Source organism: Shewanella sp. ALD9 (assembly GCF_002836315.1).
Taxonomy (GTDB): Bacteria; Pseudomonadota; Gammaproteobacteria; order Enterobacterales; family Shewanellaceae; genus Shewanella.
This window is the reverse complement of sequence record NZ_PJCD01000002.1, coordinates 57672-115342: the sequence shown is the minus strand read 5'-3', so window position 1 is coordinate 115342 and position 57671 is coordinate 57672. Positions and strand designations below refer to the sequence as shown.

The 57671-nt window shown below is 41.8% G+C and carries 49 protein-coding genes (2 of these 49 cut by a window edge); 31 read left to right on the top strand and 18 right to left on the bottom strand.

The genetic code is table 11. From position 1 onward, the window contains the following. Positions 1 to 1247, top strand: partial view of an HDOD domain-containing protein gene (locus CXF88_RS04015; RefSeq protein ID WP_197708408.1) — the 3' portion only. It extends 262 nt beyond the left edge of the window; the window shows 1247 of its 1509 coding nt (coding positions 263–1509); the start codon falls outside the window, past its left edge; the stop codon is at positions 1245 to 1247. Between the two features lie 67 nt (positions 1248 to 1314). Here CXF88_RS04015 and CXF88_RS04010 read toward each other — a convergent pair whose 3' ends face one another. From CXF88_RS04010 to CXF88_RS03995, 4 genes are all read right to left on the bottom strand, one after another. Next, a complete protein-coding gene (locus CXF88_RS04010; protein ID WP_101085535.1) occupies positions 1315 to 1920 on the bottom strand; it encodes a nuclear transport factor 2 family protein in 606 nt (201 codons plus the stop codon). A 49-nt stretch (positions 1921 to 1969) separates the two neighbouring features. Further along, positions 1970 to 2794: a M90 family metallopeptidase gene (locus tag CXF88_RS04005; RefSeq protein ID WP_101085533.1), complete on the bottom strand. Its 825-nt coding sequence runs from the start codon at positions 2792 to 2794 to the stop codon at positions 1970 to 1972. 360 nt (positions 2795 to 3154) lie between these two features. Continuing rightward, positions 3155 to 3577, bottom strand: coding sequence for a hypothetical protein (locus CXF88_RS04000; protein ID WP_101085531.1), 423 nt, complete (start codon positions 3575 to 3577; stop codon positions 3155 to 3157). Next, positions 3537 to 4283, bottom strand: coding sequence for an AAA family ATPase (locus CXF88_RS03995; protein WP_101085529.1), 747 nt, complete (start codon positions 4281 to 4283; stop codon positions 3537 to 3539). The genes CXF88_RS04000 and CXF88_RS03995 overlap by 41 nt, the downstream gene beginning before the upstream one ends. A gap of 747 nt (positions 4284 to 5030) precedes the next feature. Here CXF88_RS03995 and CXF88_RS03990 point away from each other — a divergent pair. After that, positions 5031 to 5243 carry a DUF3820 family protein gene (locus CXF88_RS03990; protein WP_041413444.1) on the top strand — a complete coding sequence of 71 codons (213 nt, stop codon included), beginning with the start codon at positions 5031 to 5033 and terminating at the stop codon, positions 5241 to 5243. Positions 5244 to 5478: 235 nt separating this feature from the next. Here CXF88_RS03990 and CXF88_RS03985 read toward each other — a convergent pair whose 3' ends face one another. The 4 genes from CXF88_RS03985 to CXF88_RS03970 all read right to left on the bottom strand — a co-directional run bounded on the left by CXF88_RS03985 (position 5479) and on the right by CXF88_RS03970 (position 9542). Further along, positions 5479 to 6000: a GNAT family N-acetyltransferase gene (locus tag CXF88_RS03985; protein WP_101085527.1), complete on the bottom strand. Its 522-nt coding sequence runs from the start codon at positions 5998 to 6000 to the stop codon at positions 5479 to 5481. Between the two features lie 57 nt (positions 6001 to 6057). Next, positions 6058 to 6360, bottom strand: coding sequence for a hypothetical protein (locus CXF88_RS03980; protein ID WP_059747853.1), 303 nt, complete (start codon positions 6358 to 6360; stop codon positions 6058 to 6060). Between the two features lie 174 nt (positions 6361 to 6534). Continuing rightward, entirely contained in the window at positions 6535 to 8271 is a 1737-nt protein-coding gene (locus tag CXF88_RS03975) for a bifunctional metallophosphatase/5'-nucleotidase (RefSeq protein WP_101085525.1), read from the bottom strand. 221 nt (positions 8272 to 8492) lie between these two features. Then, positions 8493 to 9542, bottom strand: a complete 1050-nt coding sequence (locus CXF88_RS03970) for a hemolysin family protein (RefSeq protein WP_162024297.1) — start codon at positions 9540 to 9542, stop codon at positions 8493 to 8495. Between the two features lie 147 nt (positions 9543 to 9689). On the opposite strand from CXF88_RS03970, the gene CXF88_RS03965 reads away from it, so the two are divergent. From CXF88_RS03965 to CXF88_RS03925, 9 genes are all read left to right on the top strand, one after another. Next, on the top strand, positions 9690 to 10811 hold the full coding sequence (locus CXF88_RS03965) for a bifunctional tRNA (adenosine(37)-C2)-methyltransferase TrmG/ribosomal RNA large subunit methyltransferase RlmN (protein WP_011636587.1): 1122 nt from the start codon (positions 9690 to 9692) through the stop codon (positions 10809 to 10811). A 31-nt stretch (positions 10812 to 10842) separates the two neighbouring features. Further along, positions 10843 to 11628: a type IV pilus biogenesis/stability protein PilW gene (gene pilW / locus CXF88_RS03960; protein WP_101085522.1), complete on the top strand. Its 786-nt coding sequence runs from the start codon at positions 10843 to 10845 to the stop codon at positions 11626 to 11628. Next, the gene (locus CXF88_RS03955) at positions 11628 to 12605 is read left to right on the top strand and encodes a RodZ domain-containing protein (protein ID WP_101085520.1); all 978 of its coding nucleotides are present in this window, start codon (positions 11628 to 11630) and stop codon (positions 12603 to 12605) included. Before pilW ends, CXF88_RS03955 begins: the two co-directional genes overlap by 1 nt. A 31-nt stretch (positions 12606 to 12636) precedes the next feature. Next, positions 12637 to 13752 (top strand): flavodoxin-dependent (E)-4-hydroxy-3-methylbut-2-enyl-diphosphate synthase, encoded by a 1116-nt coding sequence (ispG, locus tag CXF88_RS03950; RefSeq protein WP_101085518.1) that lies wholly within the window; start codon positions 12637 to 12639, stop codon positions 13750 to 13752. Between the two features lie 95 nt (positions 13753 to 13847). Then, positions 13848 to 15122: a histidine--tRNA ligase gene (hisS, locus tag CXF88_RS03945; protein WP_101085516.1), complete on the top strand. Its 1275-nt coding sequence runs from the start codon at positions 13848 to 13850 to the stop codon at positions 15120 to 15122. 26 nt (positions 15123 to 15148) lie between these two features. Next, positions 15149 to 15769, top strand: coding sequence for a tetratricopeptide repeat protein (locus tag CXF88_RS03940; RefSeq protein WP_101085514.1), 621 nt, complete (start codon positions 15149 to 15151; stop codon positions 15767 to 15769). Between the two features lie 12 nt (positions 15770 to 15781). After that, positions 15782 to 17017: an outer membrane protein assembly factor BamB gene (gene bamB / locus CXF88_RS03935; protein ID WP_101085512.1), complete on the top strand. Its 1236-nt coding sequence runs from the start codon at positions 15782 to 15784 to the stop codon at positions 17015 to 17017. A 103-nt stretch (positions 17018 to 17120) separates the two neighbouring features. Further along, positions 17121 to 18587, top strand: a complete 1467-nt coding sequence (gene der / locus CXF88_RS03930; protein ID WP_101085510.1) for a ribosome biogenesis GTPase Der — start codon at positions 17121 to 17123, stop codon at positions 18585 to 18587. A 109-nt stretch (positions 18588 to 18696) separates the two neighbouring features. Continuing rightward, positions 18697 to 18906 (top strand): DUF3565 domain-containing protein, encoded by a 210-nt coding sequence (locus tag CXF88_RS03925; protein ID WP_101085508.1) that lies wholly within the window; start codon positions 18697 to 18699, stop codon positions 18904 to 18906. Positions 18907 to 18922: 16 nt separating this feature from the next. On the opposite strand, the gene CXF88_RS03920 is transcribed toward CXF88_RS03925, so the two are convergent. Continuing rightward, positions 18923 to 19324, bottom strand: coding sequence for a hypothetical protein (locus tag CXF88_RS03920; protein ID WP_101085506.1), 402 nt, complete (start codon positions 19322 to 19324; stop codon positions 18923 to 18925). 136 nt (positions 19325 to 19460) lie between these two features. Here CXF88_RS03920 and CXF88_RS03915 point away from each other — a divergent pair, with 136 nt between their 5' ends. From CXF88_RS03915 to CXF88_RS03885, 7 genes are all read left to right on the top strand, one after another. Beyond that, the gene (locus CXF88_RS03915) at positions 19461 to 20027 is read left to right on the top strand and encodes a cytochrome b/b6 domain-containing protein (protein WP_101085505.1); all 567 of its coding nucleotides are present in this window, start codon (positions 19461 to 19463) and stop codon (positions 20025 to 20027) included. A 114-nt stretch (positions 20028 to 20141) separates the two neighbouring features. Then, a complete protein-coding gene (locus tag CXF88_RS03910; protein WP_242445093.1) occupies positions 20142 to 20654 on the top strand; it encodes a TlpA disulfide reductase family protein in 513 nt (170 codons plus the stop codon). 4 nt (positions 20655 to 20658) lie between these two features. Beyond that, positions 20659 to 20898 carry a DUF4266 domain-containing protein gene (locus CXF88_RS03905; RefSeq protein ID WP_197708407.1) on the top strand — a complete coding sequence of 80 codons (240 nt, stop codon included), beginning with the start codon at positions 20659 to 20661 and terminating at the stop codon, positions 20896 to 20898. Further along, complete coding sequence (locus CXF88_RS03900; protein WP_101085501.1) at positions 20889 to 22187, top strand: DUF3570 domain-containing protein; 1299 nt, start codon at positions 20889 to 20891, stop codon at positions 22185 to 22187. Before CXF88_RS03905 ends, CXF88_RS03900 begins: the two co-directional genes overlap by 10 nt. A 56-nt stretch (positions 22188 to 22243) precedes the next feature. After that, positions 22244 to 23140 carry an FAD:protein FMN transferase gene (locus CXF88_RS03895; RefSeq protein ID WP_101085499.1) on the top strand — a complete coding sequence of 299 codons (897 nt, stop codon included), beginning with the start codon at positions 22244 to 22246 and terminating at the stop codon, positions 23138 to 23140. A gap of 16 nt (positions 23141 to 23156) precedes the next feature. Continuing rightward, entirely contained in the window at positions 23157 to 23816 is a 660-nt protein-coding gene (locus CXF88_RS03890) for a response regulator transcription factor (RefSeq protein WP_101085497.1), read from the top strand. Between the two features lie 86 nt (positions 23817 to 23902). Next, a complete protein-coding gene (locus tag CXF88_RS03885) occupies positions 23903 to 25306 on the top strand; it encodes an ATP-binding protein (protein ID WP_101085495.1) in 1404 nt (467 codons plus the stop codon). A 106-nt stretch (positions 25307 to 25412) separates the two neighbouring features. On the opposite strand, the gene CXF88_RS03880 is transcribed toward CXF88_RS03885, so the two are convergent. From CXF88_RS03880 to CXF88_RS03865, 4 genes are all read right to left on the bottom strand, one after another. Further along, on the bottom strand, positions 25413 to 26933 hold the full coding sequence (locus CXF88_RS03880) for a DUF3300 domain-containing protein (protein WP_157822769.1): 1521 nt from the start codon (positions 26931 to 26933) through the stop codon (positions 25413 to 25415). Positions 26934 to 27112: 179 nt separating this feature from the next. Then, positions 27113 to 28441 (bottom strand): ATP-binding protein, encoded by a 1329-nt coding sequence (locus tag CXF88_RS03875; RefSeq protein WP_101085491.1) that lies wholly within the window; start codon positions 28439 to 28441, stop codon positions 27113 to 27115. Continuing rightward, positions 28434 to 29117, bottom strand: coding sequence for a response regulator transcription factor (locus tag CXF88_RS03870; protein ID WP_101085489.1), 684 nt, complete (start codon positions 29115 to 29117; stop codon positions 28434 to 28436). Before CXF88_RS03870 ends, CXF88_RS03875 begins: the two co-directional genes overlap by 8 nt. A 3-nt stretch (positions 29118 to 29120) precedes the next feature. After that, a complete protein-coding gene (locus CXF88_RS03865) occupies positions 29121 to 29477 on the bottom strand; it encodes a PepSY domain-containing protein (protein WP_242445092.1) in 357 nt (118 codons plus the stop codon). Positions 29478 to 29818: 341 nt separating this feature from the next. Here CXF88_RS03865 and CXF88_RS03860 point away from each other — a divergent pair, with 341 nt between their 5' ends. Together CXF88_RS03860 and CXF88_RS03855 are read left to right on the top strand one after the other, a co-directional pair. Then, positions 29819 to 30700, top strand: a complete 882-nt coding sequence (locus CXF88_RS03860) for a choice-of-anchor H family protein (protein WP_101085487.1) — start codon at positions 29819 to 29821, stop codon at positions 30698 to 30700. 102 nt (positions 30701 to 30802) lie between these two features. Further along, positions 30803 to 31480 (top strand): OmpA family protein, encoded by a 678-nt coding sequence (locus CXF88_RS03855; protein ID WP_101085486.1) that lies wholly within the window; start codon positions 30803 to 30805, stop codon positions 31478 to 31480. Between the two features lie 250 nt (positions 31481 to 31730). On the opposite strand, the gene xseA is transcribed toward CXF88_RS03855, so the two are convergent. Next, positions 31731 to 33071 carry an exodeoxyribonuclease VII large subunit gene (gene xseA / locus CXF88_RS03850; RefSeq protein ID WP_101085484.1) on the bottom strand — a complete coding sequence of 447 codons (1341 nt, stop codon included), beginning with the start codon at positions 33069 to 33071 and terminating at the stop codon, positions 31731 to 31733. Between the two features lie 118 nt (positions 33072 to 33189). Here xseA and guaB point away from each other — a divergent pair, with 118 nt between their 5' ends. From guaB to tadA, 3 genes are all read left to right on the top strand, one after another. Continuing rightward, complete coding sequence (gene guaB / locus CXF88_RS03845) at positions 33190 to 34656, top strand: IMP dehydrogenase (protein ID WP_101085482.1); 1467 nt, start codon at positions 33190 to 33192, stop codon at positions 34654 to 34656. A gap of 104 nt (positions 34657 to 34760) precedes the next feature. Beyond that, positions 34761 to 36338: a glutamine-hydrolyzing GMP synthase gene (guaA, locus tag CXF88_RS03840; RefSeq protein ID WP_101085480.1), complete on the top strand. Its 1578-nt coding sequence runs from the start codon at positions 34761 to 34763 to the stop codon at positions 36336 to 36338. 188 nt (positions 36339 to 36526) lie between these two features. After that, complete coding sequence (gene tadA / locus CXF88_RS03835) at positions 36527 to 37006, top strand: tRNA adenosine(34) deaminase TadA (RefSeq protein WP_206780909.1); 480 nt, start codon at positions 36527 to 36529, stop codon at positions 37004 to 37006. A gap of 315 nt (positions 37007 to 37321) precedes the next feature. Here tadA and mltF read toward each other — a convergent pair whose 3' ends face one another. Next, positions 37322 to 38752, bottom strand: coding sequence for a membrane-bound lytic murein transglycosylase MltF (gene mltF / locus CXF88_RS03830; protein ID WP_101085475.1), 1431 nt, complete (start codon positions 38750 to 38752; stop codon positions 37322 to 37324). A 354-nt stretch (positions 38753 to 39106) separates the two neighbouring features. Between mltF and purL the strand changes: the two genes are divergently transcribed. The 6 genes from purL (at position 39107) to CXF88_RS03795 (ending at position 49212) form a co-directional block, all read left to right on the top strand. Further along, positions 39107 to 42988: a phosphoribosylformylglycinamidine synthase gene (gene purL / locus CXF88_RS03825; RefSeq protein WP_101085473.1), complete on the top strand. Its 3882-nt coding sequence runs from the start codon at positions 39107 to 39109 to the stop codon at positions 42986 to 42988. 165 nt (positions 42989 to 43153) lie between these two features. Next, a complete protein-coding gene (locus CXF88_RS03820) occupies positions 43154 to 44473 on the top strand; it encodes an IS4 family transposase (protein WP_101085470.1) in 1320 nt (439 codons plus the stop codon). Between the two features lie 1086 nt (positions 44474 to 45559). Continuing rightward, positions 45560 to 47116, top strand: coding sequence for a cytochrome ubiquinol oxidase subunit I (locus tag CXF88_RS03810; RefSeq protein WP_101085466.1), 1557 nt, complete (start codon positions 45560 to 45562; stop codon positions 47114 to 47116). A gap of 15 nt (positions 47117 to 47131) precedes the next feature. Beyond that, the gene (gene cydB / locus CXF88_RS03805) at positions 47132 to 48271 is read left to right on the top strand and encodes a cytochrome d ubiquinol oxidase subunit II (protein ID WP_101085464.1); all 1140 of its coding nucleotides are present in this window, start codon (positions 47132 to 47134) and stop codon (positions 48269 to 48271) included. A 17-nt stretch (positions 48272 to 48288) separates the two neighbouring features. Further along, a complete protein-coding gene (gene cydX, locus CXF88_RS03800) occupies positions 48289 to 48399 on the top strand; it encodes a cytochrome bd-I oxidase subunit CydX (RefSeq protein ID WP_011636618.1) in 111 nt (36 codons plus the stop codon). 363 nt (positions 48400 to 48762) lie between these two features. Continuing rightward, a complete protein-coding gene (locus CXF88_RS03795) occupies positions 48763 to 49212 on the top strand; it encodes a host attachment protein (RefSeq protein WP_101085462.1) in 450 nt (149 codons plus the stop codon). Between the two features lie 245 nt (positions 49213 to 49457). On the opposite strand, the gene CXF88_RS03790 is transcribed toward CXF88_RS03795, so the two are convergent. The 3 genes from CXF88_RS03790 to CXF88_RS03780 form a co-directional block, all read right to left on the bottom strand. Then, a complete protein-coding gene (locus CXF88_RS03790) occupies positions 49458 to 51464 on the bottom strand; it encodes a methyl-accepting chemotaxis protein (protein ID WP_101085460.1) in 2007 nt (668 codons plus the stop codon). A 144-nt stretch (positions 51465 to 51608) separates the two neighbouring features. Next, entirely contained in the window at positions 51609 to 54674 is a 3066-nt protein-coding gene (locus CXF88_RS03785) for an efflux RND transporter permease subunit (protein ID WP_101085458.1), read from the bottom strand. Beyond that, positions 54671 to 55792 carry an efflux RND transporter periplasmic adaptor subunit gene (locus tag CXF88_RS03780; RefSeq protein WP_101085456.1) on the bottom strand — a complete coding sequence of 374 codons (1122 nt, stop codon included), beginning with the start codon at positions 55790 to 55792 and terminating at the stop codon, positions 54671 to 54673. The genes CXF88_RS03785 and CXF88_RS03780 overlap by 4 nt, the downstream gene beginning before the upstream one ends. 244 nt (positions 55793 to 56036) lie before the next feature. Between CXF88_RS03780 and CXF88_RS03775 the strand changes: the two genes are divergently transcribed. Next, positions 56037 to 56687, top strand: coding sequence for a TetR/AcrR family transcriptional regulator (locus CXF88_RS03775; RefSeq protein WP_101085454.1), 651 nt, complete (start codon positions 56037 to 56039; stop codon positions 56685 to 56687). Positions 56688 to 56836: 149 nt separating this feature from the next. Then, on the top strand, positions 56837 to 57671 hold the 5' portion of the coding sequence (locus CXF88_RS03770) for a DUF6268 family outer membrane beta-barrel protein (protein WP_101085452.1). The gene runs 98 nt beyond the window's last position; only the first 835 of its 933 coding nucleotides appear in the window; the start codon lies at positions 56837 to 56839; its stop codon lies off the right edge, out of view.

The following is a 57671-nucleotide window of genomic DNA, read 5'->3' as shown; positions in this document are numbered from 1 at the left end:
TTGATACTATTCGAAATATTTGTCTCACCGCCAAATTATTAACCAGCTTATTAGAAAACAAGCACTTGTCCGAAGGTGTTTATATTCGCTTATTAAAGCTAATGGCCCAGTCGTTTCAATCGGCTATGTTGGCGCGAATGATGATGAATGATAGAGGGGAATCATTACGTGAAGAAGTCTTTATTGCTTCTTTGCTTTACCGGATTGGGGAAAGTGCTTTCTGGAGCATGGGCGGAGAGACTACTGAAACATTAGATCGTAAGTTAGCGGCGATTGATGACAAAGTGGAACGGAGTTTTGTAATAAGAGCAGAACTAGGAACCTCTTTTGTTCAACTTACACAGGGTATTGCGAGTAGTTGGGGTTTAGGAGAAGTATTACAAAAATCTTTAGCCCAACCTGATGACCGTATGCCTGAAATTCGTTGTATTTTTTTGGCAGATAAATTATCTGAAATTCTCTCAAAATCAAATGTAAATCAAGTTGAACTGCAAAAGCGAATTAAACAAATTGCGGAGATGCTAGATATTAGCCCAAAGGAAATGACCCAAAGAATTGTGTCTTGCAGTGAAGCGACTCATAAATTAGCGGCGGCCTATGGCGCTAAGGTTTTAATCCCCTATATTGCTAACTCCAGTAAGATATTGATTCATAAAAGTGCTGTATTAGACTTGAGCCCACAAGATGCAACTGCAGACGAGCCTGAGTTAGATGTAGTATTAGAAATACGTCGTGTGGACCAAAGTTATCAATTGAATAAACTACGTCAACTTACTCAATATGCAGTAGAGAAAACCGATTTCAATCAAATTATGCGGACTACATTAGAAGGTATTTTAACCGGAGTAGGAGTCGACCGTTGTGGTGTTTTACTTTTATCGCCAAGCCGAAAGTTGTTACAACCTCGAATAATGATGGGCGACGGTGTTGATATGCTTCGGCAGGCTTTTGTTATTGACCTTGATGATAGAAAGTCTGTCTTTAGTCAATGTATTGAACAAAAGCGCAGTATTTGGGTTAATGCGCCTTCTTCGCAAGGTTGCAAAGTACAAATTGATTATGCACTCGTGGAAAAATTTTCGATATTTGGTTTTTTGATTGCGCCATTAGCCATTGGTAATAAAGTACTTGGATTATTTTATGCTGATAGGCATTGCACTGCTCGTCATTTTGAATCGCAAGATAATGACAGTTTTACTCATTTCTGCCAGTTAGCGAACGTGTGTTTTGCCGTGTCGATGAGTTAATATAGTTGACTGAACAAATAATAAGGAGATGCCTATTGGGCATCTCCTTTTTTCTATCATTTTGTGATTATTGCATAATTAAGCTGGTAATACGTTTGGCTTTATCGTTTGGAATTGGAAAACTCAAATGATATTGCGCTATCTTCCATCCTTCAGAAGTTTGTACCAACGCACCTGTACCCCGGCTGATACCATACGCCGGGCTATAGAGCTGCTCGTCAAATACAATGGTATCGTCAATTTGTAACAAGTGACGTGACTTTAAATCGTAACGCCAGCCTTTAGTGGGTTTGGCATAATGCTCAAATTCAACCATATTCCAACGCTCTGAATCATCGGTACCAATAAACACCGCTTGTGGATGATAAAGACTAAAATAAGTGGTCCAGTCAGCAGCAGCTGCACTTTCATGTAATAAATTTAACAAGGCGCTGACTTCTTGGTTGTCTTTTTCTGATAAGCCTTGGCTATCAATTAACTCATTTTTTTGGCTAATGTCTTTTATAACAGCTTCACTTTCGGAGCTCACTTGCTGACTAACTTGTTTGTTTTTAGGCTCAGTTTGGCTCTGTTCAAGTGTTGATTCTTCGGCTTCACTTGCATGTAAATCGAAGGCTGCCACTGTCGTCATTAACACGGCAATAAAACCGAGTCGGTGAATGATTGATTGCATAGTATTCCTGTTAACCTAGTAAATTATTATTATGTGTTTTAATACTTTTTTAATGCCAATTTATTGGATCTAGTTGATAAAACTGGCTCAATTCTTTATACAATTGTTGATGCTGTTGGTAAAACTCCACGGGTCGTTCAAAAAACGTTTCACTTATCACCGCAAAAAACTCCGCCGGGTTGGTCGCGCCGTAATAGTTAAATAATGACGGGATATGGTGTTGAGCGCAATACTGAAGTTGCTTAAATTCTTGCCCCAATGTGCTAGACCATGAGCGATATGAAGTGATATCGCGCAGTGGTGGTGCACCATTAGCTGTTCCATCTTCTTGATCAAGCTGGTGAGCGAATTCGTGTATAACAACATTGCTACCATCAAACTGATCGGCAGCGCCTTCTATAGTGCTGTTCCATGACAATACGACTTTGCCATATTCCCAAGACTCTCCCAGCAACACATTGCGTTGGCTTGATTGTACCCCTGCGAGATCCGTGCGGTTTTTCTCAACGATAAACGCGCTTGGATAGACTAAGATTTGTTTAAGTTTTGGGTAATAGTCAGTTTTACGGTTGAGTAATAATAAACACGCTTGGGCTGCAATCGTCACTTTTACTTCGTCATTGATTTCGAATCCGTCACAACCGATAAATTGTTTCTCATCAATAAATATCTGAATATGCTTTTTGAGTTGAAGTTGCAAATCCGTCGGCATGGCTTTGAAATAAGGAAAACGCTTTTTTAATATATGACGCCATTGAGTGGGAAATGGTTTGCTGGCGACAATGCTACGTTGACGGTTGAGGCGCCATTGGCTACTGACAATCCATGCCACAGCTGTTATTGATATAACGAGTAATATTACAATCGCGATCATAGAAGTGTCCTGGTAGTCGAAGAGGGCGTTAAGATTGTTATCTTAAGCTTATGTATTATCTGAGCTTGCAATTTTTAGCATGGCTCATTTATTTCATTCGCTAGTCGCTGTTTAATTCCATGAGTATTTAATGGGGCAGTTTGTTAGCAAATTCAAGCTTTAGGAAAAACTAAATAGCAATGGGAGACATAAGTGATAACGTAGTTTGCTTAACGTGTAGGTTGGGATTTTGGTTAAATAAAAGCACTGGCTAGCAAATATTAGTCTCATATTTACTGCCAGTGAAAGGGCGGGGATAAAGTGGTCGTCGTTGTGTTTGGTTAAATTTATGTTCAATTAACTATTTGTCTGCAAAATTAACTATTGGTCTGTAAAGCTAACATCTAACCGTTTTTGTTGTTGTGGAGATAGACTAAAATATTGTGAAATCAACTGCCTGATAAGTTTTGATTTTGCTATTCCTCCTTGCTGACTGAGTAATGCGAGCTGGCTTATTGCCGTTTCACTTAAGGTATAGGTACAACGTCTAAAAGGTTGCTGTTTACTTTTATTGACCGATTTTATTGGCTCTACATGCTGTGGATATTTTCGTTGTAAAAAATCGATTATATTGTTTTGCTTACCTGCATCGCTTGTCATTAGCGTTTGCTTTTCCTCATGTTGAGGGCGGTCTTGGCCAGCAGCATATAAATCGGCTGCTGCAATAAAGTCATCAATTGATACTGCAATGTTATTGGTGCTTTTACATAACGAAGCGTTTTTCTTGAGATCGGCTAGTCCCATAATTTCCTCTCATCGTGGTCACGTTCGATGCAGTATTGCGCTGTTCAATGAGTTGCTTTGCATCAGTAATGTCGAGTAATTCACAGGCAATATTGCGCATTTCTTCTGCAGCTTTACCTTGGGGTTCTAACTCAAATACTGATAAGCCAGATTCTTCACTGTCGTCGTAAATATTGCGGCTGTAGTTAACGGCATCTAATACATTAATGTCATAAGTACGACAGACATCTTTTGCTTCAGTAATTCTGCTTGCCTGGTTCGGTAAACTTGGGCATTGAGTGATCACAAATGATGCTTTCATTTTTGGGTTTATCATCAAACAAGTTGAGACGATATCGTCCATATGGCTGACGGTTTTTAAATCTCGTCGTTTTGGGCGCAATGGCATTAATACATAGGATGCAACTGACATGGTTGCTCTAAGCGCTAGATTATCTTGGCCACCACAATCGACAATAACATAGTCATAATGTTGCTCTAAGCTGAGCAAGTCATTACGAATTTTGCCATACAGTTGCACGCAGTTAATGGCCGGCAGTTTTGGGTTGTTGTTCCGAGCTTGGATCCAGTCTGATGTGGTTCTTTGCGGATCGCAGTCGACCATAATCACGCTGGCTTGAACTTCATTGGTTAGGAAGACTGCAATATTTTGCGCAAGGCAGCTTTTACCACTCCCCCCTTTTTCACCACCAACTAATATGATCATGGATGTTGCCCTCTCAATATAACTAACTTACACCGTTAAATGTAATTGATACTACACTGTAATAATGGTTATAGATTTAGTCAATTAGCTGATTTTTGACGGTTTTTTATTAATGTCTTCGAGGCGGTTATTTGACTGTTTTGACCATAAAGGCAGAAAATTGACAGCAAAGGTTTGCATCCGCCAATGTTAGTGAAAGGTTAAATTTAATAATGACTTGCAGCTGTTATGTGCAAATAACATTGTTGTTTTATGAGGTGTTTTCAATGCATATAAAATATGAATACGTGTTTTATATGCATTAAATGACTATAAATCTATTTTGATATAGCTAATTGATATATTTTAGGGATGCAGCAAAACGAGTTATTTTAAGCTTAAATTTGATTCAATCGGTTATTTTACGCTAACCAGTGGTCTTATTATTGTCCGATATAGTCAGTTACAATCGCTTTTGAACTGAGCCTGGGGTGAGTTTGAATAGAGGCGACGATTCATTCAGCATGAGTTTACTCAGGGTTGGTTGATTAATGAGCCGCTAACCTCTCATTAATTAACCCAGTATCAATCATTGTGCATTTCACTCGTTGTACTTTTTTGATGGCCCGTAATGTCAATCGCGTGCATTGTCAGTTCACTTTGCTTAACTTAAAGCAGTTTTGATAAAGGCTTTGAACTGATAAAATAGTTAATGTAATCGGTATTACATTAACCTAATCGATAAACAAAGGCGTGGAGCCATAAGTGATGAATGAGCAGCAATTGTTAGAAGCGATTAATCAAACCATGCCATTTGGTAAATATGCTGGTCGTAAATTACTGCAGTTACCAGAACCTTATTTGGTTTGGTTTCACTCTAAAGGTTTTCCTGAAGGCAAACTTGGTGAGCAACTAGCATTAATGTATGAAGTGAAGCTCAACGGATTGGAAGAAATGCTTCAACCTTTGTTAAAGCGGTGAAGCTAGGTAGTAAGCGATGAAGCTGGTAACAAGCGATGACGAACGTAACAGCCTAGAGGCTAGCGCGGACTGCGTCCTGCTAGATCGCTACGCTGTTAAATAAAGCGGTCAAAGCGTTCGCTCGTTATCGTCCTAGCTCTACCGCTGTTATAGAATCTAGCCGCGAAGCGTCCTAGCACCTAGGCTTGTAACGCTCGTTATCGTTTTTTATCGCTTTTATAGCGTTCTCGCAGGACTAAGCCCGCCCTAGTAGCGAGTCTATTAACCGTTTTTTCATGTAAAAGCCGGTAAACGTTTGGCCACACTTTTGTTGATAGCTTGTTTGTTGCAAAACAAATCCCATAGCTTCAAACAACGGTTTAGATAAGTATGACGCATCAACACTGAGATAAGGATATGGTTGCTGAAGAGCCCAATGTTGTAAGTGTTTATAGAGTGCGCGGGCGATGCCTTGCTGCTGATAGTCGGGGTGAACGTATAAGCAGTCAATATACCCCTGGTGTTTAAAATGAGTTTCTAGACTAATAAAACCAATGACCTTTTGGTTATCAAGTGCTAACCAGGCTTTATTTCGTTTGTATCGTAGTTGCCAAAATTTGGCCGAACGGGGTGCTGATGACCACGCATTGAGTTTTAAGGTCGGGTATCTTGGATGAATAATGCCTTGTACAGCCGTATGGTATAATTCACTTATTTGAGTTGCATAGGATGCAGAAAAATCAACGATTTGATGAGGTTGATTTATTGAGTTTTTCATAAAAAAGACCAATCGATAAGATTGGCCAATTATGTAAGTTTTTTACGATAAAACGTACTATTTTTTATTAATATTGCCAACAAACATGATTTTATCAAAGGTTCTGTTTAGGCTTGAGCTTTTAAAGTCGCTCATCCACATTTGTTCAGACACTTCTACCTTATCGCCTTTAGCCACTTCAGTTTGCGGACCCGCAGCCCAATATGTTTTGTCAGCTTCTTTTAGTTGAACGTAGGTATAACCGCCACCATTCATGGTGTCGAGTACTTCGCCTTGATGCAAAGCACCTTGTGCCCATACAGAAGAAACACCCATAGCCAAAGTGGCAGCGGCAGCAAATGCAATTAATTTAGCTTTCATGTATGTATTCCTATTTTGCCAAAAATGATAATTAATGAGGATATTAATTCAACCTTTGAACTATTTAACCATCTCTGCTCATTATGGTCTGTGATCTACCGCGAATTATTGTCTTCTATCTGCTGTTAGGTGGTTTCTTTTAGGTATTGTCTTCTAAATATATGAAGTTGCCGTTTAATCGCGATGGCTAATGTAATGTACATTTGTAAATAGTTGTCCCGTAATGAGATGGCCATGTTGACTAACAAAATCGATAAAGGCTTCTGGCAGCGTTTGATTGCTCATCGGTTGCTGCCAGTGGGCATGCAATAACGCATCATAACCTTCCTTACCCGCTGCGGTATAAGAACTTGATACGCCAATATACAACTTATTAGATTCAAGAGTTTGCCATTGATCCTGCTTGTAGATATCAATTTGAGTGATCCGCTGGCCTTTAACTCGCTTACCATCATAGAAGTAGCGTAATCCATAGGGGTAGGGGAAACTGCCCGCACCTGTGCCGACAATACCATTATTGGTAGCGCTATTGATGGACGATTCTAAAGCTTCAATAATATGTTTACCCATAATTTGATACAAGGTTAGGGGTAATTCGAATGGCAAAATGCGGCCAATAACATCGGCAAGTGATAATTGCCCTTTATTGAGTGATTGCCTTACACCTCCCGCATTATGGAGTGCAAAATCGATATTTGGCTCAATGTATTTAGCCGCTTTATACATGCTACGACTCACCCAAGGGGCTATTTCACTGCCATGAGGCAGCTGTTTGCTGGGCAACCTAGTGTGGACAAAGTTTCGAGGTATATGAGCCAGTATTTGGTTTTCTAGCGCATCTAATGATGGGCGGTATTGGCTGTGAATCACCTGATGAATAGCATCATCATGCTTAGCGTCTTTTATGCTTGGGTGATTGAACAACTGCTCGATTAAATCTGCGGCAATAGCACTATCGGCAGGCTGTCCGTCTTTGGTGCTGACATGAATATTGTCATCAAGCATAAAATAGTTATTACCGATAAGTTCGGTTACTTTGCCATTTGAATCAAAATTGATTTGGGCAATACCCAGCGTTTCTGCATATTTTCCGGCATGCAAAATAGGCGTTGAGTTTATGGTTTCTGCGTAAGGAATATCACTTAAGCCAATGTTGCTCATATTACCTTGGAGAGTATGAGAATGTCCGCCGACAATTAGACTTATGCCGTCGACACAGGCAGCAAGTTCTTGGTCTTGGTCTAAACCTAGGTGGCTTAGTACAATAATATGGTTAATGCCTTGCTGTTTCAGTTTTTGAACTGTTTTACGGGTAGTGTCGATAGCATTAACAAAGTGGGTATCGGGATCCGGCCTAGCAATTAAATGCATTTGATCTAAGGTAATACCAATAATAGCCATTTGGATATCGTGAAATGGCTTTATCAATACTTTTGCTGTCCCGGTACTGTCATCAAAGTCGTACAACATCGGGTGGCCGTATAATCGACCTGTTTTCTGCCTATCTTCTGCGCTTAAATCCATATTTCCGGCTAATACCGGAAAGTCGATACGGTTTAAAAAGGCCTGCACAGGGCTATTACCTGCATCGATTTCGTGATTACCCAACACCATGGCATCAGGTTTGAGTAAGTTAAGAAGGTGTGCATTGGCGGCACCTTGAAACTCTCTAAAATATAAAGTGCCCTGAAAGCTATCGCCGCCATGTAAAAATAGAAATGGAGTTTGCTCGGCTGCGGCTTGCTGCCTTGTTTGTTCAATTTGGTAACCTAAACGCGCATAGCCACCTGAATGGCCTTCAAGTGTATAAGTGCGTTGCTGGGCTGTCAGGCTAAACTGGACTGGACTAGGTTCGAAGTTAGAATGAGTGTCATTAATATGAGCTATAGATAAACGATAAATATGTGACATTTTTTTCCTCAATATAATGTCACCATCTTATACTAATTTAGCTAAACATGTCATCACTGCGCGTTGTTGTGATCTTTATATTGCAGCTCAAACAACGGAAATGATGGTACTAGTTGGCTGGATATAGCCAATACAGTTTGTATTAAAAAATGCGACCAACAGAATGTTAATAATTGATTTTTTGATTATGTATCCGTGCGCAAGTGGCTTAATTAACCAAGTTAATTATCATCGTATATAACTAAACCTTTATTCTTGATTCGTCGTTGCCACAGCTTACGTGCCAGAGCTTGCATGTTGGGAGCTAAATCCTTTGAATCAACGATTTCTAAACCAATTAAGGTTTCGATGATATCTTCAATTGTCACTATCCCTTCACTTGAGCCATATTCATCAACCACTAATGCCATTTTAGCATTACGTTTTATCATTAATTGAAACAGTGGCAATACTCTTACGGAAGAGGGGACTACAAGTAACGTTTTTAAATGAGTACCAATTTCGGTATCTGGTGCTTGGCGAGACTGAAGGATAATGTCATTACGATTGACATAACCAATCACATTATCTCGGTCACCTTGGTAAATCGGAAAACGAGTAAACGGGCTCGACAAATATTGGTCGATAAATTGCGCATGAGTGATGTGAGTCGATAATTTAAATATTACCGTTCTGGGGGTCATGATGTCGCTGACGTGCATGTCTTTCATCGATAACATTTGGGTTAAAATTTGTGATTCTTGTTCACTTAACTCACCACTGTCTTTACCCATTTTACTCATCGCGCCGAGCTCTTGACGAATGTATTGACCGTTATTACCTTTGCCTAACAGATTGGTGACTTTTTGAGACATCCAAATTAAAGGCATGGTCATTTTTTCCATCCAGAATAGGCATACCGATACCGATGGCGCCAATTTACGCCAATGATTAGCCCCTAATGTTTTAGGGATGATTTCTGAGAGGAACAAAATTAAAAAAGTTAGAACAGCTGAGAATACCCCAAGCATTTGACTACCAAACACAATAGCCGCCTGTGCGCCTGCAATAGAAGCACCCATGGTATGTGAGATGGTATTTAGCGTTAGGATAGACACTAAAGGAGAGTCAATATTTTGCTTTTGCTTATCGAGCTGCGCAGCAATAAAGGGGTTAGTTTCTTTTAGGGTTGCGATATAACTTGGAGTGACAGATAAGAGAACTGCTTCAAAAATACTACACAAAAAGGAAATCAAAATAGCAAAAGAAACAATTAGTAAAAGGGTTAACATAGTGTGAGTAAAAACTTCCTCGTAGAAGGCCATATAGCCTACAGTAATACTAACATATCACTAGATGCAGATATACTGGCTAAAACGTGATGCTAACTGTATAATTCGCCGCCCTGTTACAGGTTTTGGTGTTTTGAGGTTAGGCGAATGAGTGTAAAGAAAATCAATTTATTAGATCTTGATCGTAAAGGACTACGGGCGTTGTTCAGTGAGATGGGCGAAAAACCGTTTCGTGCCGATCAGTTAATGAAGTGGGTTTATCACTTTGGTGTTACTGACTTTGAAGAAATGAACAACATAAACAAAGTGTTGCGTACCAAACTTGCCGCGAAGTGTGAAATTGTTGCGCCTGAAATTGCGAGTTTTCAAAAGTCGAATGATGGCACTATTAAATTTGCTATCAATGTTGGCCAAGGCCAAGAAGTTGAAACCGTATATATTCCTGAAGAAGACCGCGCGACCTTGTGTGTATCGTCACAAGTCGGCTGCGCTTTAGAATGTACCTTTTGCTCAACGGGCCAACAAGGTTTTAACCGTAATTTAACGGTATCTGAAATTATTGGCCAAGTTTGGCGTGTATCGCAATTTTTAGGTTTCCATAAAGACACTGGCGATCGACCAATTTCTAACGTAGTGATGATGGGGATGGGTGAGCCTTTGCTGAACCTTGCTAACGTGATCCCTGCGATGGATATTATGCTGGATGATTTTGGCTTTAGTTTATCTAAACGTCGAGTGACGTTATCAACCTCTGGTGTAGTACCTGCACTTGATAAATTAGGTGACGCCATTGATGTCGCATTAGCGGTAAGTATTCACGCACCAAATGATGAACTGCGCGATGTGTTGGTTCCAGTTAATAAAAAATATCCATTACAAGAATTTTTAGCGGGTATTCGTCGTTATTTAGAAAAGTCTAATGCAAATCGCGGCCGCGTGACGGTTGAATATGTCATGCTTGATCATATTAATGACAGCACAGACCAAGCGCATGAACTTGCAATTCTAATGAAAGATACTCCATGTAAGATTAACTTAATTCCGTTTAACCCATACCCTGGTTCTCCTTACGGTCGTTCTTCTAACTCACGCATAGATCGTTTTTCTAAAGTGTTGATGGAACACGGCCTAACAGTGATTGTTCGTAAAACTCGTGGTGATGATATTGATGCTGCTTGTGGCCAACTAGCTGGCGATATTCGTGATAGAACAAAGCGTTTAGCAAAAAAACAAATGCAACAGAATCAGATTTCAGTCACAATGGAATAACTCGTTGTTTGCATAGATAATAGGCTTATAAATGAAGCACGGAATGCAAAAGGTTGTTCTGATTACTTTAGTGGCTTTGTCCGTCACTGCTTGTGTTACTGAGCGTACTTACAGTGGTACTGATACCCCTGTAGCAGAGCGTCGGTTTGATAAGCAGGGGGCCGCTAGAGAACGAATGCAACTTGGGTTAACTTATCTAAATCGTGGAAATAGTGAACAAGCCAAGTACAATTTAAATAAAGCTGTTGAATATGCACCGAATATCAGTGAAGTTCATATGGCAATGGCTTATTATTATCAAACAGTTGGTGATATAGAGCGAACAGAAGAGTCATATAAAAAAGCCATTAGCTTGAGTGATGTTACTGGTGATGCACGGAATAACTTTGGGGTGTTTTTGTGTCAGCAAAATAATTTTGTTGAGTCTGAGAAAATGTTTCTTGCGGCGATTGAAACACCTAAATATACCCGTACCGCATCGAGTTATGAAAACTTAGGCGTATGCAGCCGTAAAGCCGGTGATAAAGAAAAAGCGCGACAGTATTTTAATATGGCGTTAAAGTATGATCAAAGACGTAAAGTAACGTTATTAGAATTAACCGAGTTAGCCATGGAAGATGCTGACTACGGCAATGCGCGCGAACAACTCGCAAGATACCATCGAGTTGCTAGCGAATCAGCAGAAAGTTTAGCCTTAGGGATTAAGATTGAGCGGGCGGCGAATGATATAGAAGCCGTAAAACGATTTGGCATTTTACTTATTGCCAAGTTTCCTGCATCTCCACAAGCCAAAAATTATAGAGCTAACTTGAATTAATGACTAAAGAATTCGAAGTAGAACAAGACGTAGAAGAAACGTCATTGTTAAAGGATGTTGTTACTGCTGGCGCCATTTTAAAAGCGGCTCGCGAAGCAAAGGGACTCTCAATTGAGACCGTAGCAACCCAATTGCATTTACGTCCCAAGATTATCAATGATCTTGAAAATGACATTTTTGTTAATATTGCCTCCACCACATATGTTAGAGGTTATATTAAAAATTATGCCCGTGTTGTGAGTGCTGACATTAACCAAATTCAACAATGCTTAAGCCATCAGTTGCCTGAAATTGTTGCGCCTGCAATGCAAAGTTTTTCACGTAAAACGACTCATCAAGCTCGTAATAGTCGTCTTAATTTAGTGACTTATCTTATCGTTGCCGTATTGATTGCCATGTTAGTGTTGTGGTGGGTACAGAAATCATCGTTACTAACCAATGTTGATTTATCGCAGCCTACCGTTGAAGAGATTGCTGCTGAAAGCAACATGCCTGAACCGCAACAGATCATTCGAAGTGGCTCAGTGCAATCTACTGCTAATGATGTAGGTAACGAAGGCAATGATAGTGCAACAGATTCGGCTAACAAGGCAGCAATAGAAGCCGAAGATAAGCTGATTCAAACGGCACAAGATGCAGCCAGTACTGCACAACAATTAGCGGCTAGCAGCAGCGTTACAACTGCTAGTACTGAATCTTCATCAACAACCGACACCAGTTTAGCCAGTGGCGAAAGTGTGTTAACCATTGAGCTTACCGGTGATTGCTGGGTTAACGTGACTGATGCAAACGGCAAAGTGATGGTTGATGGCGTGAAGAATTCGGCACAACGAATTGAAGTTCGTGGAATAAAACCTTTTAAAGTGATTCTGGGTGCTCCTCAAGTAGCCAGCATCAGCCTCGATGGCAATAATGTCAGTTTAGCTGAGTTTGCCAACGGTCGAGTTGCAAGATTAACCCTGCCTAAAGCGTCATAATGCTTTAGCAACAGCAGTAGAGCATATTTGCATGTATAACGAATCCCCAATTATTCGCAGACCATCAACACGTATCTATGTGGGCAATGTCCCTATTGGTGATGGTGCACCGATTGCTGTTCAATCGATGACGAATACTAAAACTACCGATGTTGCGGCCACCGTGGCGCAAATTCTAGCATTAGAAAAAGTGGGCGCTGATATTGTACGTATTTCAGTACCGACAATGGATGATGCTGAAGCCTTTAAAATTATCAAACAGTCTGTCAATGTGCCATTAGTGGCCGATATTCATTTCGATTATCGTATCGCGCTTAAAGTGGCCGAATACGGTGCAGATTGCCTGCGTATTAACCCAGGTAATATCGGCAATGAAGAACGCATTCGCAGTGTGGTTGAGTGCGCCCGCGATAAAAACATTCCCATCCGTATCGGAGTGAATGGTGGCTCGCTTGAAAAAGACTTAATGGACAAATATCGTGAACCAACGCCTGAAGCATTATTTGAATCAGCGATGCGTCATGTGGATATTTTGGACCGTTTGAATTTCGATCAATTTAAAGTCAGCGTTAAAGCGTCAGATGTATTCCTAGCTGTCGCATCATACCGTCTGCTGGCTAAACAAATTCGTCAACCGTTACATTTAGGTATTACCGAAGCCGGTGGGATGCGTGCGGGTTCAGTTAAATCAGCTGTCGGTTTAGGCATGTTATTAGCTGAAGGCATTGGTGATACTTTACGTATTTCGTTAGCGGCCGATCCGGTTGAAGAAATTAAAGTTGGTTTTGATATTTTAAAGTCGCTACGTATTCGTAGCCGTGGCATTAACTTTATTGCTTGTCCTTCTTGTTCGCGCCAAGAGTTTGATGTGATTAGTACCGTCAATGAACTCGAACGTCGTCTTGAGGACATCACCACTGCAATGGATGTGTCTATTATTGGTTGCGTAGTCAACGGTCCAGGCGAAGCGTTAGTGGCTGATATCGGCTTAACTGGCGGCCATGCTAAGAGCGGTTATTATGATGACGGAGTGCGTCAAAAAGAGCGCTTTGACAATAAAAATATTGTCGATGGTTTAGAAGCAAAAATCCGCGCTAAAGCCAGCATGATGGCTAATCGCATCGCGATAATCGATAAAACTGAATAATCTTAATCCTGTGCATGGCAACCAAGAGTTGTCGATGTTGAGGGTATATTTACATTTTATTAGCGCAAGCTAATCAAGAAGTGGACACGTTAACAGTGGCAAAGCAAATCCAAGCTATTCGTGGAATGAATGATATTCTGCCTACTCAAAGTCCTTTATGGCAAAAAATCGAAGCTGTATTGCGCTCATCAGTTAGTGCATTTGGTTACAGTGAAATTCGTACACCTATTGTAGAAAGTACCGATCTTTTTAAACGCTCTATTGGTGAAGTGACCGATATTGTTGAAAAGGAAATGTACACCTTTGAAGATCGTAACAGTGACAGCTTAACCTTACGCCCTGAAGGCACAGCCTCAACAGTGCGTGCGGGTAACGAACATGGTCTGCTTTACAATCAAGAACAACGTTTATGGTATATGGGACCCATGTTTCGTCATGAGCGCCCGCAAAAAGGTCGTTACCGTCAATTCCACCAGTTTGGCGTTGAAGTTTACGGCATTGCTAGCGCCGATATTGATGCTGAAGTATTAATGTTATCTGCCCGTTTATGGGACTTGTTAGGCATTAAAGAACACGTGGCACTTGAGCTTAATACTTTAGGCGATCCGGCTGAACGTGCAGCTTACCGTGATGCCTTAATTGCATTCTTAGAGCAGCACAAAGACAAGTTAGATGAAGATAGTCAACGTCGCATGTATTCCAATCCATTGCGAGTGCTAGACAGTAAAGATCAGCAAGTGCAGGCTCTTTTAGCTGATGCTCCCGCATTGATGGACTATCTTGGTGAAGAGACCAAGACACATTTTTCAACTTTATGTGAACTCTTAGACGCTGTTGGTATCCAATACACCATTAATCCGCGTTTAGTCCGTGGTTTAGATTATTATAACCGCACTGTATTTGAATGGGTTACCACTAGCCTGGGCTCTCAAGGTACAGTATTGGCGGGTGGGCGCTATGACGGCTTAGTCGGCCAACTTGGTGGTAAAGATACCCCAGCTGTTGGTTTTGCAATGGGCCTTGAGCGTATTGTACTATTGCTTGAAACACTTGAGTTAACCAGTGATATTGCCCCAGAAGTTGACGTTTATGTCACTGCAATGGGTGAAAATTGCGTCGTTGAAGCCATTAAAGTGGCTCAAGAGTTGCGTCAACAGTTACCAACACTTAAAGTCATGAGCCATTGCGGTGGTGGCAACTTTAAAAAGCAAATGAAACGTGCCGATAAAAGTGGTGCTCAGTTTGCGTTAATTATTGGTGAAAACGAAATGGCTAATAGCCAAGTCGCTATTAAACCGCTAAGAACAAACGATGAACAACAATTGGTTACGCGTAGTGAACTCGTAGCTAAAATTGCAGAACTGATTTAAGAACAGATTTTAAAGGGGAAGTGCAAGTGGAAATTTATAGCACAGAAGAACAACAAGTAGATGCTATCAAGCAGTTCTGGAAAGATTATGGTACCTCAATTATTGTGGGTGCCGTAGTAGGCCTTGGCGGTCTATATGGTTGGAACGAATATTCAGACATGAAAGTGACGGCGGCTGAAGAAGCTTCAGAGTCGTTTCAGTCTATCGTGACACAGTCGGCTAACCCTGCTGCGTTATTGGTTCAGGCAGAAAGCTTTGCATCAGAACATGATCAGCAAGGTTATCAAGCATTGCTTGAATTAATGGTAGCAAAGTCAGCGGTTGAAGCGGGTGATTTAGCTAAAGCTGAAGCTTCATTTACTAAGATAATTGCTGCCCAACCAGGTTCTGGTTTGGGTATGGTAGCGATGATTCGTTTAGCACGTATTCAAGCAGAACAAAACAATATAGGCATGGCGTTAGCGACGTTAGATCAAGTGACAGATAAAGCATTTGCTTCACAACGTGAAGAATTGAAAGGCGACTTTTTAGTGCGTCAAGGTGATTTGGATAAAGCCAAATCAGCTTATCAAGCAGCAGTGGATAATGGTGGCGCGTTAGCCAGTCCAGCGCTGACCATGAAATTAGACAATCTAAACAAGGCATAAGGAATTTAGCCGATGAAGTCGTGGTGTAAAAATCTACTTGCCGTTGGGTTAAGTGTTGCTCTTATGTCTGCTTGTTCTTCAAGTGATGTTGAAGAAGAGCCAGTGAGTGAATTAGTTGATATACAAGCAACCGTGTTTCCTGAGATTACTTGGGATACCAGTGTCGGCGACGGTGTAGGGGATTATTACTCTCAACTTCGTCCTACCGTTCGTTACGGCAAGGTGTTTGTTGCCGATCGTAGCGGTATTGTGGTTGCCTTTGATGAAACAACCGGTGATGAGCTTTGGAAAAAAGACTTCAATGATGTCTTTGAAGATAAGCTTGAAACCAAAACCAAGGGTATTCTTTTAGCTGCAGGTGTTACCGCTGCACGTAATAAAGTGTTTGTTGGTGGCGAAACCGGTTTATTGGTTGCGCTTGACGAAGCAACGGGTGACGTTGTGTGGTCTGCGCAAGCAAATGGCGAGTTATTATCGGCACCAACAGTGGCAGAAGATGTTGTCGCGGTAAATACCAGTAAAGGCGCATTTGAAGCATTTGATATCGATAATGGTAAAAAGTTATGGACCTATGAAATGCAACTGCCAAATCTTACCTTAAGAGGTACAGGTTCTGCTGCGTATGAAGCGGGCGGTTTCTTTTTGGGAACAGCTGACGGTAAAGTCGCAGTTGTCGTTAAAAGTAATGGCCAAGCAGCTTGGGAACAAGCCGTTTTTAGTCCAACCGGTGCAAATGAGTTTACCCGGATGGCTGATATTGATATGACGCCATTAATACTGGGCGAAAATCTGTATGTTGCTAGTTACAATGGTAACTTAGTCTCTATGGAACTTCGTAGCGGTCGCGTAGTTTGGTCGCGTAAATATTCAAGCTTTAATGATTTAGCCGCTGCAGGTATTAGCCTGTATTTGGTCGATGATCATAGCCGTATTTACTCTGTCGATCGCCGTAATGGTTTAGAGTTATGGAGCACTTCAGTCCTTAAAAACCGTGAGTTAACAGCCCCTGCAGTAATTGATAATTATATTGTTGTCGGTGACTTTGAAGGTTACTTGCATTTTATTGACCGTAACAGCGGCGATATAGTTGGCCGAGTTCAAGTTGATAGTGATGGATTATATGCCCAACCTTTAGTGGTGGGTGACAAAATCTATGTTCAAGGCCGTAGCGGCAAAGTCGCGATTGTTACGTTGAACAAAGAAGAGCAAATGAATGTTGAGGAAGATACTGAAACTGATGCGGAATAAGTCATAGCACTATTTTTGCGTTAATTAAGGTATAATGTCCTTACTAGAGCCCCTGGAAGCGTTCCGGGGGCTTTTTATTGAAAAGTTTTTTAGAGGCAAAATCATGATCCCTGTAGTGGCCCTTGTAGGGCGACCGAATGTCGGCAAATCGACATTATTTAACCGTCTTACTCGTACTCGTGATGCGTTAGTCGCTGATTTCCCAGGTTTAACACGTGACCGTAAGTACGGCCGTGCATTTTTAGCTGGCTACGAGTTTATCGTTGTTGATACTGGCGGTATTGATGGCAGCGAAGAAGGGATCGAAACCAAAATGGCTGAACAGTCATTGGCCGCGATTGAAGAAGCTGACGTCGTATTATTTATGACCGATGCTCGTGCTGGTATGACCGCTGCCGATTTAGCGATTGCTCAGCATTTACGTAGCCGTGATAAAGTCACTTTTGTGGTTGCCAACAAAGTTGATGGTATTGATGCCGATTCAGCTTGTGGTGAATTTTGGTCTCTAGGTTTAGGTGAAGTCTATCAAATGGCTGCCGCGCAAGGTCGTGGTGTAACCAACATGATTGACTACGCACTAACGCCTTATGCCGAAGCTATGGGTATTGTTCGCGAACTCGACGAAGAAGGCGAGCAAGTTGAACGTGAATATACTGAAGAAGAAGCGGAAGCAGAACAAGAACGCCTACAAAACTTACCGATTAAGCTCGCCATTATTGGTAAGCCTAACGTGGGTAAATCAACACTGATTAACCGTATCCTCGGCGAAGAACGTGTCGTCGTTTATGACGAGCCAGGTACCACTCGTGACAGTATTTACATTCCAATGTCACGCGAAGGTAGAGAGTACGTGTTAATTGATACTGCTGGTGTTCGACGTCGCAGTAAAGTAAATGAAGTTATCGAGAAATTCTCGGTAATTAAAACCTTGAAAGCGGTTGAAGATGCTAACGTAGTATTATTAGTTATCGATGCACGCGAAGGTATTGCAGAGCAAGATCTTGGTTTATTAGGTTTTACCTTAAACGCAGGCCGTGCATTGGTGATTGCGATAAACAAGTGGGACGGTATTGATCAAAAAGTCAAAGACCGTGTTAAAAGCGAACTTGATCGCCGTTTAGGCTTTATCGATTTTGCTCGTATTCACTTTATTTCGGCATTACATGGCACTGGCGTTGGTCATTTATATGAGTCAATTGAAGAAGCCTACGACAGTGCGACACGTCGCGTAAGTACATCAATGCTAACGCGCGTTATGCAAATGTCGCAAGATGATCACCAACCACCATTGGTGAATGGTCGTCGTGTGAAGCTTAAATATGCTCACGCTGGCGGTTATAATCCACCAATCGTGGTTATTCATGGTAACCAAGTTAAGAAACTACCTGATTCGTATAAGCGCTATATGATGAACTATTTCCGTCGTTCATTAAAAGTAGTCGGTACGCCAATTCAGTTACGTTTCCATGAAGGTTCTAACCCGTTTGAAGGTAGAACTGAGAAGTTGACCGTGGGTCAAGAGCGTCGTCGTAAGCGTGCAATGAGCCACATTCGCGATCGTACTAAGTAACCTCGTTGTTATTTAAGTTACTTATTACTCAAAAAGCCTGACTTGTTCAGGCTTTTTTGTAGGTGTTTACCGTCTATTAGAATTGGTATTAAAGATTGGGTGAACTAGGATGCAGCAAAAAATTACCGGTTATCATTTGGATGAAGAACATCATTGGGTGGCAGAATTAGGTTGCGGCCATTTTCAACATGTACGCCATAATCCACCTTGGACTGTTCGCCCTTGGGTAATGACAGTAGAAGGTCGGCAACAGCAATTAGGAATGATCCTTATTTGTAAAAAATGCGATGTCGCGGCACCGCCAGATAGTCTCGGTTAAATTGAGTTTACCTATCTTAATACGTTAAATCACCAGTGGCTCGACACCACCATAAATACGCGGCAATGTAAGTACATATCATGCTGTCCATTACCATTGATAACCAAAAACCATCGACAAAATCTTGATTGGCATGACTCAATACCAAGCTAACAAAAAACAGCTTTTCAATGAGCGCAATGCAAAACAGCGGTTTTATCCAAGCTGAACGGAACATTGCAATAAAAAAACTGCATCCAACCATTAATACCATAAATCCCCAATGCTGAATAAATATTGTGTCACTGGAGTGATAGGCTAACTGGTTAAGGTTTTCAACAGCCCACTGTGGGAATAAAGTATAAAGTCCGCCCAATGAAGTTCCTAAACCTGCAAGGAATAACGCCATTTGACAGGTATTGTGCAGAAAATGAGTCATCTGTGAGTTCGTTCAAAGTTATTTTATCGCCATAGTGTCATGTTTTAGATTCTTTTTCGATTATTGTTATCCATAAGTGATTGTTAAGATTCCGGCGTGATAATGGCCCCATCATCGCAATCCTACCGAGGTTTATATGCAAACACAGACAACTTATCCATTATTCCATCGTCTTATTCATTGGGGGTTGGCATTGACCATGATGGTGATGTTATTAACCGTATTACTAAGGCTTGGGTGGATGGAAAAAAACCATATGGCCGCCATAATTCACCAAGGCTTAGCGAAATTAGATGTCATTATTACCGATAAACAAGCGGTGAGCATTGCTAAAAGTATTCGTGGCGTTATGTTCCAGTGGCATATTTATTTTGGCTATGCGGTGGGCGTATTTGTTTTTGCTCGGTTTGTTTATATGGCTAAATTTGGTCTGCATTATCCGTCGCCTTTTTCGCGCCAAGCTACGACAAAGCAAAAGTTTCAGGCATGGGTGTATTGGGTATTTTATGCTGGCATAGCGTTCTCTGTAATAACAGGTTTGTTACTCAAGTTTGGTCCTGAGGCAATAGAAGAACAGGCTGAAACAATTCATAAGTTGGCACTGTGGTATTTCATCCCTTTTATAAGTTTACATTTAGCAGGGATTTTAGTGGCCGAGTCTGGTAACGATAAAGGCATCGTGTCGAAAATGATTGGAGGCTAATGTTATTTTCTTTTTTTAATGGCATAAATTGTCTTTACGATATCTTTACAATGCTTAAGTGAATCTTAAGATTGGTGGACTATGTTGTTTGCAATATGTTTATTAGGTGAAAATATGATGTCAATTGGGTTATTTTGTCATTTTCGTAACATTAAGTTTATAGCGTTAAGTTTAGCGATAGGGTTAGGTGTTAATGCCCAAGCTCAAGCTGCTCCGTCATTAGAACATGATGTGTTAGATCAACAAGGCGCAAGTGTCAGTCTGCAACAATTTGCTGGCAAAGTGGTTTATGTTGATTTTTGGGCGTCTTGGTGTGCTCCATGCCGTAAATCATTTCCGTGGATGAATGCCATCCAGGCTAAATATCAACAACAAGGTTTAGAGGTAGTCGCAATTAACCTTGATGTTGATACCGCATTAGCCCATGAGTTTTTGAGCAAACTGCCGGCAAAATTTAATCTTCGTTTTGACCCTGAAGGTGATATTGCCCAAGCCTTTGAATTACAAGGTATGCCAAGTAGCTTTTTGTTCAATCGTAAAGGTGAGTTAGTGCAAACTCACATGGGTTTTTTTACCGAAAACATTCCCGCCTATGAACAAGAAATCCAAATGTTGTTACAGGAGTAAATTGATGACAAAAGTATTTTATCAACCCTTTGCCAAAGCTGTGGTGGCATTAGCCATTGTCAGTAGTTTGGTTGGCTGTTCGAACTTAGGTGTACAACCTTGGGAAAAAGATCAATTAGCTCGTGCTGATATGGCGTTGAACAGCGAAAAACTTGATCTCGCGTTAGATGACCATATTTATTTTAGTAAAGAAGGTACTAGTGGTGGTCGCTCATTAGCGGGCGGAGGTTGTGGATGCAACTAACATCTAAGCAAAGTATTGCCAGTGCGTTGGCATTAGCAAGCTGTAGTTTATTAAGCCAACAGGCCGGTGCAGCAGAACCGATTCCTGCCAATGATGATTGGAAGGTCGATGCTGCCATTATGTATTATGGCGAGCAAGACCGTGTTCAAGCTGCAGAAGCGATTGGTAATGTACAAAAAGCCTTTGGTGACAGTTCGTTATTGGACCTTAAAATTGTGGTCGACAGTTTAACCGGTGCATCAGCTTCTGGTGCAGTGGCACAAAGTGACAGTCAAACTTTCACGCGTCCGTCAGGTGATGGCCAATATACTGTCAGTGCTGGCGAAACACCGCTAGATGATACCTTTCATGATACTCGGGTTCAGCTTAGCGCTAACTGGCAAGAAGTGCTTAATCAAGATTGGACCGGTAACGTAGGTGTGTACGGTTCAAAAGAGTTTGATTATCTTTCGATGGGCATTAACGCGGGTCTTGAACGTAGTTTTAATAAAAATAACACTACATTGTCGTTATCGGGGGCATTTACCAATGATGTGGTTGACCCTGTTGGCGGTCGTCCTGTGGCAATGTCAGAAATGGTGTTTCGTGGCGATTATGCCAGTGATGCCGATTATCAAGCAGCCTTTGATCAAACGCGTTTAGCGGGTGATGATACTAAACAAACCAGTGATATTATGTTTGGTGTGACTCAGATTATTAATCGTAATTGGTTGATGCAAGCTAACTATGGTTTATCAAGTGTGTCAGGTTACATGACCGACCCGTATAAGATCCTTAGTGAGGTCGATGTTAACGGTCAAACACAAGCTTACCGTTACGAAAATCGTCCAGACTCACGCCTTAAGCACAGTGTGTTTTTACTCACCAAAGGTGCACTGGATTCTGGCGTAGTCGATTTTTCATATCGCTATAGTACTGATGATTGGGATATTCAATCGCATACTTTAGAAACGCATTACCGATATAATTTTAGTCCAACTATGTACGCACAATTGCACTTACGTTATTACCAGCAGCAAGCCGCTGAGTTTTATCAACCATTCTTGATGAGTGGCGATGCAATACCTGAGTATGCCAGCGCCGATTATCGCATTGGTGATATGACGGCTTACACCATAGGACTTAAATTTGGCCAGCGTTTATCGGGTGGCCATGAATTAAGTTATCGTATTGAGTATTATCAGCAAAATCCTGAAAATAATGGTACTGAGATACCTGGTCAGCTACAAAACTACGATTTATTCCCAGCGGTGAAAGCGATAGTAGCTCAAGTGAGTTATTCGTTTTAAGATGAATGTATCATCAATAAACAGAGTAGTTTAACTTGCTTGAACCACTAACAACAATGTCAAAAGCCCCAAAAGTGATGAGCTTACAGCCTCGTCCTTGGGGCTTTTTAGGTTCATTTAATGCTATGGCTAGCCCATGTGAATTATTAATGGCAGTTGATGACGAGTATATTGCGAGGCAAATGCTGACTATTGCTTATGACGAAGCAAAGCGTATAGAACATAAATTCAGCCGTTTTATTGAAGCTAACGTGGTGTGGCAGTTAAATCATGCCCAAGGTGAAACGACCCCGATTGATGCCGAGACAGTGCATTTATTGCAATTTGCTCAACAATGTTTTCAATTAAGTGAATCAGCATTTGATATCAGTGCCTGTCCATTAATGGCGTTATGGCGTTTTGATGGTAACCATCGTGTGCCGTTACAAACGGATATTGATGCTGCTTTGCTTAAGGTGGATTTTGCTCGTATTGCATTGACTGACAAGACCGTCTGTATGCCTGCAGACATGAGTGTCGACTTTGGCGGTATCGGTAAGGAATATGCGGTGGATCGCACTGCACAAATATTAGCGAGTCGTTGGCCAAAGCAATCGGTATTAGTTAACTTTGGTGGTGATATTGCTTGCCCGATCACCAAAAGCGATGGCTGGCAGGTGGGGATTGAAAACCCTCATAAGCTTGATAACGCTGCGGCACTGTTAACCATTCGCCAGGGGGCGTTAGCCACTAGTGGTACTACTCGGCGCTATATAGAGGTGGACGGTAAACGTTATGGGCATATTATTAATCCTAAAAAGGGTTACCCTGTAGAGCAAGCGCCATTATCGGTCACTGTGCTGGCGCCCAATTGTGTTATGGCAGGAATGTTGGCCACAATGTCGATGCTAAAAGGAGCTGATGCTGAAGGTTTTTTACAGCAACAAGGTGTCGATTTTAAGGTGTTTCGTTAATGAATAAGGGTACTGAATGCGGGTGTTATTAGTAGAAGATAATAAGTTGTTAGCACAAGGCATCGTAATGAGCTTAGCTAAATCAGGTATTCAGGTCGATCATTTAGCATCATATAATCAAGCCCAAATCGCCTTAGAAAATGAAGATTTTAGCGCCATTATTCTCGATTTAAGTTTACCCGACGGCAATGGTGCAGACTTATTAAAACAGTGGCGTAAAAATGGTATCTCATTACCTATTATTGTGTTGACCGCAAATACAGATTTTGACACCCGCTTAATGTGTTTAGATATTGGTGCCGATGATTATTTAAGTAAGCCTTTTGATGTGAGGGAATTAATTGCTAGGCTTAAGGCTATTATTCGACGCCAACATGGCCTAGATAATAACCAATTTAGCTATGGTGCTCTCAACATCGACTTTGCCCGTTGTGAAGTGCATTTTCGCGATGTGTTAGTGTCGCTTTCACGCCGTGAATATCAATTGTTACTCGAATTTGCTCAATCAGCAGGTCGCGTATTAACCCGTAATCAACTTGAACAGCTAACTTATGGCTGGGATGAAGTGGGCAGCAACTCGATTGAAGTGCATATTCATCATCTACGTAAAAAAACGGCCACTGAGCTGATCAAAACCGTGCGCGGTATAGGCTATATTTTAACTGAAACGGTATAGCTTTATTATGAGTTAGATAGGGTAGATGAAGTAAATGCTGGGCAGCCAAACAGCGACTTAATTACACTTAATACAATAAGGATATTATGTTTTCGTTACGATTATTATTAAGTTTGATTATGCTGGTGGGGATTGTTCTTACGGTAACTTTTTCGAGCATACTCAGTACGCGTGATGCTATGCATGAAGTCGAAGAATTGTTTGATGCGCAGATGGTGCAAACCGCCAAAATGTTGGAACAGTTTTATGTCGAACATTTAACAGAAGCTCAACTGGCACAATTGCTCCAGCAGCCAAGTTTGTTCCATGTTGCGGATTCAAAAATAGAAACCTTTGCTGATCAATCTAATCCTGTCACCTTGTCTTATGAGCATAAATTATCATTTCAATTACTGTCCAGCTCGGGGCAGTTACTCGCGTATTCTGATAGTTCTGGCGAGCAACAACTAACCAATTTCATCCAAGGCTATGACACTCGTAGCATCGATAATGAGTTATGGCATGTGTACAGCTTTTTCTCATCGTCGCATCAGGTATGGATTGTAACCGCACAGCGTGATGATGTTCGACGAGAGATCGTGTCATTAATTATCAGCAACACTTGGCGCTCGCCGTTAATCATTACTCCTATTATGATGTTTTTCATGTTGTTGTTAACTTATTACTTATTTAAACCGGTTAAGTTATTAGAACGTCATTTAGATAACCGCTCAGCCCAAGACCTAACCCCTATCAATTTCACTTTACCGAAGGAGTTAGCATCAACGCAAAAAGCCCTTAACGGCTTCTTGCTGCGCATTAGCGAGACGATGATCCGTGAACGTCGTTTTAGTGCCGATGCCGCCCATGAACTTAAAACGCCATTAGCGATTATTAAGTTACACAGCGATGGCTTAAGCGATGTATTGTCTAGCCAAATGCCACAAATTCAGCAGGCAACGTTGCCATATATAGAAGCCATAGGCGAGGGTGTAAACCGCATTAGCCATACAGTGGAGCAGCTGTTGTTGTTATCACGAGTGGATGCTATAGAGGCGTTAAATAAAACCGATTGTAAGCTACAAGATATTATTGAGAATGTGATAAATCAGCTAGTACACGTCATTGCCGATTACGAGTGGTATATCTTTGTTCCTAAAGATATGAACATTAATGCCGATCCGTTTTACATCGAATTAGTACTGAAAAATATTATCGAAAATGCCTGTAAATACAGTCCTAAAGAATCCTTAATAACCATTAAGGTTACTCAGGACGAGCAACAGACAAAAATTTATGTGCTTGATCAAGGCCGGGGCATGTCAGATGAGGAAATCAGCTTAGCCAAAAACCGCTTTTATCGTGTTGATGAAAACGCTTCACATGGTGCGGGTTTAGGCTTATCAATTTGTCAGCATATTATCAGTTTACATCATGGTGAATTGACTTTTAGCAAAGTAGAACCTCATGGCTTAAATGTCTGTATTGTATTACCCCATGCTCAGGTTTAGCGTGAATACTGGCAATTTTATTGATTTTATATAGACAAAAAACAACATGAGAGACAAGACCTACTCATGTTGTTTTTTGTTGTAGTTCGCGGCTTTTTTTTACTGTTTACTGTCTTTCTCTAGACGGTTTCTCTCTTGAAGGTCCGGTGTCTCTCGATTGGCTTGCACGGCGTGATGATGCATTATCACGTTGCTGACTCATTGATCGCGAAGCTTGCTGAGGCGTCGATCGAGTTGTTTCGCGAACTTGCTGCTTTTGTGGTTCACTCCTGCGTATTTGTTTTACTTGCTGTTGTGGATTGCGCATCGCGTTAACTTGCGGCTGGCGCGATGTTTCAACTCGAGTGTTACGTTGAGCTTGTTGTAATTCTTGAGTGCGCGGCTTGCTTGTTATGTTCGCCACTGGTTTTGTCTCATACTTAGGCTTAGTTTGGGCCACATCGCGTTGGCGACTGTAGTTTGACTTCATCGGCTCACCTTTGCGCTCAAATGATTTTACTTGTGCTGCTGGTTGACGTTGCTGGCTTAACTCGCGTTTTAGCTGGCTACTTTTGTGCTCAATCGGCTCATTGCGGCCTACACTTCTTAACGTTGATTTGTCACTACGCTTATCCTGCTTGCTGCTATGGTTTATGTCTTTACGCTGATCATTCACCTTGGTGGAATAATGACGAGGTTCATTGGCTTGCTGGCGTTTGGCTTCGCGTGAATAACTTACCTGCTTGTTACGTTTCTCATAATGGCCATTATAACGTTTGCTGATCACTTGGCTGTGGTAAGCCACACCTTTGCGATGCTTAGGTTTATGTTGCCAATGTTGGGCACCATGGCTGTAACTTATTTTTCGTGGTGTGTAGTAACGGTAGTTTTGACGTACTGGTACCGCAATTACACGGCGATCATGCCAATGAAAACCACTAAAAAAGAAGTTAAAGCTAATACGTACTCCGCTATCCCAGTAAATAGCACTGTGGTTAGGGCGATAATGTACATAAGCAGGTGCATTCCAATAAACCGGTGGATAACGATTCCAGCGCCAGTTGCCATAAACGATACGGCTGTCGTAATAAGGCACGTAAACAATTTCTGGGCGAACTGATTCAATAATAATCCGGCGCTCAACCCGCGACACTTTTACTTGCTCAAGGTCGGCTAAGTTGTTGGCTTCATCAGCTTGTTGTCTTAATGATTGAATGGTGTCTAGCATGCGGCCTTCATCTTGCAAAAAGGCATCGCCTACGCTTTGAGTCCACGCTAAATCATCATTTAAACGCTGCAATACATTGGGAAATGCTACCAAGGCTTTGACACTTGGGTCCCAGTCTTGCGACTCTACCTCGGTCATAATTTGGTTGGTGTCGCGGTTACCTTGGTTTGATAACCAGCGTTTGGCTTGGACAATTTCTAATGGGTACGTTGACGCAATTAATATGTGGGTTAATAAACTGTCTGGATATAGCGCTATTGGCGCGAGCATTTGTGCCAACTCAGCATCACTCACCACATCATCTTCTGCTGTATAAGTGTATGAATTAGTTGGTTGCGCCGCGTGCACATTGGTTAATGGCATACAGACCAAGGCTAAGGCGAGCAATGCCTGAGCGGGTACTTGAATGGCTTTTTTCATGTTATCTCCAGCGTCATTGATGACTGTTAGGTTCATCATAACGGGCCGAAGATGAACATAAGCTGAAAGCTCATAACGGAAGTTAATACGCTAGAACTATGCGAGAGGAGTAAGCAAGAGCAATAAGCTAGATAGATAAACTAAACAAATAGTATATAGCGGCAATCTAAAGCAGGTGTTTATTGTTGGAAAGTAAACTCAAATTGAGCGCCACCCAATGATGCCGATTGGCCAACAGTAAGTTTACCGTGATAACTGTCGACAAGGTCTCTAACGATTGCCAGTCCGATCCCGTGGCCTTGAGTGTAAGTGTCTGCACGGATCCCCCGTTCAAAAATATGTTGCTGTTTATCTTTCGGAATACCTTCTCCATCATCTTCAATTGTCATGCACAGCTGACTATCTTGCTGTGTAAGGGTTAATGTCACTTTTGTTTTCGCGGCTTTGCAGGCATTGTCTAGCACATTACCAAGCATTTCTGTTAAGTCTGCTTCATCGCCTTTAAAGCGGGCTTGTTCGTTGGGGTGATACTCAATGGTGAGGTTTTGATGTTGGTATATCTTACTTAAGGTTCTGACTAATTTAACGGCAATACTGTCAACATTAACCCCTAAGTGCCAAGCACTGCCCGCCGCGCTTTGTGCCCGCTTTAGTTGGTAAGCAATAATTTGGTTTATACGGTTAATTTGTTCCATCGAGGCGTCGCTTAAGTCAGCTTGAGTTTGGATTACCGCTAAAGGTGTTTTTAAACTGTGGGCTAAATCGGCTAACGCATTACGGTAGCGTTTACGCTGATTTTGTTCGGTTTGTAATAAGGTGTTTAACTGTTGCGCTACTTTTTGCAATTCCACAGGGTAGCGGGTACTGAGTTGCATTGATGTGCCTTGTTCTACCGCACTGAGTTCTTGGCTAAATTGGCCTAAAGGTTTTAGGGTCCATAGCAACCAGCTGAGCTGTACAATAACCAATAAGGCGGTTAACACTAGCAACCAAGTCCATAAGGTGTTAGAAAACTTTTGGATTTGTTGTAGGTATTCTTGTTGGTTTTTTATAATGTGCAGCGTCATGGTAAAAGGCTGTTCGCTGGTGGCAAAACTCACGCTAAAACTGTATATCAACTGTGGCTTGTCATTAATCAATATCGAGTCGAAGGTACTTCTACCGGTTACGGGCTTGGGTAAGTTAATCGGGGTGTTGAGGCCGAGAAATGAGTTTGAGGTCCACAGTAGCTGATTATCTTTGGTGGTGATTAACGCATAAAGACCTGAACCAATCACATTGAATTGGTTTTCAAGTAAATGAGACGGCATTTGTAATTGGTTATCTTCCACTTCTGCCATGGCTAAAACAGAGTAAACATAGGCTTTTAACTGGTTTTTTGCCGCGACATTAATTTGGGTTTCAAAGGCGTTATTAACGGTTATGCCGATAATGGGCAATAATACCAAAATCAGTAATAACGCACTGATCACAATGCGGACTTTAAGCGAGCTGAGTAGTTTACGCATCAGTGTCTAATTGACGCAGTCGATAGCCCTGACCACGCAGTGTTTCAATTAATTGATATTGATTGTCGGGGTCGAGTTTTTTACGTAAACGACGGATAAACACTTCAATCACGTTGGAGTCTAAATCAAAATCCTGATCATAAATGTGTTCAATTAAACTGCTTTTGGAATGTACCGACCCTGGGTGCAGCATCAGGTATTCAAATAGTTTGTACTCAGAACCACTAAGGTTAATTATTTGCAGGCTCTTTTTAATTTCTAAACTGCGGGTATTAATGCTAAAGGGACCATTTTGAATTACTGGACTGGCTTTACCTGCGGAGCGGCGAATTAATGCATTAATTCGTGCGACAAGTTCTTCTAGCTGAAACGGCTTACTTAAGTAATCGTCTGCGCCGGCATCTAAACCGACCACTTTATCTTGCCAACTGTCTCGAGCGGTTAAAATAATGATCGGGTAGCTAATGTCTTGCTCACGTAACTTACTGATTAATGACAAGCCATCAAGCTTAGGTAAACCGACGTCGATAATGGCGACATCGTATTGATATTCTTGAGCCTGAAATAAGCCTTCTTCACCATCGCTGGCGACATCAACAGTATATTGCGCGTCGATAAGGTGCTGTTTGATGTTTGCTTGTAGGGCTAAATCGTCTTCGACCAGTAATAATCTCATGAGCTAGTTCCTTGTAACCGAGCCATTGGTGGCATCGACTAACACATAAAAAATGACTCCATCATTGGTGAGTAATTTAATTCGATAACCAGGATGTCCATTGACGTTAGCTGATTGCACTTTTAATACTTTACCTGAATAACTTCGTTGAGCCATTTGTACAGCTTGTTGAGCGCTATTAACCACCAGGTTACTGTTCTGCTGGTTATTGTTTTGACGATTATTATTGGGGCCTGGGGAGAACTGAGCACCTGCTGATGAATGTAATGCAGCAGCATAGGACGGCACTGAGCACGCTAGTGAAAGTACTGCTAACATCAGGCCTAACATGGTGGCATTTACGTTGAGCATACGCTGCATATTGTGTTCCCTAATAACCTCATTATTGCCAGTGTAAAAGATCCCTTTCTATATAGAAACATCTACTTAATCTTATTGAGTAAATAGCCGTAAGCGAAACATAAACGCCCGTAAGATATCAGTAAATGCCAATGTATCGATGATTTGACTTGGCAGTATAAGGGGTAGCAGATGAACATTAACTGAATGGTTTACCTCTATGGGATGTTTTCGCGGTATTGATTTATAACAGTGGCACTAAAGGGTAGCGCTAACGGAAGTCTACCTTATTACTATGTTCAGCTTACGTTCATTTTGATTAGGGTTAAATGGCCTCAATATCAAGACTGTGAGGAACTAACATGAAACATAATACTGCCAAGACAGCCAATCTATCGACAATTAATACCCAGCTAAAATGGGGCGTAAGTTTATGTGTTGCCAGTGCACTCTGGTTAAGTTCGCCAACAGTTCAAGGCGCCGAGCGGATCTCTGAACAAGCTTTTGGTACATACAGTCAAGCAAGAGTCATCAATCCGCAAACGCCAGAAACTGAAGCGGACAAGCAGGCTAGGGTGAGCGCTTTACATGAGCAAGCTAAGTTGCAAGGTACCGTTACAACCCTGAATAAAAAAGTCACCCGTGAACAAGTGATGGCTAAAAATCAAAAAGCTGCCGCGACAACGGCCAACCAGCAACAACGAGCGTTGGCGCAGCAAAATCAAGTTGTTTATTACGACTTTTCTTTCTACGGTGCAGATTCAAGTTTATTTGATGACTATGATTATGATGGTTTTTATCAAACCTTTAGTGTGACCTTTGATGCTGATATAACCAGCAGTGCGGGCGACATTCAGGCTGATGTATTTGCCGAGTTATATTTAAGCCAAGATGGTGGGCCGTGGATCCATTATTACTCAACCGACGTATTCACCCTCCACGCAGATTCTAGTAATGATGATTACGAAGTGCTCACTACGTTAGCCAGTGGTTATCAAGCCGATCACTATGATGTGTTGATCGATTTATATGAGCTAGGTTATGCCGATCCGGTTGCGACAATAAGTAGTGATGAGTCCAATGCCTTGTACGCGTTGCCACTTGAAAGTAGCGACCGTGATGCGGTTTATGTGGAAGAAATTTATATTGAAACTGAACATTCAGGCGGGGCGTTATCTTGGTTAAGTATTGGCTTACTCGCTGGAGTGATTGGGTTTCGTCGACGTTTGATTAATAAAATATAACGTAAAATTTATGCTTATGTACCTTAGATCTACGTTAGAATGACGATTTTTGATTTTGTCAGTTTTTACTTATCCATATGGGATAAGTAGTTAGGAGTGTGTATGTCAGTAAAGTTAAATGCATCATTGTTATGCAGTTCATTAATCGGTTCGGCGCTGTTGTTGTCTGGTTGCCAATTACCTAATCCTTATACGGGCGAATCAGAAAATGCTAAAGCCACAAATGGCGCTATTATCGGTGGTCTTTCAGGCGCAGCCATTGGTGTACTTTCATCAAGCAAAAGCGACCGCGGTAAAGGTGCATTAATTGGTGCAGCATCTGGTGCGGCTCTTGGTGGTGGTATTGGTTATTACATGGATGTGCAAGAAGCAGAATTGCGTAAACAGTTAAAATCAACTGGCGTGAGTGTGACGCGCAACGGTGACAATATTGTACTGAACATGCCTAATGAAGTGACTTTTGCGGTTGATCAAACTGTCTTAAGTTCACGCGCTAAATCAGTGTTAAACAGTGTTGTATTAGTGGCTAAAGAATATGATGACACTCGCTTAAATGTGATTGGTTATACCGACAGTTCGGGTTCAGATTCTTATAACCTGCGTTTGTCACAAGTACGAGCGAGTGAAGTTGCGCAATATATGACGAGCCAGAAGGTTAGTGGTTCACGTGTATCTTCAACTGGTATGGGCGAGTCAAGCCCAATTGCCAGCAACTCTACCGAGCAAGGTCGTTCGCAAAATCGTCGTGTAGAAATTATATTAACACCAATGGGTAAATAGTTTTATCCGTGAGTGTGGTTAACAAGCAATGCTTGTTGATCTGTAAATAAAAAAAGCCATCGAAAGATGGCTTTTTTGTTTAACCGATAACGGAGTTAGTGAACAATAATCTAGATGACTACATGTATTTGGCACACGTAATTTGATATATGGATGGTAAGTGATCTAAATAACAAGCATATATAATCGATAATCTATCCGTTTCATGTTACGTCCTTTTGCCACATTTCTATCATCGAAATCATGCTTGTTATTTGGTTGAGACATCTGTCACTGTTGAGGTGACACTTCCTTGCTTTAACCGAGTATGAATTACATCACCATTGCTTAATTGATTGGCATTTTCGATAACATGCTCATTGGTACTTGTGATTGAGTAACCTCGGCTCAAGGTTGCCAGCGGGCTGACGGTATCAAGTTTATGGGCGGCCTGTGAAACTCGTGATTCAGCCTGTTTAAAATAATCTTTACTGGCGTCGTTAAAGCGTTCAATTAAATACCCAAGCCGTTGTTTTTCTATGGTTAAGGTATTAATTGGTGAACGTTGTTGCAAGCGATTATGTAATTGCTGGTGGCGTAAGGTTAGGCGACTGAGTTTATGCTGTAAGGCATTTTCTAAGCGCATTTGCATTTCGTCAAATCGTTGTTCAAATTGCTGCAGTTTATGTTGCGGCTCATGGCGTTGGAGTTGGTGAGATAACTGAGTTAATCGTCCATACTGCTGCAATTGGTAATGTTTCATCCCTTGCTGTAAACGCGATAGCAATAGCGCCAACTTTTCAGCTTTATTGCCTTTGTCTTTCGATAATAATTCAGCACCGGCTGACGGCGTAGGGGCGCGTACATCGGCAACATAATCACTGATAGTGGTATCTATTTCATGGCCAACAGCGCTCACCACAGGCAGTGCGCTGTTGTAAATCGCATGGGCTAAATGTTCGCTGTTGAAGCACCATAAATCTTCTAACGAGCCACCACCACGGGTAAGCAACAGTACATCAACTTCCATGCGTTGATTGGCAGTAACAATGGCTTGGCAGATTAATTGACTGGCTGTAGCACCTTGAACTTGAGTGGGGTACACAACCACTTCGATTGAGGGATCTCGGCGTGCTAATACATGCAAGATGTCTCGCAACGCCGCACCCGTTGCCGATGTGATGACACCAATTCGTTGGATATTAGTTGGAATAGGGCGTTTGGTTTCTAGGGAAAATAGGCCTTCAGCGGCCAATTTTAGTTTTAATGCTTCAAATTCTTGTGCGAGTAGTCCATCACCTGCTGGCAACATTGACTCAAGTAGCAGCTGATAATCGCCACGAGGCTCGTAAACACTGATGGCGCCTTTAATCAACACTTGTTGACCATTGACGGGTTTAAAGCGCACAGATTGATTACGGCCCTTAAACATGGCACAGCGAACTTGTGAATGAGCGTCTTTTAAGGTGAGATACCAGTGCCCTGAACTTGGGGCCGAAAAGTTTGATATTTCACCATTTAGCCAAATTTTGCCGATTTGACCTTCAAGAATATGCCTCACTTCGCTATTTAATTGCGAAACACTATAAACATTGTTTTTTGTGGCACTCATGAGAGTTCTCATTCTAACGTTAATAAAAATCCATTTTCCATTTACCAACTGCAATATGCAAGGTATAATCTCGCCGCAATATTTCACCTCAAATCCTACTTACTAGGGAGATGTTGCCATGCTACGTTTACTGAAAGATGCACTAACCTTTGATGATGTGTTGTTGGTTCCTGCCCACTCGACCGTACTCCCTAATACCGCTGTTCTTAAAACTCGTTTAACGACTAAAATCGAATTAAATATTCCACTTGTGTCTGCTGCTATGGACACTGTGACTGAATCTCGTCTTGCGATCGCGATGGCGCAAGAAGGTGGTTTAGGATTTATTCATAAAAACATGAGTATTGAGCAACAAGCCGAAGAAGTCCGTAAAGTTAAAAGTTATGAAGCCGGTATTGTTCAAGATCCCGTTACTGTTACACCTACCACAAGCTTAACTGATTTACGTTTATTAACTGAACATAATGGTTTTGCTGGTTACCCTGTAGTCAATGATGCACACGAACTAGTGGGCATTATTACAGGTCGTGACGTGCGTTTTGTGACTGATTGGAGCAAAACCGTTGCCGACATGATGACCCCTAAAGATCGTCTAGTCACAGTAACGGAAGGTACTAAGTTAGATGAAGTACAAAAACTAATGCATTCTCATCGTATTGAGAAAGTCTTAGTGGTTGATAAAAACTTTAAACTCAAAGGCTTAGTCACCGTTAAAGATTTCGAAAAAGCTGAACGCAAACCAAACGCATGTAAAGACGAATTAGGTCGTTTACGTGTGGGCGCTGCAGTTGGCGCGGGTCCTGGCAATGAAGAGCGTGTTGACGCGCTCGTAAAAGCCGGTGTTGACGTGTTATTGATTGACTCATCACATGGTCACTCAGAAGGCGTATTGCAGCGTATTCGTGACACTAGAGCCAAATACCCTGATTTACAAATTGTTGGCGGCAACGTTGCCACCGCATCTGGTGCAATTGCGCTAGTTGAAGCGGGCGTTAACGCCGTTAAAGTCGGTATTGGCCCTGGTTCAATTTGTACCACTCGTATTGTAACGGGTGTCGGTGTACCACAAATCACTGCGGTATCTGATGCTGCTGAAGCAGTACTCGCCTTAGGCATTCCTGTTATTGCTGATGGCGGTATTCGTTTTTCTGGCGACTTAGCTAAAGCATTAGCTGCAGGTGCATCATGCATCATGGCGGGTTCTATGTTTGCTGGTACTGAAGAAGCGCCGGGTGAAACTGAACTTTACCAAGGTCGTGCTTATAAGTCATACCGTGGTATGGGATCTCTGGGCGCTATGGGCCAAACTCAAGGTTCATCTGACCGTTACTTCCAAAGTGACAACGCAGCAGACAAACTCGTACCTGAAGGTGTTGAAGGTCGCGTGCCGTACAAAGGTAAGTTGAAAGAGATCATTCATCAACACATGGGCGGCTTGCGTTCATGCATGGGCTTAACCGGTTGTGCCACGATTAAAGAGTTAAATGAAAAAGCACAGTTTGTAAGAGTGACTTCAGCAGGTATGGGTGAGTCACACGTTCATGACGTGACCATTACCAAAGAAGCACCAAACTATCGTTCGTAATTATGATAAGGGCGACGTTATGTCGCCCTCGTTTTATTAGCGTTAATTTGACCGCATCAATTGGATGCGAGTTATTACACTTAATTAATATGTAAAGGTTATTCATGAGTAATATTCACGATCATAAGATTCTAATCCTCGATTTTGGTTCTCAGTACACTCAACTTATTGCGCGTCGTATCCGTGAAATTGGTGTGTATTGTGAGTTATGGGCGTGGGATGTGAGCGAAGCGCAAATTCGTGAGTTTGCCCCAAATGGTATTATTTTAGCCGGTGGCCCTGAAAGTGTCACAGCAGATAATTCACCGCGTGCCCCTGAATATGTGTTTACTGCTGGTGTACCGGTATTGGGTATTTGTTACGGCATGCAAACCATGTCAGAACAGCTTGGTGGCAAAGTGATTCAAGGCGTTGGCGAAGGTGAGTTTGGTTACGCACAAATTGAATTGCAAACCACATCAGCTTTGTTTAAAAGCATTGAAGATGCCGTTAGCGAAGAAGGCAAACCTTTGCTTGATGTGTGGATGAGCCACGGCGATAAAGTGTCTGCTATCCCTGAAGGTTTTGTGACCGTAGCGAAAACGGCAACTTGTCCGTTTGCCGCTATGGCCAATGAAGAGAAAGGTTTTTACGGCGTACAGTTTCACCCAGAAGTGACGCATACTCGCCAAGGTCAGCGTATGCTAGAGCATTTCGCGCTAGACATTTGTGGCTGTAAAGCCAATTGGAAGCCATCATCAATTATTGAAGATGCTATTGAGCGTTTAAAAAAGCAAATTGGTGATGACGAAGTTATTCTGGGTTTATCTGGCGGGGTAGATTCATCGGTTGTGGCGATGTTATTACATCGTGCGATTGGCGATAAACTAACGTGTGTGTTTGTTGATAACGGTTTGCTGCGTTTGAATGAAGCGGATCAAGTATTAGAAATGTTTGGCGATCATTTTGGACTCAAAATTGTTCACGTCGATGCTGAAAACCGTTTCTTAGATGCGATGGCTGGCGAAGCAGAACCAGAAGCCAAACGTAAAATCATTGGCCGTGTGTTTGTTGAGATTTTCGACGAAGAATCAAAGAAATGCGCTAATGCCAAATGGCTAGCCCAAGGTACTATCTATCCTGATGTGATTGAATCAGCGGGCAGTGCAACGGGTAAAGCGCATGTGATTAAGTCGCACCACAATGTTGGCGGTTTACCTGCCAATATGAAGATGGGTTTAGTTGAGCCATTACGTGAATTATTTAAAGATGAAGTGCGTAAAATCGGTTTAGAGTTAGGCTTGCCTTACAACATGCTTTATCGTCATCCGTTTCCAGGACCTGGTCTAGGTGTTCGTGTACTTGGCGAAGTCAAAAAAGAGTATTGTGATTTATTGCGCAGTGCCGATGCTATCTTTATTGAAGAACTGCATAAAGCTGATTTGTATAATAAAGTCAGCCAAGCCTTTACCGTTTTCTTACCTGTTCGTTCGGTAGGCGTAATGGGTGATGGTCGTAAGTATGATTGGGTTGTATCGTTACGCGCGGTAGAAACTATCGACTTTATGACTGCGCATTGGGCACATTTACCGTATGGTTTCTTGGGTCGCGTGTCGAATCGTATTATCAATGAAGTCGATGGTATTTCACGTGTGGTTTATGATATTTCAGGTAAGCCTCCAGCAACAATTGAATGGGAATAACGCAGTAGCGTGACTCCTTACTTTAAATAAAAAGACGCTGCGGCGTCTTTTTTATTTGCTAGAATAGCTGCGTATGACAATTACCTAGGTTTTATAGAGTGACAGATACCCCAAAAAAACACGTTTCCAGCGATACTTGCCCACTTTCTAATGCGCACAATGAGAAATCGAATCAGCTTCAGCGCGCCATTGATGAAAAGTGGATGCGTTTAGCGATGCAACTTGCCGAGCAAGCCGAGCTAAAAGGCGAAGTGCCAGTGGGTGCCGTATTGGTTAAAGACGATGTATTGATTGCCAGTGGTTGTAATTTAAGTATTGTGAATCACGATCCAACCGCTCATGCCGAGATGGAATGTATTCGTCAAGCCGGCAAGGTGTTAGAGAATTATCGTATGCTCGACACGACTTTATATGTCACGTTAGAACCCTGCACTATGTGCGCAGGTGCCATGGTGCACAGTCGTATTGCGCGGGTTGTTTATGGTGCAGATGATTTAAAAACTGGCGCGGCAGGTAGCGTGATTAATTTATTACAACATCCAGTTTTTAATCATCAGCTTGAAGTCAGTTCAGGTGTGTTGGCTGCAGAGTGTGGTGCGCAGCTAAGTGCATTTTTTCAACGACGTAGAGCAGAAAAAAAAGCACTCAAACAGTTAGCTATAAAATAGACTGATTGAGTGACTGGTTTTTATGTGGTTAACGGAAGATTAATTTTCAGTTTGTACCAATAAAAAATGAGCTCGTTGACGATTTTGAATGCGGCTTTTATGTACTTTAAGCATGACGCGACGACGTGACATGGTGTTGCTTATAGCTCTTCTTCTCATACCGTGATCCCTTAATATTGGCTAACCTCATCGAGGTTACTGATAAACCGCATACTTTAGCAGAATGCTTTCTTACGATAAATTCAGCACCATAGTACCTTATATTCGTGACGATTATCGGTCAGGTTTATGACGATAAGCGTGTCAGCACAATAATTAGTGTGCTGCTTCATGGATATTTTTTGAAGCGTCTTCAGCAATGATTTCAATTTGTTGAGGTTCTTCAATAATCTCCAACTTTTGGGTTTGATTATCGATCCACACTAAGGTGTCGTAATAACGACGAATACTGTCAACATAATGAACAGCTTCGCTACCACGGGCATAACCATATCGAGTTTGTTTATAATATTTAGATTGTTGCAGCAAAGGTAATACTTTTTTGACATCACGCCATGCGCTAGGATCCATTCCCATTGATTCAGTTAATCGTCGTGCATCTTCAACATGACCTAAACCGATATTATAGGAAGCCAGTGCGAACCAGATCCGTTGAGCTTCAGAGATGGTGTCAGGCAATCTCTCCATCATGTCTTTTAAATAAAATGCCCCACCACGTATACTTTGTTCTGCATCTAAGCGATCATCTACACCAACATAAGCCGCTGTAGGTTGGGTTAGCATCATCATACCTCTCACCCCTGTAGGTGAGCGAGCACTCGGGTTCCAGTGTGATTCTTGATAACTAGCAGCCGCTAATTTACGCCAATCTAACTCTCCAGAATACTGCTCGAAAAAACTACGATATTCGGGCAGGATGTTATCAATTGCGCGGATAAAGGCACGAGTGTCAACGTAATCAAAACGCTTAACATGGCCAAAATACTTCTCGTTTAAATGCTCCAGCGTACCCGCACGCCTTTCTTTATGCCAAAAAGCCAATAGTTTACTCATTAAACGGTCGCTGTTATTAGGCGGTAATAGCCACACCACTTCGACCTTTTCTTCTAAAATCATCCCCGCGCGTAGTTCAGGTAAAAAACGCTGATTGATCAATAAACTATTTGAATCTGAAATGGTGTAGTTCAATTCACCGTTGGCAATTAATGCAAACAGTTCTTCATTGTCTTTGTCGTTGACTTGATTCCACATCAACTCAGGATAGTCTTTTTGTAATTTGGTTAAGGTATTGACTGAAGATGAGTTAGCCATGACAGTAATTTCACCTGACAGAGTACTAATATCTTTGGGCTCCGGAGTGCCTTCCTTATAAACCAACACTTGGTTGACTTTATATAAGGTGGGTCCGAGCTTAAATTGTTGACTACGGTTAGGGGTTTTAGCGATGCCAGCCGCAATAATATCAATCTTGTTTTCTTTTAATGCCGCGAATAATAGCTTGCGATTGGTGTACGGGATCATTTCTAAAGGAACGGCTAAATAGTCAGCAAAGCGCTGCGCCATTTCGAAGTCGAATCCGCTTTCACCCTGTTCTGAATTAAGATAAATCTGCGGGCCATATAATGTCCCTACCTTTAATACGGTACGCTTAGGTGCGGGGGCGGCAATATCAACATCTTGAATATCAACAGGTTGACAGGCGGATAATATCCCGCAAAGTAAGATTATGAATAAGGTTTTGATCATATTTATTAATTGGTTATCTTAAGTTGTTTCGTTAATGTCACCAGAATGATGTGTAAAAACGAATGAAATACCGGTTGAATAGCCTTTAAATATGTAGGGGAGTTAGCTTATTTTTTGCTTACTTTATCAGTAGTTTTCCTAAACGCCTATAGTTGAGTAAATAAGCAGCATTTAGTGGTTGTTTTTTGTTAAAAGGTAAAGTGTTTATGTTATTCATTTTAGCATTACTTGAATGGGATATTTTCCCTATCAGGAAACACTGTTTTCACCTGCGCTTGAAGGTGATTTGTAGTGTGCAATTCCCTATAATAGCGCCAATTCTGATCCTCCTATATTATAAGGTGAATAGACGTGATGGAAATCATTCGCGGAGCCCCAGCACTATCTGCATTTAGAGTTCAAAAACTCATGGAGGCTTGCGAAAACGCAGCGCTTCCTGTATCGCAAATTTATGCTGAATATGTACATTTAGCCAATTTGAGTGAACCACTAGATGATAATGAACGTCTACAGTTAGAAACTATTCTTACTTATGGCCCAGCTATTGAGTCTCATGCCCCACAAGGCACTTTACTGTTTGTTACTCCTCGTCCTGGCACTATTTCTCCTTGGTCTTCTAAAGCAACTGATATTGCCCACAACTGTGGCTTAGGCAAAGTTAACCGTCTTGAGCGTGGTATTGCTTATTATGTAGAAGCGTCAGTATTAACAGCCGAGCAGCAAAAACTACTGCAAGGTTTATTACATGACCGCATGGTCGAAGTCATGCTGCCGGCGTTTGAAGCTGCTGAAATATTATTTGCTCGTACAGAACCAGCAAAATTTAGCAGTGTAAATATTCTTGCTGAAGGCCGCCGCGCCTTAGAAGTGGCCAATATTAAGCTAGGCTTGGCCCTTGCCGATGATGAAATTGACTATTTAATTGAAAATTTTGTTCGTTTAAAGCGTAACCCTAACGACATCGAACTAATGATGTTTGCTCAAGCAAACTCGGAACATTGTCGCCACAAAATTTTCAATGCAGATTGGACAATCGATGGCGAAGTACAGCCAAAATCATTGTTCAAAATGATTAAAAACACTTTTGAAGTCACGCCCGATTACGTGTTATCAGCTTACAAAGATAATGCCGCAGTGATGACGGGTCCGGTAGCGGGTCGTTTTTTCCCTGATCCCGATGGTGTTTATAACTATCACACCGAACCAATGCATATATTGATGAAAGTAGAAACTCACAATCATCCTACCGCTATTAGCCCATATCCTGGTGCTGCTACTGGTTCTGGTGGTGAAATTCGCGATGAGGGTGCTACTGGCCGAGGTTCTAAACCTAAAGCGGGTTTATCTGGTTTTACTGTTTCTAACTTGAAAATTCCTGGTTTTGTACAACCATGGGAAGGGGATTACGGTAAGCCAGATCGTATCGTCACTCCGTTAGAAATCATGCTCGAAGGCCCTCTTGGCGGCGCAGCATTTAACAATGAATTTGGTCGTCCTGCCATTACCGGTTATTTCCGCACCTACGAGCAATTAGTCTCTAGCCACAATGGCGTTGAAGTGCGTGGTTATCATAAGCCGATTATGATTGCCGGTGGCTTAGGCAATATCCGAGAAGAACACGTTCAAAAAGGTGAGATTACCGTTGGCGCTAAGCTTATTGTGCTTGGTGGACCGGCAATGAACATTGGCTTAGGTGGCGGCGCCGCATCTTCTATGGCGTCTGGTCAGTCTAGCGAAGATTTAGATTTTGCCTCTGTACAACGTGAAAACCCAGAAATGGAACGTCGTTGTCAGGAAGTTATCGACCGCTGCTGGCAGTTAGGTGACACCAACCCAATTCAATTTATTCACGATGTGGGCGCTGGTGGATTATCTAATGCGTTCCCTGAGTTAGTGAATGATGCTGATCGCGGTGGGGTATTCAATTTACGTAATGTTCCTTCTGACGAGCCAGGCATGAGCCCGCTTGAAATTTGGTGTAATGAATCTCAAGAGCGTTATGTGTTATCGGTTGCACCAGAGAACTTACAACAATTTGCTGATATTTGTGCCCGTGAACGCGCGCCATTTGCGGTGGTTGGTGAAGCAACTGCAGAGATGCATTTAACGCTTGCCGACAGTCACTTTAATAACAAGCCGATTGATTTACCGCTTGAAGTTTTATTAGGTAAAGCGCCTAAAATGAGCCGTGATGTGGTGACTGCCAAAGCAGTATCGCCAGCGTTAGATCAAACTAAAATTGAGCTAAAAGATGCCGTTAAGCGCATTTTAACCTTGCCAACCGTGGCTGACAAAACCTTCCTTATCACCATAGGTGATCGCTCCGTCACTGGTTTAGTTAATCGCGACCAAATGGTGGGTCCATGGCAGGTTCCTGTTGCCGACTGTGCAGTAACCGCATCAAGTTATGACAGTTACTGCGGTGAAGCGATGTCGATGGGTGAGCGTACTCCGTTAGCATTACTCGACTTTGACGCCTCTGCTCGTATGGCAGTTGCCGAATCGATTATGAACATTGCCGGTACTGACATTGGCTCGTTCAAGCGTATTAAGCTTTCTGCTAACTGGATGTCTCCAGCGGGTCACCCAGGCGAAGATGCGGGTTTATACCAGGCGGTTAAAGCGATTGGTGAAGACCTTTGTCCTGAACTTGGTATCACGATTCCTGTCGGTAAAGACTCCATGTCAATGAAAACCGCATGGGAAGAAAATGGTACTCAGAAAACTGTCACATCGCCTATGTCGTTAGTCATCACTGCTTTTGGTGTGGTGCAAGACATTCGTAAAACGGTAACGCCGCAACTTCGTGATGATAAAGGTGACAGTGCATTATTAATGCTGGACTTAAGCAATGGCCAAAATCGTTTAGGCGGTTCTTGTTTAGCGCAGGTTTATAGTGAGTTAGGCGATATTGCACCCACATTAGATAAAACCGCTAACTTAGCGGGCTTTTTTGAAGTGATGCAGCAGTTAGTCGCCGAGCAAGCGGTTATGGCTTATCACGACCGTAGCGACGGCGGTTTATTTACCACCTTAGTGGAAATGGCTTTTGCTGGTAATACCGGGTTAATGATTGATTTAGCCAGCTTGAATGGTACTGATTTAGAGCGTTTATTTAACGAAGAAATTGGTGCTGTAATTCAAGTCAGAGCTGTTGATGCCAAAGCCATTGCTGCACAATTTGAGGCTAAAGGTGTCACGTGTCATCACATTGGTGGCTTACAAGCGGCAGACAAGATTAGCATTAACGATGGCGAGCGAGTGATATTTGCTGACAGCCGTACTGCACTGCGTACCTTATGGTCAGAAACAACCTATCGCATGCAAGCGCTACGTGACAACCCAGAATGTGCGCGTGAAGAGTATGAGCTTAAACAACAAGCTGATGCGCCAGGTTTAACGGTTAAATTGGGCTTTAATCCAAGTGAAGATGTGGCTGCACCTTATATTCTTAAAGGCGCTGCCCCTAAAATGGCTATTTTACGTGAGCAGGGCGTTAACTCTCATGTTGAAATGGCAGCCGCTTTTGACCGTGCCGGTTTTGAAAGCCGCGACGTGCACATGTCGGACATTTTATCTGGCCGTATTAGCCTTGAAGAATTCCAAGGCCTAGTGGCTTGTGGCGGATTCTCATATGGTGACGTGTTAGGTGCTGGTGAAGGTTGGGCTAAGTCGATTCTGTTTAATGACCGTGCTCGCGATGAGTTTAGCCGTTTCTTCGAACGTGATTCAAGCATCGCCCTTGGCGTGTGTAATGGTTGTCAGATGTTATCTAATCTGAAAGAAATTATTCCAGGAAGTGAGCATTGGCCGCGTTTTGTGCGTAACCGCTCAGAGCGTTTTGAAGCTCGATTCAGTTTGGTTGAAGTGCAACAAAATCCATCGGTATTTTTTGAAGGCATGGTCGGTTCTCGTATGCCTATCGCAGTATCGCATGGTGAAGGCTTAGTTGAATTTGCCAATGCTCAAGCGTTAGCAAATGCAGAAGCATCGGGCACTATTGCACTGCGCTATGTTGATGGCCATGGTCAAATTGCGACCCAGTACCCAGAAAACCCAAATGGTTCTGCCAATGGCTTAACGGGTATTTGTACCACTGATGGTCGCGTAACCATTATGATGCCGCATCCTGAACGAGTATTTAGAACTGTTGCTAATTCATGGCATCCAGATAACTGGGGTGAAGATAGCCCATGGATGCGCATGTTCCGTAATGCACGAGTGAAAATCGGCTAATCGCAAATTAAATTTTTAGTTTAGCTAAAGCACTTGATTTAGCTAAAACACTTAATTTCTAAAGCAAAAGGCGACTCCTTTGAGTCAATGCCGATCGTTTAAGGGCACTTGACCGATCTTGCAGATGAAAGATAATCCCTACCAGTATTCTGGTGGGGATTTTTTATGTTTGAGCAAGAGCTTGAATTAGTTCATGAGTCTGTTGAAGAAAGTGGGTCTTATGGTTCTGTAATGGAGGCTATTGATTCTGAGTGGATCGAACAATCACTCCTTTCAGCTAACAAGGCGAGTATCCGTAATCGCCGTCTGCCTGCGCAGCAGGCAGTCTGGCTAGTGCTTTGGATGGGATTAATACGTAACCAGTCCATCAAAGAAGTCTGTAGCTCGATGGATATAGCACTTCAATCTGGAGACTCCACCTGGTCTCGTGTAGCACCGAGTGTATTGACGGATTGCCGACGACGCTTAGGTGAAGCCCCAATGTCTTACTTATTTAAATCCACTATATCAGCCTGGCTTGAGCAAGCGTTAGGGGACCAAAATACACTAGGGCTTACCACTCTTGCCGTTGATGGAACGGTGTTTCGTTGCCAAGACTCTGAAGAAAATGCCAATGAGTTTGGTTTTATTTCAAAAACACACAAACCCTATCCTCAACTTCGATTAGTCAGCCTTATATCTACTGAAACCAGAATGGTATTAGGTGCTGCCTTTGATGGTTGTCACGTAGGAGAGATCACACTCGCACAGCGTTTAGTTCAAGATACACCTGATAACTCCTTAACCCTATTTGACCGTTGTTATTTCTCTGCTGACTTATTAGTCAATTGGCAAAGCTCTGGAGTACAGCGACATTGGCTGACACCCGTAAAGTCAAAAATGCGTTACGAGGTGGTCGAAGAGTTTGCGAATAATGATTTGCTCATTGATATGCCAGTCTCTCCCCAAGCGAGAAAGAAAAACCCCGAGCTTCCCGAAACATGGCGTGCCCGTTTTATTGCTTATCAAGAGCCAAAAGGTGAAATAAAAGGCTTCGTCACCTCATTGGTTGATCCCGTTAAGTATCCGCTGGACAAGCTACTTAATATCTACTGGCAACGCTGGGAAATAGAAGAAGGATACGGTGAACTTAAGCAAACCCAGCTACAAAGCAAGGTGACGTTACGAAGCAAATTTGTTGAAGGTGTTAAGCAAGAATTGTGGGGAGTGCTTATCGCTTATAATCTGGTTCGTTTAGAAATGACAGCGATAGCAAAGGAAGCTAAAGTTGCGCCAACCCGTATCAGTTTTACCGCGGCAATAAGCTTGATAGATACACAATTAAGGTGGCTTGCTTTATCACCAGATGGAAAGCTGCCAGCGAAACTTAAGCAAATGCGAGCCGATATAAAACACTTTATCCTTCCAGATAAAAGAAAGCACCGAACGTATCCACGCTCAGTGCTCTATATACCTAGCCGTTATCCACTTAAATATAAACAGTAATGCTTATCCGAATAGCATTAACTCCTTTGAGTCGCCTTTTTTATTGGTTTCAATTTGTTTACCGCTGCTGATTTTATGTTGTGGTGATAAAGAAAAACCCCATAGATTTATTCTATGGGGTTTTCTGATTCGTTATCCTTGGATCATAACGATTACCGCTTAATATTATTTCTGCGCTAACAAAAACATTCACTAAACACGGTATAGATAAAAACGTGAGCTCGCTTATTTCACTTCTTTAGCAGTAAACATTTCAGTAAAAACACGTTTGTACAAGTTGGCAATATGTTCGAATAATTGAGTCATAGCACATTCTCTCTAGGTTAGGTCACTGGAATTAAGACAACGACTCATTGCACTACTTAGTGTTCGTCTTCTTAATTGTGCGCAAATTATACAATTGAACTAATGTATGCTCAAACGAGAAAAAATGATGTTTGGCATTAGTTTATTTAATGAATTATTGTATTATTTTAATTTAATTTTTAAAATAAATTTACTTATACTTAATTTAAACAGTGCGTTATGTATATCATGGTGTATTGTTAATTATAGAAATATTTATCTAATATTAATTTTTTGTGTATTTAACTACTTTTTATTAACAATCTGAGTGAGCAGGGTGTTTTGTCAAAAATAATACATGCTTGCTTTTTATTCCTAGCAATTATCCATTTTTTGTCAATACCTCAAGATAGGGGGTCGATGGTTGTACAATTTTTATTACAACGAATACCACAAGTTTCTTGTTGAGTTGTGATCCATCTGACATCAAATGTGCATCGAATAGGTGTGAGATCGACTGTAAAGGACTGATTTTTTAAGTCAAAAAATTATTCATGCAAATAATCTAATGCTTATCACATTTTTGATTAAAAAATATGATCTACCAAGCCATTATACCGTAAGATATAGGGCGTTTAGGACTGGACTTGAAAACACAGGCAAATAGATTAATTTATCATTTTTCACTCTTTGGTGAGTTGTCCACTGCTTCAATATTACCGTTTTCAGGTATAACATCATCATTATGGTAACCGAGTGTTGCTATGTCGTATTTGGTTGTACTGAAGTAAGGAGTCGCCAATGATTATCGAAGAGGTCGTTGAGCTATCGCGTTTTCAATTTGCGCTGACAGCCATGTATCATTTTTTATTTGTTCCACTCACCCTAGGTTTAGCCTTTATTCTTGCGATTATGGAATCACTGTATGTGATGACCAATAAGCAAGTTTATAAAGACATGACTAAATTTTGGGGTAAGTTGTTTGGGATTAACTTTGCCTTAGGCGTAACAACGGGTTTAGCGATGGAGTTCCAGTTTGGTACTAACTGGTCCTACTATTCTCATTACGTAGGTGACATTTTTGGCGCGCCTCTGGCGATTGAAGGCTTAATGGCGTTCTTCCTTGAGTCTACGTTAGTCGGGATGTTCTTTTTTGGTTGGGATCGTTTCAGCAAACGCCAACATTTAGTCGTCACTTGGCTTGTCGCTCTTGGCTCTAATATGTCAGCTTTATGGATTTTGATCGCCAATGGTTGGATGCAAAATCCAGTGGGTTCGGTGTTTAACTACGAAACTATGCGTATGGAAATGACCAATTTTGCCGAAGTGGTATTTAACCCCGTCGCGCAAGTTAAGTTTGTTCATACCGTCGCATCTGGTTATGTTGCCGGTGCCATGTTTGTACTTGCCATTAGCTCATATTACATATTGAAAGGCCGAGATTTACCTTTTGCTCGTCGCTCATTCGCTATTGCAGCAAGCTTTGGTATGGCATCCATTTTATCAGTCATCGTGTTAGGCGATGAATCGGGTTATGAAGTCGGTGAAGTGCAACGTGTTAAATTAGCGGCAATTGAAGCTGAATGGCACACTGAACCTGCACCAGCAGCCTTTACGGCATTTGGTTTCCCTAACCAAGAAACTATGCACACGGATTACGCCGTTAAGATCCCATATGCGATGGGTATCATTGCGACACGTTCTTTAGATGGAGAAGTAACCGGTATTAAGGATCTTATTAAAGATCACGAAGTACGAATTCGTAACGGTATGGTTGCGTATGCTTTACTTGAAAAATTACGTGCAGGTGATAAATCGGTTGAGGTTAGAGAGCAATTTGAAGCAACCAAAATCGACCTGGGTTATGGTTTCTTGCTTAAGCGTTATACCGACAAAGTGGTTGATGCGACTGAAGAGCAAATTATTGCAGCGTCTTATGACTCAATTCCTACTGTAGCCCCTATGTTCTGGAGTTTCCGCTTAATGGTTGGCTCTGGGGTGATAATGCTATTGGTGTTTGCTGCAGCCTTCTGGCAAAGCACTCGTCATCAAATCGCCGAGAAAAAGTGGGTACTTCGTGCTGCTCTTTACAGTTTGCCACTTCCATGGGTAGCCATTGAAGCTGGTTGGTTTGTGTCAGAGTTTGGTCGCCAACCTTGGACCATTTCTGAAGTGCTGCCAACATTCATGTCGGCGTCTAGTTTAACGACGGCGGATCTTTGGTTCAGTATTATTTCGATTACGGTGTTCTATACCATCCTGTTGGTGATAGAAGCTTACTTGATGTATAAGTTTGCTCGTCTTGGTCCAAGCAGCTTAAAGACCGGTCGTTATCATTTCGAAAACCAAGATGCTTAATCTGAGGACCTGATTATGTTTGATTATGAAGTATTAAGATTTATTTGGTGGGCGTTAATCGGCGTGCTGTTTATTGGTTTCACCGTGACAGATGGCTTTGATATGGGCGTAGGTATATTGTTACCCGTTATTGGTAAAGATGATACTGAACGCCGTATTATGATTAACACTATCGCACCACATTGGGACGGTAACCAAGTATGGCTAGTGACGGCTGGTGGCGCGTTATTTGCTGCTTGGCCTATGGTCTACGCGGTATCGTTTTCAGGCTTTTATGTGGCAATGATGCTAGTGCTATTTGCATTGTTTTTACGTCCAGTCGGTTTTGATTATCGTTCTAAAATTGAAGATCCAAGATGGCGTAAGTCATGGGATAGAGCATTATTTGTCGGCAGTTTTGTACCACCGTTAATCATTGGTGTGGCGTTTGGTAACCTGCTTCAAGGCGTACCATTTAACTTTGATGAATATCTACGTGCTACTTATCATGGCGGTCTGTTGGGTTTATTGAATCCGTTTGGTTTATTAGCCGGTCTTGTGAGTGTCACTATGGTGATAATGCAAGGTTCTACATGGTTACAAATGAAGACCGACGGAGAGCTGCGGGTTAGAAGTGCTAAAGTATCGCAAGTTTGTGGTGGTTTATTAGTGGTTCTATTTGGTGCAGCTGGTGTTTGGCTTGTAAACGGTATTGATGGTTATGTTATTACCTCAGCCCTTGACCTTGCTGGCCCGTCAAATCCAACTACTAAGACAGTGGCGGTTGAAGCGGGTGCTTGGTTAACCAACTATGATAAATATCCTCTTACCATGTTATTCCCGGTGTTAGGATTATTAATGCCAATATTGGTGATTTTTGCCAGTCGTTTAAATCGTAGTGGATTTGCGTTCTTTTTCAGTTCGCTTGCGGTTGCTAGTGTCATTTTAACCTGTGGTGCAGCAATGTTCCCATTTGTTATGCCTTCATCATTAGAACCTAATGTCAGCTTAACAATGTGGGATGCTACAGCCAGCCAAATGTCACTAAAAGTGATGACCGTTGCCGCTATTATCTTCGTACCTACAGTATTAAGTTACACCATTTGGACTTACTACAAGATGTACGGCCGCTTAAATCGTGAGTATGTTGAAAACAACAAAAGCTCACTTTACTAAATTAAGGAGCAACGTCTATGTGGTATTTTGCGTGGATTTTAGGGGTATTGTTAGCGTGTTCATTCGGTATCATCAACGCGTTATGGCTTGAGAATACTGAAAATATGGATCGTAACAACGAACTATAAACGTTATATCGTTTGATATAAAAAAACCGCTTTAGTAATAAAGCGGTTTTTTATTGGCTACTCATCTTGTTTACAAAACTAAAATCGACCGGTTTTAACTTATGACTCAATCTAGCACTCATTAGCTTGTTACTTAGTGGCTGTTAACAAAGCCAATTTTATGTTCAGTCGCCGCCTTTTAAAAAGCCCAAAAAATATGTAGTACACTCGGCACTGCTAAGTAAGATTTTTATTCAAAGATACCAGGAAATACAGTTCAATTCCCAAGTGTTAACAGAAATATTGTCTATAATTAATTAACGCTAATTGTTTGTTTTTTGAACATGGCAATTTGTTAGTAATGCACTTAACGGGAGATATATAATGAGTAGTTGGATTTTAGTCGCGGATAGCGCACATGCACGTCTATTTAACGCAGAAACAGCAAAATCTACATTAATTGAGATTAAGAGTATGATCCATCCCGAAGCACAGCAGCATGAACAGGAACTAACCTCAGATCTACCAGGCCGTCAGGCTGGAGGAGCAACCAATAGTCATCATTCTGTCGGGGGGAAAACAGAGCCTAAAAAGAATGAGGCTGTCGAATTTGCTAGGGAGATTTGTCGATACCTTGAGGCTGAATATAATGCGCACAAATTTAGCCAATTGATTGTTGTTGCCGCACCTCATTTTCTAGGTAACTTACGCAAAGAAATGAGCACTAACGTCACTAAAGTTGTTACGCTGGAAATAGATAAAGATATTGTAAAGCAGGACATCGACTCGATTAGAGGTCAGCTGCCAATTATCTTACCTAGCTTAGCCACATAAGCTGAAATTTAGATAATTAGGTTCGTTTATTAAGCTGTCATCATTCTTAATTCATATGTCGGCAGCTTAATGGGATATTTTTGTTTTTTGTCGTAAACTACTGTCGTGAAATAACATTAAGCATGAACCTGTATTACCTAAGTCGCAAATCCTCGTTGTGACGATTATCGTTGCTCAACTAAGCGATTAAGATAATTAACCAGCACTCAGTAGTTTGAGTACTGGTCTGCTAAAATCCCACTTAGTTAAACTACTTTAAATACACCTATTTGTTGTTTGATACTGTGCGCAAGTTTGGTTAATTGCTCTGAATCACTTACCGCTTTTGTTGCCCGTTCATCACTATTTTGTGCAAGTGTAGAAATAGTATGTAAGCTGCGTGACACTTCATCTGCTACCGTACTTTGCTGTTTGGTGGCACTGGCAATACTAGATGAGAATATTGCCATTTCACCGATATTATGATTAATCAGTGTGAGTTGATTATTAACTGTATCAGCTTGTACCGCTGATGACTCACCCAGTTGCTGACACTGGATCATTTGTGTTGCTGTGTGTTCTACCTGCTGTTGTAATTTGTTAATAGTCGTACCTATCTCACTAATTGAACGTTGTGTTCTTTGTGCTAATGAGCGAACTTCATCAGCAACAACAGCAAAGCCACGACCTTGGTCACCCGCTCTGGCTGCTTCAATTGCGGCATTTAAGGCGAGTAAATTAGTTTGGTCTGCAATTCCGTTAATGACTTCAGTAACCTGACTGATGGCTTGAGTTTCATTGTTGACGCTTTCAATATTTTTTTGACTTTGAATAAGTTGTTCACGCAAGGATTGTAGTTCTGTAACCGCCTGAGTTAACTGTGTATGTCCTTGGTTTGATGCGCCATCAATTTCTTGCGCCTGCTGGGCAACTTGACTCGAATTCTGCGCTACATCTTTAATAGAAGAAGACATTTCTTCGATAGCTGTCGCAATCTGTTCTGTTTGGTTTAACAGTGATTTTGCCTCATTACCATTCAATTTTGATGTTTGTTGGCTAAGAATTGCTTGGCTTTCTAAGCTGCTGACAGACTGTTTTAACGACTCAATTAATCCTGCTAAACTTGCAGCCGTTTGGGCCACACTTATCGTGATGTGATCAACTTCATTGTGGCTGTCTTGAGGGCATTGTTCGAAAGTTTGTGAAAGATCCCCTTGGCCTAATTTAGCTATTTGCCTCTGTAGGTTCTTTAATGGCTTAATTGCACGATTAATGACATTAAAAAGTAAAACGGAAATAATAACTACGCCTAGCAATGCCAATATGGCGTTAATTTTTAACATGCCTAAGCTTTCATCACTCAATTCCTTTTCAGGAACGAAACCGACCAAAGTCCAATTCCAACCGGGAATATATACGGAATAGGAATACATTTCTTGATTAGACAAGGAGCTGTAAACCCAACTCCCTTTATCTGTGAGTGCCTGTTCAAGCGATAGGCCATCGAGCAATGTTTCATTATATGGTTCTTCTGATGTTAACTCACGATGAGAGATAATCTGTTGATCAGAGTTTCGGATGATGACATACGAACCTGATTCTTCAAGAGTCAGTTGTTTAAGTGAGTTTTGGATTTGTGCAACAGATCGGGTGATATCAAAACCGATAAAAAGAATAGCGATAACTTTGCCATTGGGATCTTTTACTGGGCGATAAATTGTCATGTAGTCTTTACCAAAAAGCTTGGCGTAGCCTTCATACTCTTCGCCTTTAACCAAACGCTGATAACCGGGATGCGTAATACCTAAATACGTCCCTAATGCACGATTACCATCTGCTTTTTTAAGTGATGTTGATACACGAACAAAATCATCATTATCGCGAGCAAATATCGTAGCGACTCCGCCTGTAAGCTTCGAAAAGTGATCTACGTTATTATTTGAATTGTTAATTTGCTCATTATCATGGACTAGTACAGGGGTCTTAATTCCTAACACCTCAACGGTGCGATCTTCTATCAAGAATTGTCCTGGATATAAGGTACGCAGAACATCGGCATTTCGTTTAGCTAAGTCCAGCATACTGTTGAACTGCAGTTCAATTAAATGAGTATTACTGTGCATTTGTGATTTAATCGCTTGAATTGCTTTGTCATGCAATACAGTGGATGCCGATTGATAGGAAAACCAAGACATAGCGGTAAAGATAACGATAGAAGACAATATGGCAAGTGAGCCAATTTGTTTTGCTATAGGCCAATTTTTATAATTCATATGCACTATTCCATAATTATTATGACAATTAATTTTCAATAGGTAGGTATACGAGTTTAAATGTACATCTAAGGACTACTAATTACCCGTTATTTAGTACGAAAAAGTGGTAAGTAATGATAAATTCTGATGAAATTTATATCATTACGCGACTGAGTGATTAGCCAGTATACCTTTCGGCTTCATCAATAAGGTATACATTACCGGCACCCAAATCAGTGACAACATAGTAGCTAATAGCGTACCGCCTGCAATAGCGATAGCAAAGGGGGGCCAAAAGCCGCCACCGGCAATAATTAGCGGTAAAAAGCCGCCTATGGTGGTGATAGTGGTTGAGCCAATATGACGCCCACAACTGCTCACCGTACTAATGATTAGGGCCAAATTGCCATCGCGCGCCTCGGGAATATCCTCAAGTTCTGCCAAAATAACAATTGCGGCATTAATGGCTAAACCCATCAATCCCAATAAACCGATGATGACGGTAAACCCAAACGGATAGCCAAATACATACACGGATAACAAGCCTAAACCGGCCGATTGAAAAGCACTCAGTAAAATGATGGCGGTTAATCTAAATGAGTTGAAAGACAGCACTACCGTTGCCAATAGTAAGGTTACAACCAACACAATATTAGACAGTAAATTCCCTACTGCTTCATTACGTTTTGCGCTTTCGCCACCTATTTCGAGATGATATCCCGCAGGAATAGACAAATTAGCAATAGTATCTTTAACCTCATTGAGCACTTGTGCTGGCAATACTCCACTGGTGATATAAGCTTCGATAGTATTAACGCGTTCGCCATTTCTGCGCGGTATTGCACCACGACTGACATTTATTTCGTTATAAGATAATGCCGATAGTGGAATGCCTGACCCCGATGGTGACACCAGATTAATCTCGGCTAAACGAGTGGCTTGTTCGCGGCTGTTGTCGCCTAAGCGAACCCGTATTGGCAGTGATTCTGTTTGCTCCAAAATGCTGCCACCAATGATCCCGGTAGTCGCCATTTGAATTTGATTAGCAATGTCGCTCAAACTTAGGCCGCTCATTAAACTGGCGTCTTCATTCACTTGTAACCACACTTTTGGCGCGCCAGAACTGAGGGTGGCACGAGTATGAATTACATCTGGTGTGGCGACTAAAATGCCGCGTACTTGTTCACCCAATGTTTTCAGAGTATCAAGATTAGGGCCATAAATTCGCAGCTCAACCGGAGCGTTAAAGGGAGGCCCTTGTTCCAGTTTTCGCACTAAAATCTGTGCTTGTGGAAATTGGGCATCAAACTCTTTTTGTAATTGTAAAATTAACTGATTGGCGGCGGCATAATCGGTCACTTTAATCATCGCTTGGGCGTAATTGGTTGCCCCTTGTTGCCGTTGAGTTAAGTTGTAATAGAAAGAGGGCGTATTACCGCCAACAACCCATGTAGCTGCGATAATATCGTCAATCTGTTGCAGCTTTTTATCAATCAGTTTGACCTGCTCGAGAGTGTTATCAATACTGACATGAGGTGCCAGGTATACTTCAATTTGGAACATGTCGCGATCAGACGGAGGGAAAAATTGTTCAGTCATTTTGCCCGCGGCAAAAAAGCCAGCTATCGGTAATATTCCAATTACGATGGCGGTCAGTATTGGCCGAGATAACGCAAACTGTAAACTGGCGGTAAATGCTTGGCTAATTCTTGGGAATGCCATCCCTTGCTGATACCAAGCCGTTGGTTTTTCACTGCGACTGAATCGACCCGCAAGGCCAGCAATAATGGTATGAGAAATAATATATGAGCCGAGTAAGGCGAACATGACCGAAATGGCAATGCCACCCACAAACTCGCCCGCAGCGCCAGGCATTAATACAATAGGTGCAAAGGCTAGCATGGTGGTAATAGTCGACCCTGCTAGTGGTAGCCATAAATGGTGTAAGGTTTTTGATACCGCTTCCAGTTTGCTCATACCTTGTTGACGGCGTTGCGCAATGGCATCAACAATCACAATCGCGTTATCGACCATAATCCCCAGCGCAACCACTAAACCTGTTACTGACATTTGGTGGATCGGTAGTCCAGTATATTTCATGCAGGTGAGGGTAAATAATGCGGTTAATGGTAATGATATCGCCACAATCACTGCATTGCGCAGTCCTAATGTTAGCATCAGAACCACTAAAATAATCACAAATCCTTGTAGCAGATTAATCACCAAGTCACCTAATCGGTCACTGGTATAGCTTTGTTGGTCGAATAACCATTGCACCTTAATATTGGCTGGTAAATTAGCTGAAAAATCATCTATGGCGCTGCTTACATGTTGTTGCCACACATCGACTCGATTATTGTTGAGCATGCGTGCAGACACCAAAACGCCTTGCTGACTGTCGATTAAAGCGATACTCGATGCCGGAGTCTTGGCTTGGCGGCTAATATTGGCCACATCCCCCAAGCGAATAATTTGACCATAGTCGTCTACTTTTAACGGCACTTGGCGGATACGATTCTGCGAATCTAACTCACCAGAGACTTCAACTAAGGCTCTAAATTGGCTGTTATTAACTTCACCGGCTGAAATTTTGCTGTCGGCATTATTTAAAATAGCGGCAATACTGGCGGGGGTTAAATGCAATTGACTGATTTTATTGCCATCTAGCTCAACTAAAATCTCTTCTTGTGGTGCGCCATAAAGTTTAACAAAATCAGTACCACTGAGCAGTCTTAGACGGCTTTGTAATTCTTTGGCATAACGATTAAGAATATCGGTTCTTACAGGGCTATCGTCAGCCCAAACAAGTCCTAAAATGGCGGTGTTGGCATAACCTAGTTGATCATCTAATACACTATTTTGTGCTTCTACTGGCAACAATGATTTACTGTCGGCGATAAGATCTCGAGCGCGCGACCACACCGGATCCGTCTCTGTGACCGTGTCTTTTAATTCTAGCTGGATAACCGAAATCCCGGGGCGAGAGGTCGACTGGACTAGCTTTAAATCTTCTAAACGGCGTAATTGATTCTCTAATACCTCAGTCACAAGTGCTTCAACCCGCTCTGCAGATGCACCAGGGTATTGAGTGATAACAGACGAAAATCGGTTAGTAATATGTGGATCTTCGGTACGCGGTAGGCTTGAAATGGCCCCTAATCCGGCAACAATTAATAATGCGATAAATAAACTGGTTAGGCGGCCATTTTCTAAAAATGCTTTAATCATAATGCCCCCGTTTTCTCAGCTTGAGCGAGAGTGACTTTCTGGTTAACGACCAATTTATGTAATCCTTGCGATACAATTACATCGGTTGGTTTTATGGCACCTTGAATATACGCTTGTTGTTCATTGGTATAGATAATCTCTACATCGCGGCGCTCAATGGTATAAAAACCTTGCTCAGCCTCAACTAAGGCAAACACGTTCCATAATCCGCGCACGCCATCGGTTAATGCCGACATAGGCACCCAATAACCAAGTGCTTGCACGTCTTGTTGATACGCCAAATAAGCTATTTCGCCATTGATCACTCTGGCTGAGTCGGGCAAATGAATACGCAACTGAACCGTGCGACTAATGGTATTGACCTCGGCACTAATACCGGCAATTTTAGCGATAAAGGTTTGCTTACCTACACGGACATCTACCATCTGCTCGGCGGTTAACTGCTGTGCGATATCAATGGGTACCCCAATATAAGCCACAGGCTGACTGTTACCAACTAAGGTGAAAACCGGACTGCCTAGCGCAATCACTTCGCCGATATTATGAAAACGTTGACTGATTTTTCCATTGAATGGGGCCTGTAAGGTTGATTTTTCAATTTTCAAATTGGTCGCACTTAAGCTGGCTTCTATACGCTTTTGGTTAGCTTGTAAGCTAATTACTTGTTGCTGAGTTTCATCGAGTTGCTGCTCAGACACATAGTTTTGTTGTTTCAACTTTAGAGTACGGGCTAAGGTGCTTTTTGCTAAATCTATATCCGCTTGAGTTTGCAATAAACTGGCTTGTAATTGCTGCTTTTCTGCGGTTAATAAATCAGTATCAAGCTTCGCTAATGTTTGTCCTTTGCTCACAGTATCGCCACTGTCGACTAGGATATTATTCAGTTTACCCGCAAGCTCAAAGCCAATTCCGGTGGTATTGGCCGAGCGAATTGTACCCGTATAAGTTTGCATGTGTTGATAACGGTCGCTTAATGATAAAGGCTGTGACAATACCGTTTGATACTCAGTTGTTTGTGAATGCTCTTTTACCTCAGAGCCACAACCGCCTAATGAGATTAAGCTTAAACCTAGCGCCCAGTATCGAATGATTGGGGTGAATGTCTTTGACGCGTACATAAGTTTATTCCTTGCAAAGCAATATATTGTGCCAATGTTGATTTATCTTAAAAACCAGTGTTAATAACAATAAGCGAACTCATTAACCGCAAATTGTGACTTGTAGCTTAAATGTTAACTAGACTCGGTAGTCTAGTTTTATAAAACTAGACTGTCCAGTCTATTTTTAGTTACTATAACGCTAAATAATGAGTAGTAACGCTGACACTCGATTGTGCTTAATGGGTTAATTTACGGAACCAACATGATAAAAAAACACACATCGCTTAATAACATTGAACAGGTTAGTTTGAGCCGCAGTGAGCAAAAGCGGGCTCAAGTACTTGAGTCTGCGATTGACCTTTTTTGCCATCAGGGTTTTCCTAATACCAGCATGGACGAAGTGGCAAAACATGCCGGTGTATCAAAACAAACCGTTTACTCTCATTTTGGTTCCAAAGATGATTTGTTTGTTTCCGCGATTGAGTCTAAATGTGTTGTGCATCAACTCACTGGCGAAGCTTTAATTGATGCAGCAAATCCACAACGGGTTATTTTGCAGTTTGCTCTGCAATTTGGTGAAATGATTGTTAGCAAAGAAACAATGACAGTATTTAAAACTTGCGTAGCTCAAGCAGACACTCACCCAGAAGTGTCTAGATTGTTTTATGACGCAGGTCCCAAGCACGTACTCGGACTGATTAGAAATTACTTAAAAAAGGTCAATGAACATGGCGAATACTTTTTTGAAAATCCGCACGAAAGCGCAGTTAGATTGTGTTTAATGTTATTTGGCGAACTAAAATTACGTTTAGAGCTAGGATTAGAGATAGGTGATTTACTGACAACTAGGCAACAATATTTACAAGATACTGCCGAGATGTTTTTGCGAGCCCACCAAGTAGACGTAAAATAAGCCAATAAAAGTTGAACTTAATTGGCGCGATAACAGTATTATCGTAATTAAACTAAGGTGCTATTAACCCAACGTGCTATTAAGCCAAGGTGCAGTTAAGCCAAGTTAATAGCTAACTTATCTCATTATTTGAAGGGAAGCAGATTGATATGACGCTTTATAACGTTAACGTAATTCAGCCAAAATCATTGAGTACATCAGCTTTGTCAATTTTGCTAGCATCGGGACTGTTGTTAAGTCAGCATGCTTTAGCAGCGCCAGAACGTTCACCATTTTCGCTCACTGTGGCTCGTACATCAACGGGTACCGCTAATGTTGGGGCTGATAGCAATAACCCTAATCAGTTACAACGTGATGCTTGGAAGACCAGTTTTTCGGCCAGCATGCCACTCAATCGTCAGTGGTCAATTGGGGCAAATCTAGGCTACGATAATCTCGATTACGACTGGGATATGAACCAAAACACTCTGTTACGCAGCAGTACTGAACCTTGGTCAACCATACATCAGTACAGTGCTGGTTTATCGTTATCTTACCGTCTTGATAATCATTGGATGTTTCTTATAGCCCCCAAACTGCAATACGCCTATGCCGATACTGCATCATCTTCAAATGCGCAAAGTTATGGTGTCGTTGCCTCGGGCATGTACCGCTTTGATTCCGGCAATATGCTCGGCTTTGGTGTTGCATACTTAAATGATATTTCAGAAGTGCGCACCGTACCTTACTTAGCCGTGCGTTGGCAGATAAACGAGAAGTGGGTACTTGCTAACCCGTTCCAAGCTGGTTTTAGTGGTCCTGCAGGATTAGAGTTAAGTTATCAGTATAACCGTGACTGGAGTTTCGGTGTGGGTAGCTCAATGCGAACAGAACGTTTTTTAATTGCTGATGATGACAAAACCATTGAAGTAGAAGAATGGGTAGGCTTTGCTCGCGCAGGCTGGCAAGCAACTAGTAATGTTAGCCTTAATGCGTACGCAGGTT

What these genes read in the sequence shown, in the direction of transcription:
- CXF88_RS03810 (WP_101085466.1), top strand. Translation starts at nt 45,560, where the DNA reads ATGATTATCGAAGAGGTCGTTGAGCTATCGCGTTTTCAATTTGCGCTG.
- CXF88_RS03900 (WP_101085501.1), top strand. Translation starts at nt 20,889, where the DNA reads ATGCAACTAACATCTAAGCAAAGTATTGCCAGTGCGTTGGCATTAGCA.
- CXF88_RS03970 (WP_162024297.1), bottom strand. Translation starts at nt 9,542, where the DNA reads ATGTTAACCCTTTTACTAATTGTTTCTTTTGCTATTTTGATTTCCTTT.
- CXF88_RS03820 (WP_101085470.1), top strand. Translation starts at nt 43,154, where the DNA reads ATGTTTGAGCAAGAGCTTGAATTAGTTCATGAGTCTGTTGAAGAAAGT.
- CXF88_RS04000 (WP_101085531.1), bottom strand. Translation starts at nt 3,577, where the DNA reads ATGGGACTAGCCGATCTCAAGAAAAACGCTTCGTTATGTAAAAGCACC.
- cydX (WP_011636618.1), top strand. Translation starts at nt 48,289, where the DNA reads ATGTGGTATTTTGCGTGGATTTTAGGGGTATTGTTAGCGTGTTCATTC.
- xseA (WP_101085484.1), bottom strand. Translation starts at nt 33,071, where the DNA reads ATGAGTGCCACAAAAAACAATGTTTATAGTGTTTCGCAATTAAATAGC.
- CXF88_RS03925 (WP_101085508.1), top strand. Translation starts at nt 18,697, where the DNA reads ATGCAGCAAAAAATTACCGGTTATCATTTGGATGAAGAACATCATTGG.
- CXF88_RS03885 (WP_101085495.1), top strand. Translation starts at nt 23,903, where the DNA reads ATGTTTTCGTTACGATTATTATTAAGTTTGATTATGCTGGTGGGGATT.
- CXF88_RS03920 (WP_101085506.1), bottom strand. Translation starts at nt 19,324, where the DNA reads ATGACTCATTTTCTGCACAATACCTGTCAAATGGCGTTATTCCTTGCA.
- CXF88_RS03780 (WP_101085456.1), bottom strand. Translation starts at nt 55,792, where the DNA reads ATGTACGCGTCAAAGACATTCACCCCAATCATTCGATACTGGGCGCTA.
- CXF88_RS03955 (WP_101085520.1), top strand. Translation starts at nt 11,628, where the DNA reads ATGACTAAAGAATTCGAAGTAGAACAAGACGTAGAAGAAACGTCATTG.
- CXF88_RS03865 (WP_242445092.1), bottom strand. Translation starts at nt 29,477, where the DNA reads ATGCAGCGTATGCTCAACGTAAATGCCACCATGTTAGGCCTGATGTTA.
- CXF88_RS03895 (WP_101085499.1), top strand. Translation starts at nt 22,244, where the DNA reads ATGTCAAAAGCCCCAAAAGTGATGAGCTTACAGCCTCGTCCTTGGGGC.
- CXF88_RS03965 (WP_011636587.1), top strand. Translation starts at nt 9,690, where the DNA reads ATGAGTGTAAAGAAAATCAATTTATTAGATCTTGATCGTAAAGGACTA.
- CXF88_RS03890 (WP_101085497.1), top strand. Translation starts at nt 23,157, where the DNA reads ATGCGGGTGTTATTAGTAGAAGATAATAAGTTGTTAGCACAAGGCATC.
- CXF88_RS03875 (WP_101085491.1), bottom strand. Translation starts at nt 28,441, where the DNA reads ATGCGTAAACTACTCAGCTCGCTTAAAGTCCGCATTGTGATCAGTGCG.
- mltF (WP_101085475.1), bottom strand. Translation starts at nt 38,752, where the DNA reads ATGATCAAAACCTTATTCATAATCTTACTTTGCGGGATATTATCCGCC.
- CXF88_RS03975 (WP_101085525.1), bottom strand. Translation starts at nt 8,271, where the DNA reads ATGTCACATATTTATCGTTTATCTATAGCTCATATTAATGACACTCAT.
- cydB (WP_101085464.1), top strand. Translation starts at nt 47,132, where the DNA reads ATGTTTGATTATGAAGTATTAAGATTTATTTGGTGGGCGTTAATCGGC.
- ispG (WP_101085518.1), top strand. Translation starts at nt 12,637, where the DNA reads ATGTATAACGAATCCCCAATTATTCGCAGACCATCAACACGTATCTAT.
- bamB (WP_101085512.1), top strand. Translation starts at nt 15,782, where the DNA reads ATGAAGTCGTGGTGTAAAAATCTACTTGCCGTTGGGTTAAGTGTTGCT.
- CXF88_RS03795 (WP_101085462.1), top strand. Translation starts at nt 48,763, where the DNA reads ATGAGTAGTTGGATTTTAGTCGCGGATAGCGCACATGCACGTCTATTT.
- CXF88_RS03915 (WP_101085505.1), top strand. Translation starts at nt 19,461, where the DNA reads ATGCAAACACAGACAACTTATCCATTATTCCATCGTCTTATTCATTGG.
- guaB (WP_101085482.1), top strand. Translation starts at nt 33,190, where the DNA reads ATGCTACGTTTACTGAAAGATGCACTAACCTTTGATGATGTGTTGTTG.
- CXF88_RS03855 (WP_101085486.1), top strand. Translation starts at nt 30,803, where the DNA reads ATGTCAGTAAAGTTAAATGCATCATTGTTATGCAGTTCATTAATCGGT.
- CXF88_RS04005 (WP_101085533.1), bottom strand. Translation starts at nt 2,794, where the DNA reads ATGATCGCGATTGTAATATTACTCGTTATATCAATAACAGCTGTGGCA.
- CXF88_RS03870 (WP_101085489.1), bottom strand. Translation starts at nt 29,117, where the DNA reads ATGAGATTATTACTGGTCGAAGACGATTTAGCCCTACAAGCAAACATC.
- CXF88_RS03775 (WP_101085454.1), top strand. Translation starts at nt 56,037, where the DNA reads ATGATAAAAAAACACACATCGCTTAATAACATTGAACAGGTTAGTTTG.
- CXF88_RS03790 (WP_101085460.1), bottom strand. Translation starts at nt 51,464, where the DNA reads ATGAATTATAAAAATTGGCCTATAGCAAAACAAATTGGCTCACTTGCC.
- CXF88_RS03980 (WP_059747853.1), bottom strand. Translation starts at nt 6,360, where the DNA reads ATGAAAGCTAAATTAATTGCATTTGCTGCCGCTGCCACTTTGGCTATG.
- CXF88_RS03990 (WP_041413444.1), top strand. Translation starts at nt 5,031, where the DNA reads ATGAATGAGCAGCAATTGTTAGAAGCGATTAATCAAACCATGCCATTT.
- purL (WP_101085473.1), top strand. Translation starts at nt 39,107, where the DNA reads ATGGAAATCATTCGCGGAGCCCCAGCACTATCTGCATTTAGAGTTCAA.
- CXF88_RS03910 (WP_242445093.1), top strand. Translation starts at nt 20,142, where the DNA reads ATGATGTCAATTGGGTTATTTTGTCATTTTCGTAACATTAAGTTTATA.
- CXF88_RS03880 (WP_157822769.1), bottom strand. Translation starts at nt 26,933, where the DNA reads ATGAAAAAAGCCATTCAAGTACCCGCTCAGGCATTGCTCGCCTTAGCC.
- CXF88_RS03785 (WP_101085458.1), bottom strand. Translation starts at nt 54,674, where the DNA reads ATGATTAAAGCATTTTTAGAAAATGGCCGCCTAACCAGTTTATTTATC.
- der (WP_101085510.1), top strand. Translation starts at nt 17,121, where the DNA reads ATGATCCCTGTAGTGGCCCTTGTAGGGCGACCGAATGTCGGCAAATCG.
- CXF88_RS04010 (WP_101085535.1), bottom strand. Translation starts at nt 1,920, where the DNA reads ATGCAATCAATCATTCACCGACTCGGTTTTATTGCCGTGTTAATGACG.
- CXF88_RS03995 (WP_101085529.1), bottom strand. Translation starts at nt 4,283, where the DNA reads ATGATCATATTAGTTGGTGGTGAAAAAGGGGGGAGTGGTAAAAGCTGC.
- guaA (WP_101085480.1), top strand. Translation starts at nt 34,761, where the DNA reads ATGAGTAATATTCACGATCATAAGATTCTAATCCTCGATTTTGGTTCT.
- CXF88_RS03985 (WP_101085527.1), bottom strand. Translation starts at nt 6,000, where the DNA reads ATGAAAAACTCAATAAATCAACCTCATCAAATCGTTGATTTTTCTGCA.
- CXF88_RS03905 (WP_197708407.1), top strand. Translation starts at nt 20,659, where the DNA reads ATGACAAAAGTATTTTATCAACCCTTTGCCAAAGCTGTGGTGGCATTA.
- CXF88_RS03860 (WP_101085487.1), top strand. Translation starts at nt 29,819, where the DNA reads ATGAAACATAATACTGCCAAGACAGCCAATCTATCGACAATTAATACC.
- pilW (WP_101085522.1), top strand. Translation starts at nt 10,843, where the DNA reads ATGAAGCACGGAATGCAAAAGGTTGTTCTGATTACTTTAGTGGCTTTG.